Below are 56423 nucleotides of genomic sequence, written 5' to 3' on the forward strand. Positions count from 1 at the left end.
TGACGCCGGTCAGCACGCCCTCGTAGATCATCGGGCCGTTGGCGTAGCCGCCGGTCAGCTTCTCGTCGACCTTGTTCTGGTTGCGGCTGACGCCCACGGCGTAGTCCCAGCCGGCAACGCTGCCTTCCAGCGACAGCACCAGGCGCTGCTGCGTGTTGGTGTTGCTGTCTGTGCGCTGGCCGTTGGGCATGTCGCGCCAGCGGGCGATGACGTAGCCGGGCTGGATGGTCGCGCCGCCGTCGGTCATGGTCTCGCCGACCAGGCCGTCAGAGTGGTCCGCCTTCAGGCCGTTGAAGGCCGGGTCCAGCGCGGCGTTGGTCGGGAAGTAGGGGTTGGGCGTGCCGTCCGGGCGCAGCCGGTTCATCGGCAGATAGCCGAAGGGCACCGGCGCGATGGCCGTCTTCACGTTGCTGCGCGTGATGAAGTATTCGGCGCCCAGCACATGGTCGGCGCCCAGCTTCAGGTCGCCCTTGATCATGCCGGAGACGCGCTCGGTCTTCGGGATGTAGTCCACGAAGTTGGACGTCGTCATGTAGCACGACGTGCCGTCGCCGGCCGGGATGATGAACGTGCCGTTCTTGCAGTCCGGGGCGGCGGGGTTGTACCAGACGTCCGGGTCCTGGTAGTAGTTGCCCGGCGACGGCGAACCGGAGATGCCGCCGTCATAGCGCGTGTTGAACGGGCGCTGGCTGCCGCTGATGCTGCCCTGCTTCTGGAAGTCCACGAAGCCCAGCACGTTGAAGCCCTGGGTCTCCAGGTCGCCGAAGCCGAAGCCCGCGTTGGCGCTCTGCGACTTGCCGCCGGCGTGCTGCGGCACCTCGGCGCCCACGCTGACCGTGCCGCCCTGGTATTCCTTGCGGGTGATGAAGTTGATGACGCCGCCGATGGCGTCGGTGCCGTACAGCGCCGACGCGCCGTCGCGCAGCACCTCGATGCGGTCGATGGCCGCCATCGGGATCATGTTCAGGTCGGGCGCCGAGCCGTCGAACGCGTTGTTGGCGATGCGGCGGCCGTTCAGCAGCACCAGCGTCTTGTTGGCGCCGACGCCGCGCAGATCGGCGAACGAGGCGCCACCGGTGGACGCGCCCACCGCCTGGCTGGTGCCCAGCGAGGCCTGGCTGGCCGTCAGCGTGCCGAGGATCTGCTCGACCGTCGTCAGCCCTTGCTGCTGGATGTCTTTCATGCGGAACACGGTGACCGGCACGGCGGTCTCGGCGTCCAGGCGCTTGATGGCGGAGCCGGTGATCGTCACGCGCTCCATCTGGGTGGTCGGGGCATCCGACGGGGTTTGCGCCCAGGCGCTGAAACCGCCGACGGTCATCAGGACCGCGACGGCAATGCGGGTTTGCTTATGCATTTCTGCTCCAGGAGGGATTGGCAAGCGGGTGGTTCGCCAAAAGGTTCAGCCAAAAGAGCAAGCCCGGTCGGGATGCTGGCTGGCCTCCAAATTCTCCTGGGCAGTAAAAACCCATGGGGACTAGGGAATGTCCCAGGACGGTCGCCATCCGCCCGCAAGCCTCCGGGGAGGCTTGCTAATTCATTGATTCAAAACGATTTTCTGGCAGGCGCTGCGCAATGTTGCGGTGCGGCAGCGATGTGTTTTGCCAACTGGACAAGTATTTTCACATTGCTTCACTGTGCAGCAATGTTTGTAAGAATTTGTCCGCTTATTTATTGTTTTTCGGGTCGGATGTTTGCAATATATGGGCGCTAGCTTGATAAATGGCTCTGGTGCGGTGATGAATTGGCGCGCACCGGCGGCGACAGAATTGCAAAAATAGTTTGCGCGAGATTGCCAAAAGAATCCTGTCGGCGGCCTTGCGGCCCGGGCAGGCCGCCGTCAGTGGCCGAGGCGACGCGACAGCTGGCCGGCCGCGTCGCGCAGTGCCGACGTCAGCGCGCCGTCCGGTGAGGTGTCGAAGCTGGCGCTGGGGCCGATGGCGGTCAGTGCCAGCACCAGCCGGCCGGCGGCGTCGAACACCGGCGCCGCGGCCGCGCTGACGCCGGGCACCACGCCGTCCCGCGACGTGGCCAGGCCCGCCTCGCGCACCGCGGCGGTGGCGGCGTCGTCCGGCAACGGCTCGCCCAGCGTGGCGGCTTCCTTGCGACGCCAGGTCGCGAACAGCCGGCCGGACGCCGTGCCGCTCACGCTCATCACCGTGCCGTGCCGCATGCTGATGTGCACCGGCGTGGGCCCCTCGGCCACGCGCACGATGGTGGGCCCGCGCGTGCCCCACACCGCAATCGCCACCGTGTGGCCCAGCTGCAGCGCCAGTGCCTCGATGACCGGCGTGGCCAGCCGCACGGGGTCGTACTGCTGCAGGCTGATGAGGCCCAGCTGCAGCGCCAGCGGGCCGAGGCCGTACGGGCCGCTGCCGCCGTCCTGCTCCACGAGGCCCAGCTTGATGAAGCTCACCAGGTAGGGGTGGGCCTTCGCGGGCGTCATGCCGGCCTCGCGGGCCAGGTCCTTCAGCGCCATCGGCCGGCCGTGGTGCGCCAGCGCCAGCAGCAGCTGCCCGCCCACTTCGATGCTCTGGATGCCGCGCGGTTCTTTCATGTCAAAAATTCTATATTGCTGAATTAATTTGGAATAGGATAAATTTCAGGCCTGCCAGCCGGAGATGCCATGAGCACGACCAAAGCCTTTGCCTCGCAGGCCGACCTGGAAGAAAAACAGGTCACCTTCGAGCGCCTCTCGGAACACGCCTGGGCCTACACGGCCGAGGGCGACCCCAACACGGGCATCGTCATCGGCCGCGATGCGGCCATGGTCATCGACACCCAGGCCACGCCGGTCATGGCGGCGGACGTGATCCGCCGCATCCGCGAGGTCAGCGCGGTGCCCATCAAGTACGTGCTCCTCAGCCACTACCACGCGGTGCGGGTGCTGGGCGCGTCGGCGTTCAGGGCCGAGGGCCTGGAGCAGGTGATCGCCAGCGACGCGACGCTGGCGCTGATCCAGGAGCGCGGCGAGCAGGACAAGGCCAGCGAGATCGGTCGCTTCCCGCGGCTGTTCCGCAACGTCGAATCGGTGCCGGCGGGGCTGACCTGGCCGACGCTGACGTTCAGCGGCCGGCTGACGCTGGACCTGGGCGGCGTGAAGGTCGAGATGTTCTCCCCGGGGCGCGGCCACACGGCAGGCGACACGGTGGCCTGGCTGCCGGGCGAGCGGGTGCTGTTCAGCGGCGACCTCGTCGAGTTCGACGCCACGCCGTACTGCGGCGACGCCCACTTTGCTGACTGGCCGGCCACGCTGGATGCCATCGCCGCGCTGGATGCCGCCGCGCTGGTGCCTGGCCGCGGCCCGGCGCTGAAGGGCGCGGAGCAGGTGGCCGCCGGGCTGGCCGGCACGCGCGCCTTCGTCAGCGAGTTGTACGCGGCCGTGCAGGCTGGCGTGCAGGCGGGGGAGGAGTTGAAGGCCGTCTACCAGCGCACGATGGCGGCGCTGCGGCCGACCTACGGGCACTGGGTCATCTTCGACCACTGCATGCCGTTCGACGTGACCCGCGCCTATGACGAGGCCGGCGGCACGGCGCACCCGCGCATCTGGACGGCCGAGCGCGATGTGCAGATGTGGAAGGCCCTAGAAGGCGCCTGACCGCGATGGACCTGCCCCGCTACCCATACCACCAGAGCCTGGAGCAGCGCGCCGGCCAGCCGCAGCGCCGGCCGGTCGTCATCGTCGGCGCCGGCCCGGTGGGGCTGACGCTGGCGCTGGACCTGGCCAGGCGCGACGTGCCCGTCGTCGTCATCGACGACAGCGACCACATCGGCAGCGGCTCGCGCGCCGTCTGCTGGGCCAAGAAGACGCTGGAGGTGTTCGACCGCCTCGGCGTGGGCGAGGCCGTGGCGCGCGAGGGCGTGCGCTGGCAGCGCGGCCGCGTGTTCCACGGCGAGCGCGAGGCCTATCACTTCGACCTGTTGCCGGAAGAGGGCCACAAGATGCCTGCGATGGTCAACCTGCAGCAGGACCAGGTCGAGGCCCGCCTCGTGCGCGCCGTGCAGCTGGAGCAGCGCATCGAACTGCGTGGCCGGCACGAGCTGATCGGCCTGGAGCAGGACGAGGACGGCGTGACGCTCACCGTGCGCACGCCCGATGGCCTGTTCGACATGCGCGCCGACTGGGTGGTGGCCTGCGACGGCGCGCGCAGCCCCACGCGCACGCTGCTGGGCCTGGGCTTCACGGGCCAGGTGTTCGAGGACCGCTTCCTGATCGCCGACGTGCGCCTAGCGCCCGGCGCGCGGCCCCGCGGGCTGGACCCGGCCCGGCCCGAGCGCTGGTTCTGGTTCGACCCGCCGTTCCACCCCGGGCAGTCCGTGCTGCTGCATGCGCAGGCAGACGGCCTGTGGCGCATCGACTTCCAGCTGGGCCGCGATGCCGACGTGGAAGCCGAGCGCCAGCCCGAGCGCATCCAGCGCCGCGTCGCCGCCATGCTGGACGGCGCGCCGTTCGAGCTGGCATGGTCGTCCATCTACCAGTTCGCGTGCCGGCGCGCCGAGCGCTTTCGCGTGGGCCGTGTGCTGTTGGCCGGCGACGCGGCGCACCAGGTCTCGCCCTTCGGCGCGCGCGGCGCCAACAGCGGCGTGCAGGACGCCGACAACCTCGGCTGGAAGCTCGCGGCGGTGGTGAAGGGGGAGGGCGGCGAAGGCCTGCTCGACGCCTACGAGTTCGAGCGCATGGAAGCGGCCGACGACAACATCGGGCACTCCACTCGCGCCACCGACTTCATCAGCCCCAAGACCGCGCTGAGCCGCCGTTTGCGCAAGGCCGCGCTGGACCTGGCTGCGCATGCCGACTTCGCCAAGCCGCTCGTCAACAGCGGGCGGCTGTCGCTGCCCACCGAGCACCTGGAATCGCCGCTGGCCACGCTCGACGACGCCCGCTGGGCTGCCGGCCAAGCACCCGGCTGGCCCGCGCCCGATGCGCCGCTGGACGGCGGCGGCTGGCTGCTGGAAACGCTGGCCGGCGGCTTCGCGCTGCTGGCCTTCGGCTGGGCGGTGCAACTGCCCGGGTTGCGCGTCCTCACGCTGCCGGCCGACGGCCTGGCGGCGCGTCGCTACGGCGCGGCGCCGGGCAGCGTCTACCTGGTGCGGCCCGACGCCATCGTCGCCGCGCGCTGGCACCGTTTCGACGCCGCCGCCGTGCAGCAGGCGTTGACCCGCGCCCTCGGGAGGCCCAATGTCTAAATTGACTCTGACCCCAAATTTTTGTGGGGAGGCGGACGCTTTCTACGCCGAGTTCATCGCCGCGCAGGCCGACCTGTCCGATGAAGCCGCGGCCGACTGGCTGGCGCGGCTGACGCTCATCCTGTGCAACCACATCGGCGACCGCGAGGTGCTGCGTCAGGCCCTGGCGCTCGCGCGCGATTCCGATCCCACGTTCCCGCGCTCCCGCGACGGCGTGCCACCGCGCGCTCCCCAGTGACTCGTCGGCCCACGAGGCCTCATCGCACCATGACTGACCTGACCTACCTCGCCGGCTTCGGCAACCAGCACCAGAGCGAGGCCCATCCCGGCGCGCTGCCCGTGGGCCGCAACAGTCCGCAGCGCGTGGCGCACGGCCTGTACGCGGAGCTGCTGTCCGGCAGCGCCTTCACCGCGCCGCGCGCCGAGAACCAGCGCACCTGGCTGTACCGCCGCCAGCCGTCGGTGGTGGTGGGCGGCTACCGGCCGCTGCCGCATGCGACGTGGAAGAGCGGCGCCGCGCAGGGCGAGGCCGCGCCGCCCGACCCGCTGCGCTGGGGTCCCACGCCGCTGGACGTCAGCGACGGCGACTTCATCGACGGCCTGCGCAGCTATGCCGTCAACGGCGAGCCCGGCGTGGGCGGCATGACGGCGCTGGCCTTCGTCGCCACGCGCCCCATGGGCCGCCGCGCGCTGGTCAATGCGGACGGCGAGATGCTCATCGTGCCGCAGCAGGGCCGGCTGCTCATCACCAGCGAGCTGGGCCGCCTGGAGGTGGCACCCGGCTTCATCGCGCTGCTGCCGCGCGGCATGGCGTTCAAGGTGGACCCGCTGGACGTGCCGGCGCGCGGTTACGTCTGCGAGAACCTGGGTGCTGCGTTCCGCCTGCCGGAGCTGGGCCCCATCGGCTCCAACGGCCTGGCCAACGCACGCGATTTCGAGGCGCCCACCGCCTGGCATGAGGACGAGTCCGGCGTCTACGAGATCGTCAAGCGCCACGGCGGCCAGCTGTGGCGAGCCACGCAGCCGCACAGCCCATTCAACGTCGTCGCCTGGCACGGCAACCTAGCGCCGTACCGCTACGACCTGTCGCGCTTCATGACGATCAACACCGTCAGCTTCGACCACCCGGACCCCAGCATCTTCACGGTACTCACCAGCCCTAGCGACACGCCCGGCTGGGCCAACGTCGACTTCGTCATCTTCCCGCCGCGCTGGATGGTGGCCGAGGACACTTTCCGCCCGCCCTGGTACCACCGCAACGTGATGAGCGAGTTCATGGGCCTGGTGCTGGGCCAGTACGACGCCAAGCCCGAAGGCTTCAAGCCCGGCGGCGCCAGCCTGCACAACAGCTACGTGCCGCACGGCCCCGACGCCGAGGCCTTCGACAAGGCCAGCGGCGCCGAGCTCAAGCCCCACAAGCTGGACGCCACGCTGGCCTTCATGTTCGAGACCCGCTGGCCGCTCAAGCCCACGGCCTGGGCGATGAACGACGCGCCGCTCGAGACGACCTACGCCGACTGCTGGCGCGACCTGAAAGACAACTTCCATGCTTGATCCCCAACTCGACCATACGCACGACGCCGCGGCCCTCTCCTGGGTCGCGTCCGCCAACGACCCCGCCACCGACTTCCCGCTGCAGAACCTGCCGTTCTGCTCGTTCCGCCGTGCCGGCACGCTGGAGCCCTTCCGTGTCGGGGTCGGCATCGGTGACCAGATCCTGGACCTGAGCGCCTGGGGCATTGCCGACCTCAATGCCGTGATGGCCCGCTCCAGCGCCGAGCGCCGTGCGCTGCGCCATCGCCTCTTCGACACGCTGAAGGCCGGTGCGCCCGAAGTCGAGCTGCTGCCGCAGGCCCAGGCCGAATTCGCGCTGCCCTGCCGCATCGGCGACTACACCGACTTCTACACCGGCATCCACCACGCCCGCGCCGTCGGCCGCCTGTTCCGCCCGGACAACCCACTGCTGCCTAACTACCAGTGGGTGCCCATCGGCTACCACGGTCGCTCCTCCTCCATCGTCGTCAGCGGCACGCCGCTGCGCCGCCCCAAGGGCCAGGTCAAGCCGCCGGATGCCGACGCGCCCGTGTTCAAGCCCAGCGCCCGCGTGGACTGCGAGCTGGAGCTGGGCCTGTTCGTCGGCCCCGGCAACGCGCTGGGCGAGCCGTTCTCCATCGACGAGGCCGACGAACACGCTTTTGGCCTGACGCTGCTGAACGATTGGTCGGCCCGCGACATCCAGCCCTGGGAGTACCAGCCGCTAGGCCCGTTCCTGGCCAAGAACTTCGGCACGACGATCTCGCCGTGGATCGTCACGATGGAAGCCCTGGCGCCGTTCCGCATCCCGTTCACGCGGCCGGCCGAAGACCCGCAGCCGCTGCCCTACCTCGACTCGCCCGCGCACCGTGCGAGCGCCGCGTTCGACATCGAGATGGAAGTCTGGTTCAAGACGCCGGCGATGGCTGAGCCCACGCGCCTCTCGCGCTCCAACCTGCGCCATGCCTACTGGTCGCTCGCGCAGATGCTGACCCACCACGCCAGCAACGGCTGCAACCTGCAGCCCGGCGACCTGCTGGGCACCGGCACCATCAGCGGCCCCGCACCGGAGGAAGCCGGCTCGCTGCTCGAGCTGACGCTGGGCGGCAAGCAGCCCATCACGCTGCCCAACGGCGAGACGCGCACCTTCGTGCTCGACGGCGACACGCTGGGGCTGCGGGCGTTTGCGCAGAAGCCTGGCTTCCGGCGCATCGGCTTCGGGGCCTGTGACGGCACGGTGATCGGCTGACAGCACCGAAACTCCGTGCTTACCCGTAGGGCGTCCTTGCGCTGGACGCGCCCAACGTAACGTCGACGCAATGAAGTCCATCAAAGCGCAACGCGGCGCGCCGGCCACGGGCGCCGCCGCTAGATTGCCGGCACTGGCCAGGGCCTGACGACCCGAGAGACAACGCAGCCCGGCCAATCCAGAGACGCGCCCAGCCCGATGGCTCCTGCCGACGGGTCAGGCCGCTTGTTGTCCGACAAAAACGTTGCCCAGGAGCACCTACGTGGCCAAGCCTCACTTCAAGCAGAACCTGTTGCCCCAACTCATCGCGCTGTCGCTGGGGGGCATCTCCCTCGGCGCCGCCGCCCAGGAAGCCAACCAGCAGCTCGAGACCGTCGAGATCCGCGGCGTGCGGGCGACGCTGAAGAAGAACCTCGCCGAGAAGCGCGAGGCGGTGGGTGTCGTCGACTCCATCAGCGCCGAGGACGTGGGCAAGTTCCCCGACAAGAACGTGGCCGACTCGCTGCAGCGCGTGCCCGGCATCTCGGTGGACCGCATCTGGGGCGAGGGCAAGGCCATCTTCGTGCGTGGCACGGACAAGAACCTCAACATGACGCAGCTCAACGGCCAGGCCGTGGCGTCGTCCGAGTGGTGGCTGAACGAGCCGCAGACCCGCAGCTTCAACTACGACGTGCTGCCGTCCGAGATCGTCGGCAGCCTGGACGTGTTCAAGAGCCCGTCGGCCGACCTGGATGAAGGCTCCATCGGTGGCCTCGTCATCGTGAAGACCCGCAAGCCGCTGGCCTTCAAGGACCAGCTCACGCTGCAGGCCTCGGCCGAGGCGATGTACAGCAAGCTGCCCGGCAAGACCGACCCGCAGGTCTCGGGTCTGCTGAACTGGAAGAGCGACGACAAGACCTTCGGCGTGCTGCTGGCCGTGAGCAGCCAGAAGCGCCACATGCGCCGCGACGGCCTGGAGCAGTTCTCCGACGGCAAGTACGACATCAAGGACCAGAACGGCGCGGTGACCAACGCCTACGCCTCCTGGGGCGGCGGCTCGGCCATCTTCCGCCAGGAGCGCGAGCGCACCACCACCAACCTGGCGCTGCAGTTCCAGCCCAACGCGGCCACCGACATCGTCCTGAATCTGATGGATTCGGACATGAAGATGAACAACAACAACCAGAACTACCTCTGGCAGGCCGGCGGCCTGGCGGTGGGCGGCGTCATCAGCGTCACCGACCCGAAGTTCATCTCCACCTCCGACGGCAGCAAGGCGCTCGTCGGCGGCACCGTGGGCCCCAAGACCGGTGTCTCCTTCGAGCCCATCTACCGCCAGAGCTACATCAAGAGCCGCGTGGCGGACCTGGATGGCAGCTACCAGGCCGGCAACCTGCGCCTGCACGGCCAGGTGGGCACCACCAACAGCTCGGGCGGCAGCTCTCACGACCGCCACTTCTGGATGGAGGGCGACACGCGCACCACCATCAGCCTGGGCCCGGACAAGTACGGCGTGAAGTACCTGGACATCAGCCCGCTGGACCCCAAGGCGCTGACGCTCAAGGCCGGTGACGACCGCATCCGCCGCATGGAGGCCAAGGAGAACTACGCGCAGGGCGACGTGACCTGGGACATCGACAACAGCCCCATCACCGCCGTGAAGATCGGCCTCAAGCTGCGCGACAACACGCTGCAGAACTTCCGCACCCAGGGCACGGCCGGGCCGACGTCCGCGGGCTGGCAGTCGTTCACGCTGGCCGACCTGTCCACCGGGCCGTCGCCGCGGCTCAGCCAGCAGGCCGCCACGGCCGACGCGCTGACTCAGTACGCGTGGTTTGACGACGGGCTCGTCGCTGCTAAGGCCATCCCGATGTACGACAAGGCCATGACGTACAAGGACGTGCTGAACGAGACCTACAAGATCAAGGAGCGCATCACGGCCGTCTACGCCAAGGCGGACTTCGCGGTTGACAAGTTCCGCGGCGACTTCGGCCTGCGTTTCGTGCGCACGCAGCAGACGTCCGACGGCTACCTCGGCAACGCGAGCGGCGGCTTCTCGCCCACCAGCGTCGGCAACAACTACACCGACGCGCTGCCCAGCCTGAACGTCGCGTACGACCTCAGCAAGCAGGTCATCGTGCGTGGCTCGGTGTCGCGCGCCATGGCCCGCCAGACCTTCGACCTGCTCAGCCCGGGCATGCGCCGCGACGGCACCGTGCTGACCAAGGGCTATGCCGGCAACCCGCTGCTCAAGCCCGTGCACGCCAACCAGGCCGAGATCGGCGCCGAGTGGTACTACGCCGATGCGGCGTTGGTCTCCGGCACCTTCTTCATCAAGAAGCTGGACACGTTCACCTACAAGGCGTCCAAGTCCGAGCAGGTGGGCAACGAGACGCTGACCATCGAGCGGCCTTACAACGCCGACAACGGCGCCGACATCAAGGGCTTCGAGCTGCAGTGGCAGCAGCCCTTCGGCAACACGGGCTTCGGCACCGTCGTGAACTACACCTTCACCGACGCCAAGGCCGGCGCCGTCAGCGGCCAGCCGCGCCTGAAGGTGCTGGGCAACTCGCGTGACCAGTTCAACTTCAGCGGCTACTACGAGCACGGCCCCATCAGCCTGCGCGTCTCGTACAACTACCGCTCCAAGAGCTACGGCAACGTCGAGATGGGCGGCCAGGTCGTCAACGCCGCCTACGGCCAGTGGGACGCCTCGGCCAGCTGGGATGTGACCAAGCAGGTGACGCTCTACGCCAGCGCGGTGAACCTCAACAACGAGGTCATCAAGTCCAACACGGTGGATGGCATCCCCGTGGGGGTGTACGAGAACGGGTCGCGTTACAGCGTGGGCGTGCGCGCGAAGTTTTAAGCCCCTCGCCCGGTTTCGCCGCGCTGAACGCGGGCGATCCCAGTCGGTCCCCCGAGGGGACGGCGATGCTCGCGGCATTGAGCCGCGAGCACATCGCCCCCGCGGGCCGGCTTGGGGCGGCCCGGCGCTCGTCCCGAAATACTTCGTCGCGCCTCGCGGATCGCTGACCTTCATGCAAACCAAAACCCTCACACCCACCGCAGGCCAGGGCGTGCTGCTGCCCATGCTCTTCATCGGGCTGATGTTCTTCATCCTGGGTTTCGCCACCTGGCTGAACGGCTCGCTGATCCCGTTCCTGAAGATCGTCTGCGCGCTCAACAACTTCCAGGCGCTGTGGGTGGCCTTCGCCTTCTACATCGCCTACACGGTCATGGCGCTGCCGTCGGCAGCCATCCTGGCGCGCATCGGCTACAAGAACGGCATGACGGCCGGGCTGGGCGTCATGGCGCTGGGCGCGCTGTGCTTCATCCCGGCCGCCAAGTCGGGCCTGTACCCGGTGTTCCTGCTCGCGCTGTTCACGCTGGCTAGCGGCATGACGCTGATGCAGACGGCCATCAACCCCTACATCGTCTGCATCGGCCCGCGCGAGAGCGCGGCCATGCGCATCTCCATCATGGGGCTGTTCAACAAGGGCGCTGGCATCGTCGTGCCACTGGTGTTCACGGCACTGATGCTGTCGGGCATGGAGCGCTTTTCCGAGCCCGCGATGGCTGCGCTGGACGCAGCCGGCCGCGAGGCCTTGCGCGCCGAGCTGGCGCAGCGACTGGTGTTCCCCTACGCGGCGATGGCCGCCGGCCTGTTGGCCTTCATGGCGCTGATCCACTTCTCGTCGCTGCGTGAGCCCGAGCTGGAGTCGGCCGACGCGTCGGCTTCAGCGTCCGGCGAGGTCACGCGCTGGGGTGTGTTCCGGCATCCGCAGGTCGTGCTGGGCGCGCTGGCGCTGTTCGGCTACGTGGGCGTGGAAGTCATCGCCGGCGACACCATCGCGCTGTACGGCCAGCAACTGGGCGTGGCGCACTACGGCGTGCTGACGTCTTACACCATGGGCTTCATGGTGCTGGGCTACCTGCTGGGCGTGGCGCTGATCCCGCGCTTCATGTCGCAGCGCGCGGCGCTGCTGTTCTCGGCCGTCACCGGCATCGCCTTCGTGCTGGGCATCGCGCTGTCCTCGCCGACGGCCACCGGTCTGTCGCAGACGCTGCTCGGCTGGGCCGGCGTGCCGGCCGTGCCCGACACCGTGTTCTTCCTCGCACTGCTGGGCCTGTCCAACGCGCTGGTCTGGCCGTCCATCTGGCCGCTGGCGCTGGAGGGGCTGGGCAAGTACACGGCCGCGGGCTCCGCGCTGCTCATCATGGGCATCGCGGGCGGCGCGCTGATCCCCATGCTGTACGGGCACTTCGCCGACGCCTGGACGCCGCAGCGCGGCTACTGGGTCATGTTGCCGTGGTACGGGTTGATCCTGTCCTACGCGCTGTTCGGCAGCCGGTTGAGGCGCTGGTAGGTACTTGTTGGCGCCACGCGCGCTGGGCTCGCCGGACGGGCCCCAGCTTTCGCCGCGCGGGGCGCGCCCAGGCATCTGAACCCGTGGCGTAGCCGCCTCACACGCCCGTCAGCTGCCTGAGGTGCGAGCTGAATGCCGTTGCCATCTGCCCCAGCCGCGCCCTGGCCTGAGGCCCCGTCACAGCCTGCGGCGCCGTCCGCAGCCCCACGGGAAACCGACCCATCCCTGCCAACAGCGCGTACCAGGACGGCCGCAGGTACATCAGCCCCGCGCCGTGGCGCTCCAGTTCGGCCTCGAAGTCGCCGCCACCATCCCACACGGCCAGCAGGCTGGCCAGGCGGTCGGAGAGATGGCGGTTCGCGCGGTTGGCGCGCCAGTAGTCGGTGTCGTGCCGCGTGTTGAGCTGGTAGTGCGCCACGACGTAGTCGCGCACGCCCTCGAACATCGCGTTCACGCGCTCGTTGAACGCCGTCTGCCGCGCGCGGCCGAAGCCGTCGTCTTCGAGCGCGGCGATGAACTGCTCCACGCTGAGCTGGATCAGCATCAGCGCCGTGGCCTCCAGCGGCTCGATGAAGCCCTGCGCCAGGCCGATGGCGACGCAGTTCTGGCGCCAGTGCTGTTTCACGCGGCCCACGCGCATGCGCAGGCGGCGCGCGGGCATGCCCTCGGCTGCCGAGCCCAGGTGCTCGCGCAGTTCGCGCTCGGCCTCGTCGTCGCTGACGAAGTCGCTGCTGTAGACGTAGCCGTTGCCGTAGCGCGCGGTCAGCGGGATCTGCCACGCCCAGCCGTGGCGCAGTGCAGTGGAGACGGTCTCGGACGGGATGTCCTCGCCTTCGGCCAGCGCCGTCGGGATGGCGATGGCGCGGTCGTTGAACAGGTTGTCGCGGTAGGGAAGGAACGGCTCGCCGAGCGTCTCGGTGATGAGCAGGCCCTTGAAGCCGCTGCCGTCGACGAACAGGTCGGCCTCGACGCGGGCGCCGCTGGCCAGGTGCACGGCGGCGATGTCGCCGTTGTCGTGCTGCGACACGCGGGCCACGGTGTCGACGACGTGGCGCACGCCCAGGCCCACGGCGTGCGTGCGCAGGAAGGTGCCGAGCTTGCCGGCGTCGAAGTGGTAGGCGTAGTCGGTGCCTGCGCCGGCGTCGGCCTGCGGGATGGGTGCGCGGCGCTGGCGGGCCAGTTCGGCGGCGAGGAAGAAGTCCTGTGGGTTTGCATCCGCCGCGTGGCCGCGCCGGCGCAGGCAGGCGTTCGTGAAGAACAGGTTGCCCAGCTCGCGATCCGCCTCGCCGAAGAACGGGTGCACGTAGCTCTCGTAGCCCGGCACGGTGCTCCAGCCGGGGAAGCGGATGCCGCATTTGTACGTGGCGTCGCAGGCCGGCATCCAGTCGCGCTCGGCGATGCCCAGTGTGCGGAAGAAGTGCCGCAGGAAGGGCGTGGAGCCCTCGCCGACACCGATGGTGCCGATGTCGGCCGACTCGATCAGCGTGACCGCCACGCCGCGCCGGGCCCAGCGGTGGCGCAGCAGGTTGGCCGCCATCCAGCCGGCGGTGCCGCCGCCGACGATGGCGATGTGTTTCGGGGGATTCATCGGTCAGCCGGCAGGCAAGGCCAGGCGCACTTCAAAGCCGCCCTCGGGGTGGTTGCGAAAGCACACCGCGCCGCCGTGGTCGGCAACGATCTCGCGCACGATGGACAGCCCGAGCCCCAGGCCTTCCTTGCGCATCGCAGCGCCGTGGTCCAGCCGCGTGTAGGGCTGGCCCAGCTTGGCCAGCGCGGCGTCGGGCACGCCGGGGCCGTGGTCGCGCACGGTGACGAGCACGGCGCCGTCGTCGTCGCGGCCCATGCTCACTTCCACCGGCTGCTCGCCCTCGCCGTAGAACATGGCGTTGTCCAGCAGATTGCCGATGGCGCGCTTGAGCGCCAGCGGCTTGCCGAACACGGTCAGCGGTTCGCTGTGCAGCGCCACCTGGTGGCCGCCCATGCTGGCGTCGCGCACCATCTTCTGCAGCACGAGGTCCAGGCGCAGCGGCGCGCGGTTCTCGTGGATGTCGGTGTCCTTCACGATCTGCAGCGCGGTCTTCACCATCATGTCCAGCTCATCGAGGTCCTCGTGGAACTCGTCCTGCACGGCGGTGTCGTCCAGCAGTTCGCTGCGCAGCCGCAGCCGCGTGATGGGCGTGCGCAGGTCGTGCGAGATGGACGCGAAGAGGCGCTCGCGGTCGCCGATGTAGCGGCGGATGCGCTCCTGCATGTCGTTGAAGGCCTCGATGGCCTGACGCACCTCCTGCGTGCCGCTCACGCGCAGCGGCTTGGGCGCCACGCGCCGGCCCACGCGCGCGGCCGCCTGGCTCAGGCCCGCCAGCGGCCGCGTGATGGCGCGCACGGCGATCAGCGTCAGGCCCACGGCCAGGCCCAGTGCCAGCAGTTGCGGTGTCAGGCGCTGCCAGGTGAAGAACTCCAGCTGCTCCAGGAAGTAGGGGTCGGGCAGCGTGCTGCTGAGGTACAGCCACTGGCCCGGCTCGGTCTCGGCCTGGATGACGAGGAAGGGCGCGGGCCGCTCGGCGGCAATCAGCGACGGCTCCACCCAGCTCTCCGGCAGGTCGCTGAGCAGCGCGCCGCCGGGCGACACGGCCAGCCCAACGGGCGACGCCAGCACGACGCGCAGTGGTGTTCCCTTGGGCAGCTGCGCGTTCAACTCGTGCGTGACCTGCTGCTCCAGCATGCGCGCCATCGCCTGGTCGGGCAGGGGGGCGACGGCCACCTCGGCGTTGTTGAAGAAGACGAGAAAGCGCGTACCGCCCATGGTGCGCAGCTGCTCGATGAGCAGCGGCCGGTACGCGGCCGGCAGCTCGCGCAGCGCGCGCACCGCGCCCATGGCGCCGCTGGCCACGTGGTGCGCGGCCAGCTCGGTCTGCCGCCGCACGCGCTGCTCGACCTGGCTGTACCAGACCAGGTTGACCGCCAGCTGCACCAGCGCCAGCCCGCCCAGCATCGCCAGCACGAAGCGGCCCTGCAGACTGTCGAACAGGAAGCTGCTGGCGCGGCCCCGCCAGTTGCGGGCGGGCAGGGCCGGTTCGGCCTCAGGGAGCATGCCGCGCGGTCACCGTCGTGGAGAACACATAGCCCGAGCCGCGCACCGTCTTGATCAGCGCTGGCTGCTTGCCGTCGTCGCGCAGCCGCTGGCGCAGCCGGCTGACCTGCACGTCCAGCGACCGGTCCAGCGGCCCCAGGTCGCGCCCGCGCGTCACCTCGGCCAGGCGGCTGCGGTCCAGCACCTCGCCGGGGTGTTCCACCAGCAGCTTCAGCAGCTGGAAGTCCATGCCCGACAGCGCCGTGGCCGCGCCGTCCGGGTCGATGAGGCTGCGCTCCAGCAGGTCCAGCGTGAAGCCGTTGAACGCGTAGTAGCGCGGCTCCCTCGGCTTGTCCTGCCCGGTGCGGCGCGTGATGGCCTTGATGCGCGCCAGCAGCTCGCGCGGGTTGAAGGGCTTGCCGAGATAGTCGTCGGCGCCCAGCTCCAGGCCGACGATGCGGTCGGTTTCGTCGGCGCTGGCGGTCAGCATGATGACGGGCACCTCGGAGCGGCGGCGCACCGACTGGCACAGCGTGAAGCCCTCGGTGTCGGGCAGCATCACGTCCAGGATGCACAGGCTGATCTCGTCGCGGTGGCGCTCGAACTCGGCCATGAAGCTGGCGCCGTCGTGCGCCAGCAGCACCTCGTACTGGTTCTTCTCGAGGTAGGTCTTCAGCAGCGAGCGGATTTTCTGGTCGTCGTCGACGATGAGGATCTTGCGGGGTGTCATGACGAGGTCTTCTTCGGCGCCAGCGCGCGCAGCAGGCCCTGCAGCTTGCGCTGCGCGGCGGCGGGTGTCTGGGTCGGGTCCAGCGCAAAGCGGTGGACGGTTTCGATGATGGCGTTCTTGCCCACCTCGCTGAACGCCATGCGGTGCACGAGGCTGGGCACGCGCGGCGTGGCGGGGTTGGCGAAGAGGTGGAACGACTGCTGCGCGCAGGGGTCCAGCTCGTCCACCGGCACGTCGCGGCGCACGGGGATGGAGCCCTTGATGCGGTTGTAGCCCAGCTGGGTGGTCGCGCTGCCCAGCAGCTCGGCCATCTTTTCCTGGTCGGCTTGGGCTGAGCCGTTGCCGGCCAGCATGGCCAGCGTGTCGATGCTGTACAGGTGCGCCTGGGCGGTGCCGGGCACGGCGCGGCAGCTGAAGTCGCGATCGCCCTCCAGCCCCATCGCGCCCAGCTCGCCGCGGGCCCAGTCGCCCATGATGAGCATGGCGGCGCGCTCGCCGGCGAAGTCGGCAACGACGTCGGTCCAGGGGCGTTCGCCCGGCGGCGCGGTGGCCCCGGCGGGCTGGGCGAGGTTGCGCCAGTTGCGCAGGCGCTGCAGCGCCCGTGCCAGCGCGGGGTCGTCGAAGGCGGCCAGGTCGCGCTGCTCCAGCATGCGGCGGTACAGGGCAGGGCCGGCCTCGCTGAGCAGCATGGCCTCGAAGACGGTGGCCACCTGCCAGGGCTCGTCGCTGAAGGCCACCGGCGTGACGCCTGCGGCGCGCAGCCGGGCCGCGGCGCGCTCCAGGCCGTCCCAGTCGGTGGGCAGTTCGATGCCGTGTTTCTTGAACAGCGCCTTGTTCAGGTAGAGGTTGTTGATGCGCTGGATGCCCAGCGGCGCGGCGACGACGTGGCCGCGCACCGTCACCTGCGCCATCACCTGCGGAAACATCACCTTGGCCCAGTTGCGCCTGGCGGCCACGCCGTCCAGCTCCAGCAGCAGGCCCATGTCGGCCCACTCGTTCATGGACGCGCCGTTGAGCTGCGCCACCTTGGGCGCCATGCGGCGCAGGATGCGCTCGTTCAGCACCTTGATGGCCGGCCCGCCGCCGCCGCCCGCGACGGCGCCGTCCACCCACTTCAGGCCGTTCTCGGCCATGCGCGCGGCCACGTGGTTGGCCGCGGCGCGCTCGCTGGTGGACGTCCACCAGTGCAGCACGTTCAGCTCGCCCGCGCCCTCGGCCGGCGGCTGCGCAGCCGCGAGCGTGCCGGCCGCCATGGCCGCGCATCCCCAGGGCAACACCGCCAACGCCAGCATGCGGCGCATCTTGCGGGCGGCCCGGCACGGCCCGTCTTGCGTTTTGTACGACTTGCGTAAGGTTGTGTGACTCAAGGGGTGCCGCCTACTGCCGGGAGGGGCGCGATTGTCGGGAGGGGGCGGCTGTCTGGCGATTGGGGCTTGTGCGGCCACAAATCGGGGCGCGGCCGGCCCGTTTCCGTGCGGCGAGCGATCCCCGCGGTACGCCGGCGGTGCGGTGCGCACCTTGACAGGGCTGTCATTGCCCGAAAGCGTGCGCCCGGGGTGGTTCTGCTGGGTGTGACGAAGTGCACGGAGCTGGCACGAGGCTTGCGCTCAGTGCTCTTCGGCTACCTCGATCCCTCACACATCCAACTTGGAGGCTTACCCGATGCTTCGCCGTTCCGCACTTGCCCTGGCCGCTGCTGCCAGCCTGTTTGGCACCCATGCCGCCTTTGCCGCCGACACCATCAAGGTGGGCGTGCTTCATTCCCTGTCCGGCACCATGGCCATCTCCGAGACCGTGCTCAAGGACACGGTGCTGATGGCCATCGACGAGATCAACGCCAAGGGCGGCCTGCTCGGCAAGAAGCTGGAGCCGGTCGTCGTCGACCCGGCCTCCAACTGGCCGCTGTTCGCCGAGAAGGCCAAGCAGCTCATCTCGCAGGACAAGGTCGCCGTCGTGTTCGGCTGCTGGACGTCGGTCAGCCGCAAGTCGGTGCTGCCGGTCTTCGAGCAGACCAACTCGCTGCTGTTCTACCCCGTCCAGTACGAGGGTGAAGAACTCAGCAAGAACGTGTTCTACACGGGCGCCGCACCCAACCAGCAGGCCATTCCCGCCGTGGAGTACCTGATGAGCAAGGACGGCGGCGGCGCCAAGCGCTTCGTGCTGCTGGGCACCGACTACGTCTACCCGCGCACGACGAACAAGATCCTGCGCGCGTTCCTGAAGAGCAAGGGCATCCCCGACGCCGACATCATGGAGGACTACACCCCCTTCGGCCACGCGGACTACCAATCCATCATCGCCAAGATCAAGAAGTTCGCCGCCGAAGGCAAGAAGACCGCCGTCGTGTCGACCATCAACGGTGACTCCAACGTGCCCTTCTACAAGGAACTGGGCAACCAGGGCCTGAAGGCGACGGACGTGCCGGTGGTGGCCTTCTCCGTGGGTGAGGAAGAACTGCGCGGCGTGGACACCAAGCCGCTGCAGGGCCACCTGGCCGCGTGGAACTACTTCATGTCCATCAAGGCGCCTGCCAACGATGACTTCATCAAGAAGTGGAGTGCCTACGCCAAGGCCAAGGGCATCGCCGGCCACAAGGACAAGCCGCTGACCAACGACCCGATGGAAGCCACCTACATCGGCATCAACATGTGGGCGCAGGCCGTCAAGAAGGCCGGCAGCACGGACACCGACAAGGTCATCGCCGCCATGGCCGGCCAGACCTACACGGCACCGTCGGGCATCACGTCCAAGATGGACGAGAAGAACCACCACCTGCACAAGTCGGTCTTCATCGGCGAAGTGAAGGCGGACGGCCAGTTCAACGTGGTCTGGAAGACGCCGGGCCCGGTCAAGGCCCAGCCGTGGTCGCCGTACATCCCGGAAAACAAGGGCAAGAAGGACGAGCCCACCAAATAAGGCTCACCCCCTACCGCAGCAAAGCTGCGGCCCCCTTCAAGGGGGCGCCGCTGGTGGACTGGCAAAGCGCTTTGCGCTTCAGTGAAGGCTCATATCGCGTAGCGATGTGATGCTGCAACTAAAGCCAGATCCACGGCGGCCGCTGGAGGAACGCGCGTGCTTCGCACTGCGCTTGTTTGCGTTCGCTTGGATCTTCATGATCAAACGACTTCTTCTTGGATGCCTGCTGGCGTTGAGTGGCTGGTCGGCTTGGGCGCTTTCGCCCGAACTGGCCAACCGCATCGCCGCGGGTGAGAGCGACGACCGCGTGGCGGCGTTGCAGCAGGCGCTGGCCGCGGGTGATGCGTCGCTCGGCCCCTTCCTGCGGGCGTTGCAGGACGGCCGTGTGCGCGTCAAGGCCGGCCAGGCCATCGTCATTGACGCGGGGGCCGCAGCGCCGGCCGATGCCGAAGAGCCCATGCTCAACAACCGCATGCGCCGCGAGATCGACTCCGCGCTCGCGGGGCTGGACCTGCTGTCCGCCGACCGCGACACGCGGGCCAAGGCGCTGGCGACGCTGCGCGAGGATGCCGACGCGTCCAAGCTGCCGTTGCTGGAGAAGGCGTTCGCCGCCGAGACCGACGCCGGGTTGCGCACCCAACTGAATTCACTGGTGGCCGGCGCCAAGCTGTCGTCCACCGACGCGGCTCAGCGCAAGGCCGCGGCGCTCGACCTGGCCGGCAGTGCCGACCCCGCCACGCGGGCACTGCTGCTGGAAAAGCTGGCCGCTGAGAGCGACGCCGGCGCCAAGTCCGCTATGCAGAAGGCCGTGGCCGACATTGGTGACCGCCTCGCCTGGGGCGAGCGCGCGCAGCTGCTGTTCTCCGGCCTGAGCCTTGGCTCGGTGCTCTTGCTTGTCGCGTTAGGTCTGGCCATCACCTACGGCCTGATGGGCGTCATCAACATGGCCCATGGCGAGCTGCTGATGGTGGGTGCCTACGCGACCTACAGCGTGCAGCAGGCCTTCCGTGCCTGGGCGCCCGGTGCCTTCGACTACTACCTGTGGCTGGCGCTGCCGGCCAGCTTCCTGGCCGCCGCGCTGGTGGGCGCCGCGATGGAGCGCACCGTCATCCGCTGGCTGTACGGCCGGCCGCTGGAAACGCTGCTGGCCACCTGGGGCATCTCGCTGGTGCTGATGCAGGCGGTGCGCACGCTGTTCGGCGCGCAGAACGTGGCGGTGGAGAACCCCGCGTGGCTGTCCGGCGGCTGGGCACTGCTGCCCAACCTGACGCTGCCCTACAACCGCCTGGCCATCCTCGCGTTTGCGGCCCTCGTGCTCGTCGGCATGGCGCTGCTGCTGTCCCGCACGCGCTTGGGTCTGATGGTGCGCGGCGTCACGCAGAACCGCCGCATGGCTGCCTGCGTGGGCGTCAACACCGCTCAGGTGGACACCATGGCCTTTGCGCTCGGTTCCGGCATCGCCGGCCTGGCCGGCTGCGCACTGAGCCAGATCGGCAACGTGGGCCCCGACCTGGGCCAGAGCTACATCGTCGACGCCTTCATGGTGGTCGTGCTCGGCGGTGTGGGCCAACTGGCTGGCACTGTCTACGCGGGCCTGGGCCTGGGCGTGCTGTCCAAGCTGCTGGAAGGCTGGCAGGGCGCAGTGCTCGCCAAGATCGCGCTGCTGCTGCTGCTCGTGCTCGTCATCCAGAAAAAGCCGCAAGGCCTGTTCGCACTGAAGGGCAGGTCGGTCGAATGAAGAAGCCTCTCCTCATCGTCGTGGCCGTGCTGGTGCTGCTCGTGCCCTTCCTGCACCTCGCCTTCCCGGCCGGCCACCCGCTGCACCTCAGCGAGTTCTATGTCGGCCTGCTCGGCAAGTTTCTTTGCTTTGCCATTTGTGCCCTGGCCTTGGACCTCATCTGGGGTTTCGGCGGCATCCTGTCGCTGGGCCATGGGCTCTTCTTTGCCCTCGGGGGCTATGGCATGGGCATGTACCTGATGCGCCAGATCGGCCGCGAAGGGCAGTACCAGTCGGACCTGCCGGACTTCATGGTGTTCCTGAACTGGAAGGAGCTGCCCTGGCACTGGGCGCTCAGCGACTCGCTGGTGGGTCAGATCTTCCTGGCGCTCGCGGTGCCCGGTCTGCTGGCTGCAGTATTCGGCTACTTCGCCTTCCGCTCGCGCATCCAGGGCGTGTACTTCTCCATCATCACGCAGGCGCTGACGGTGGCCGCCATGCTGCTGTTCTTCCGCAATGAGACCGGCTTCGGCGGCAACAACGGCTTCACCGACTTCAAGCGCATTGCCGGCCTGCCGCTGAACACGGCGGGCATGAAGGTGGGCCTGTGCGTCGCCAGCGGCGTCGCGCTGATCGCGTGCTACCTGATCGCCCGCGCGCTGACGCAAAGCCGCTGGGGCCGCATCCTGCAGGCCATCCGCGACGCCGAGGGCCGAGTGCGCTTCCTGGGCTACGACCCGGTCGCGTTCAAGCTCAGCGCCTACGTCATCTCCGCCGTCATGTGCGCGCTGGCCGGCGCGCTGTACGTGCCGCAGGTCGGCATCATCAACCCGGGCGAGATGAGCCCGGCGGCCAGCATCGAGATGGCCATCTGGGCGGCGGTCGGCGGCCGCGGCACGCTGATCGGGCCGGTGCTCGGCGCCTTCTTCGTCAACGGCACCAAGTCGGTCTTCACGGCCGTGTGGCCCGAGGGCTGGCTCTACATCCTCGGCGGCCTCTTCATCGCCGTCACGCTGTTCCTGCCGCAAGGCCTGATGGGGCTGGCGAAGAGGTTCAAGAAATGACACCAGAGTTGCTTGAGGCCGGGTCCGAGGCGCGCTCGCGCGCACTGACCCGCATCGCCACGGCCGGCGAACCCATCTTCAACCAGGGTGTGGCCCTCTACGTCGAAGACCTCAAGGTCGCCTTCGACGGCTTCCAGGCGCTGGGCGGCCTGAGCTTCACCATCGGCGTGGGCGAACTGCGCTGCGTCATCGGCCCCAACGGCGCCGGCAAGACGACGACGATGGACTGCATCACCGGCAAGACCAAGCCCGACAGCGGCCGCGTCTACTTCGGCAGCAACCTCGACCTGCGCCAGATGAACGAGCAGCAGATCGCCCGCGCGGGCATCGGCCGCAAGTTCCAGAAGCCGACGGTCTTTGAGGCGCTGACCGTCACCGAGAACCTGGAGCTGGCGCTGGCTGGCGACCGCCGCGCCCGCTTTGCAATGCGCGCCAAGCTCAGCGGCACGCAGCGCGACCGCCTCGGCGAGTTGCTGAAGACGGTTCACCTCGCCGACGAGCAGCACCGCGTCGCCGGTCTGCTGAGTCACGGCCAGAAGCAGTGGCTGGAGATCGGCATGCTGCTGGCGCAGGACCCCAAGCTGCTGCTGCTGGACGAGCCCGTGGCCGGCATGACCGACGAGGAGACCGAGCGCACCGCCGAGCTGTTCCTGAGCCTGGAAGGCAAGCACTCGCTGGTCGTCGTCGAGCACGACATGAGCTTCGTTGCGACGCTGGCCGGCGCGCACCGCACGGTGACGGTGCTGCACGAAGGCAAGACCTTGGCCGAGGGCACGATGGCCACCGTTCAATCGGACGAAAAAGTGATCGAGGTGTACCTTGGCAGATAACGCAGCCCCCACGCATCCTGCGGATGCTGCCCCCCGAGGGGGCGCTCACCCGCCTTGGGGCGGCCCGGCGGCGGGTGACCTCCTCAAGGTCCAGGACCTGCACAAGCACTACGGCGGCTCGCACATCCTGCGCGGCCTGAGCTTCGACCTGAAGCCGGGCGAGATCACTGTCGTGATGGGCCGCAACGGTGTCGGCAAGACGACGCTGCTGAAGAGCCTGATGGGTGTCGTGCCCGTCACGTCCGGGAGCCTCACGCTGGCCGGCGAGAACATCGACAAGCTGAAGACCCACCAGCGCGTGCGCGCCGGCCTCGGCTATGTGCCGCAGGGCCGCGAGATCTTTGGCCGGTTGACCGTTATCGAGAACCTGCAGATGGGCCTGGCCAGCCAGCCCGCCGGCACGCCGTTGCGCGACGAGCTGTTCCAGCTCTTCCCCGTGCTCGCCAAGATGCGCACGCGCCGCGGTGGCGACCTGTCGGGTGGCCAGCAGCAACAGCTGGCGATTGCCCGCGCACTGGCGCCCAACCCCAAGGTGCTGCTGCTGGACGAGCCGACCGAAGGCATTCAGCCCAACGTCATCCAGGACATCGGCCGCGTCATCAAGCACCTGGCCCACGACAAGGGCCTGTGCGTGGTGCTCGTGGAGCAGTACTACGACTTCTGCGAGGAACTGGCCGACCAGTACCTGCTGATGCAGCGCGGCGAGATCGTCATGCGCGGGCGCGGGGCTGACATGAAGGCGGATGGGGTGAGGGAGCGGCTGGCGATCTGATCAGGTCAGTCGGGGCCATGCCCGGCTGTCATCGCCGATCAGATTCCCACGCGCGAGCGCCCGGTGCTTATTCACTTGTGCCCGCGGAACAGGGCGTCAGTACAGTGCTGCCAGTCAACGCCGGTCAGGGAGAAAGAGCGTGGGGCAATTGCTGTTCGTGGGGTTTTTCCTTGTCTTGTTTGTCGTGGCACCGGTCAAGGCGGCGGCCATCTTCGCCGGGGCCTTCTTGCTAGCCGCCTTGGTGGTGCAGGCGACTGCGAGCAGCGTCTCTCGCACAAGCGTGTCGTTGACGGATTCCTTCAAAGCGCTCGTCTACGCGGTCTTCTTCACACTCGTGGGCGTCTTCACCATCTTCAGCTTCATGGTGGGAGCACCCAAGCAGCTGTTCATGAATCCGGCCGCAGTCTCCGCGGTTGCTGGGCCATTGCTTGCTCTGCAATATGGCTCATATGCGTTGGGATTCAAGATCGCGCTTGGGCTGACCTTCATTCAAGCCGCGATCGTGGCCGTGGCGTCAACGGTCATCACGTCTGGCGCCATGTGGTTCATCGTCAAGCTGGCAGGCAACCCGGGCTGACCTGTACATCGGGTTGCACGATGGCTGCGAGGGGGCGACCTTTATGGCGCTCCGGCCTCCAGCCACAACACCGCAAACCACCCGTTCTCATCCGTCCATACCTTGCCCGGCTTGAAGCCGGCGCGCTGCGCCAGGGCCTGGAAGCCGCTGACGGTGTATTTGTGCGAATGCTCCGTGTGCAGCGTCTCGCCTTCGTTGAAGCCGTAGACCTCGCTCCCGAGCTTGAACTCCAGCGGCCGTGTCGCCCGCAGGTGCATCTCGATGCGCTGGTAGGCCGGGTTGTAGAAGGCCAGGTGCTCAAAGGCATCGGCCGGGAACTCGGCGCCCAGCTGGCACTGTGCGCGCCGCAGCACGTTCAGGTTGAACGCTGCCGTCACCCCAGCCGCGTCGTTGTAGGCCGCGTGCAGCACGCCGTGGTCCTTGACGAGGTCGATGCCGATCAGCAGCCCGCCGCCGGCCAGTTCTGCCGCAGCCAGGCGCAGGAAGGCGTCGGCCTCGGCCGGTGTGAAGTTGCCGATGCTGGAGCCGGGAAAGAAGCCCACACGGCGCGTGCCGCCGGGGCAGGGCGGCAGCGTGTGCGGCCGCGTGAAGTCGGCCACCAGCGGCTGGATGGCGAGGCCGGGGTAGTCGCCGGCCAGCCCGTCGCAGGCCGCCAGCAGGTGCGGGCCGGAGATGTCCACCGGCACGAACTGCACCGCGTCGCGCGGCATCACGTCCAGCAGCAGGCGCACCTTGCGCAGTGCGCCGGCGCCGTATTCCACCAGTTGCACCTGCGGGCCGAACTGCGCCGCCATGTCGGCCGCATGGGCCTGCAGCAGCGCGAGCTCGGTGCGGGTGGGGTAGTACTCGGGCAGGTCGCAGATCTGCTCGAACAACCGGGAGCCGGTCTCGTCGTAGAAGTACTTGGGCGAGATGGCCTTGGGCGTGCGGCTCAGCGCCGCATGCAGGTCGGCGGCGAACTGTTCGTTTTCCGCCGAAGCGCGCGGCTGGTGCCAATCGAGTCCGGGTTTCATCGTGCGAGCCTCACTCCACTGAACTGCCAGCGCGCCGCCGGCGGAAAGAAATTGCGGTAGCTGGGCCGTGCGTGGCCTGGCGGTGTGGCCAGGCTGCCACCGCGCAGCACCTGCTGCCCCACCATGAACTTGCCGTTGTATTCGCCCACCGCGCCGGCGGCCGGCTTGAAACCGGGGTAGGGCGCGTAGCTGGAGCGCGTCCATTGCCAGGCGTGGTCCGCGGCCTGTGCGAAGCCTGGCAAGCGGCATGCGGCCTCCCACTCGAACTCGGTGGGCAGCCGCGCGCCGGCCCATTCGGCAAACGCGCAGGCCTCGTAGAAGCTGAGCTGCGACACGGGCGCGCCCGGGTCCAGTGGCTGCACGCCGTGCAGGCCGAACACGCGGCCATCCTCCAGCCAGTAGGCCGGCCGCTGCCAGCCCTGGGCCTGCACGGTGGCCCAGCCGTCGGACAGCCACAGCAGCGGCTCGCGGTAGCCGCCGGCATCGATGAAGTCGGCGTACTCGCCGCAGGTGACGAGGCGGTTGCTGATCTCGAACGGTGTCACCAGCGCGGCATGGCGCGGGCCCTCGTTGTCGAATGCGAAGCCGTCGCCGGCAGGGCCGCCAAAGCCGATCTGGACGATGCCGCCCGGGTGCTGCAGCCAGGCCTGCGGGGGTGGCGCCGCCGGGGCGGGCGGTGCCTCGTCATAGGCGGGCAGCAGCGGGTTGCACGAGAACGCGTGCAGGATGTCGGTCAGCAGCAGCTCCTGGTGCTGCTGTTCGTGGTGGCAGCCCAGCTCGATGAGCGACTGCGCTTGAGGCGACGCGGCGGGCAGCAGGTCGGCCAGCGCGGCGTCCACATGGCGGCGGTAGGCCTTGACCTCGTCCAGCGACGGCCGGCTCAGCAGGCCGCGCTGCGGGCGCGCGTGGCGCGGGCCGAGGCTTTCGTAGTAGCTGTTGAACAGCCGCGGCCACCGCTCGTCGAAGACGCGGTAGCCCCGCAGATGGGGCATCAGCACCAACGTCTCGAAGAACCAGGTGGTGTGCGCCAGATGCCACTTGGCCGGGCTCGCGTCGGGCATGGATTGCAGCTGGGCATCCTCGTCCGAGAGTGGCGCGGCCAGGGCCAGCGAGTGGGCGCGTGTGGTGCGGAGCAACTCCGGCAGCAGGGCGTTCGACATGGGTTGGCACCGTATCGCAATCTGCTGCCAACGGTATGTCAGTGCAGGGGCATTGACTGTAGGAGGGAGCCCCCTAGTCTGTCGGGCTCATCCGGGTGATCGGCCAGGCGGCCAGCAGCCCCAGCGCGATGCCGATACCGTCGGCCACCACGTCGTGCCAGTCGGCCTCGCGCGGCGGCAGGAAGCTCTGCGCGATCTCGATGCCGACGCCGTAGGCCAGCAGCGCCAGCACCGGCCAGGCCCACTGGCGTGGCTGCGGCCACAGCGCCCAGACGGCGCAGAACGCCAGCGCGCCGAACGCCAGCGCGTGGTTGGCCTTGTCCCAGCCGGTGTTCATCGTCTCGGGCGGCGCAGGCGACAGCGCCAGCCAGGTGATGACGGCGAGCAGCAGTGCGAGCAGTGCGCGCCAGATGGCGCGGCAGGCGGGAGCGGTGAACAGGGACAGCAGCGTTTTCATGGCGGGCGGCATTGTGGCCCGCCCGCATGTCAGCGCTGCTGGCTCATTTCATCTGCAGCAGCCAGCCTCTGGCCTGGCGCAGGTGGGCGTTGAGCTGGGCCTGCGCCGGGCCGACGCTGGCGTCCGTTGCCGGCAGCTTCTCCGTCAGCGCAGCGTCCATGAAACCGCGCGAGGCGGCATTCAGCATCCAGTTCATCGACGGCGGGCGCTGGCCCTGCGTGGCCGGCAGGCGCAGCTCGGCCACCTGGCCGCAGCCGCCCACGCGCTTGATGAGCTCCACCGTCGAGTCCTGGCCGCGGGCGCCGTTGCTGTGCAGGATGCCGCGCGGCGGCGCACCCACCTCGTGCAGCGTCACGTCGCGGGCGCGGTAGCGGCGGCCGTCCTGCGGCAGCGCGTCGGCGGCCTGCGGCGCATCGCGGCACAGCCAGTCGTCCACCTCGGACGGGCCGTTGAACAGCAGCAGCAGGCGCAGCCGCGAGCGGTCCAGGATGCCCTGCGCCGCGCAGTCGTCCTCCGGCTTGCAGACCTTGAGCCGGCCGGCCGCCTCCAGGTCGCGCAGCAGGTCGGACAGCATCAGCGTGGCGCTGCTCTCCACGTAGCCGCCATCACCCAGCCGGTCCCACACGCTGCCGACATCGCCGGCCTCATCGTCCCGGTGGGCCTCCTTGAAGAAGACCGCCGCGGCCGGGCTGATGTAGGGAAAGCGGGCGCTGTTGTGCACGGCCTGCGCCAGCGTCAGGCGCTCCACGTCCAGACCCAGCGACGGGTCCAGCAGGTCCAGCCCGTCGGCGCTGGGCAGCAGGAAGTCGGCCTGGTAGACGCGCTGCCCGCGGGCCAGCGCCGCGGTGTTCAGCGCCAGCAGCGGCAGCCACTGCGCGGGCGTGGCGCGGCCATGCAGTGCGGTCAGCGCGTCGCCCCAGGGGTTGGGCGCTGCAGCGGGGCCGGGCGCGCAGTGGCGGGCCAGGCTGCGGGGCCAGTCGCGGGTCCAGACCTGTTCCAGCGTCAGCGAGCGGTCCAGCGCGGTGATGGGCACGGGCAGCAGCCGCTGCAGCAGGTCGCCGTACAGCAGGCCGCCCACGGGCGCGGCGAGGTGGTCCTGGCCCGTGAAGTCGCGCACCAGTTCCCAGGGCGTGCAGGCCGCGGCATCCAGCGCCTGGCGGCGCGCGTCCACGGCGGCGACGAAGCTGGCCGCTCCCAGCGCGCCGCCGGAGGTGCCGCTGATCGCGAACACGGAATCGGTGAAGTTCGCCCCCTCCTGTTCGCCCAGTTCCTGCAGCCGCGCGAGCGCCGCGCTGCTCCAGTACGCGGCCCGCGACGCGCCGCCGGCCGACGCCACCAGCACCAGCGGCCGCTTGCCATCGGCGCCCACGGTGCGCAGCCAGGCCTGCAGCCAGGCATCCGCCGGCTGGCGGTTGGTGATGGCGCGTGGCGCGCTGCGCTCCGGTGGTGCGACGCGATGGTTGTCGTTCAGCGGCGCGAAGCCGACGAACAGCAGCAGCGGCAGCGCCGTCAGCGGCATGCGGATCAGCGCCTTGGGCACGTAGGTCAGCAGGATGCCGCCGAAGACGATCCAGCTGCCCAGTGCCAGCAGCACCAGCGCCGGCGAGCCGATGGCGCGCGCCGTGGCCTCGGGCCAGGCCAGCAGCGCGGCCAGCAGTGCCCATTGCAGCAGCATCACCAGCGCTACCAGCACGCGCGACGGCGTGGGCATGCGGTCTTCGCGCTCCATCGCGGCGATGGCCTCGCGCCGCACGTCAAGCGCCAGCCAGCGGGCCAGCCATGACGTGGCGCCCAGCCTGAGCAGCCAGGCACGGCGCTTGACGACGAAGACGTACAGCGCCGCCGTGACGGCCAGCAGCGCCACGCCGATCAGGCGCTCGCGCGTCTGCAGCAGGAAGAACAGCGCGATGGGCAGGCCACCGCCCAGTACCAGCGCACGCGGCAGCCAGCGCCGCAGGCCTTCGGCAAAGGTCGGGTGAGTGCATTCGCCCAGCGTGTCGGGCTTGAAGCAGCGGTCCAGCAGCAGCCGGCTGGTGTACCAGGCCAGCAGCAGCCACAGCGCGAAGGCCGCCACCAGCACGGCCGTCTGCATGCTGCCGACCTCCAGCGCCAGCAGCGTCTCGCGGGCCTGTTCCAGGCCCAGCAGCGTGGCCACACCCACGCCGACGATGCCCACCGGGAACAGGCACAGCCACAGCACGCGCAGCAGGTACAGCACGCGGGGAACGTCGCCCTCGGGCGGTGGCGCGGGTTGGTCGGGGCGGGGCGGCGGCGGTGGCGGCTCCGACGTGGGCGGGCCCGGGGGCTGGGGCAGCGGCGAGAACGTCGGCGGCGGCGAGTTGTCGGGAGGCGGGTAGACGACCGGGATCAGCATGGGCCGCACTCTAGTCGTGCCCCGCGCCACCTCCAAGGCGGGCCGGCCATCGGCTGTGCTCGTGGGAAACCCTGGCCGCGCGCCCGGGGCGCGGTAGCACCACTACATTTGCTGACATAACCAAGGGAGAGGTTCATGGATCAAGGCCAATGGCTGATGCTGGTGGGTGGCTTCGTGCTGGGTGGCCTGCTGGCGGCGGGCGGCGTGTACGCCTGGCTGTCCGGTCGCGCCAAGCGCGAGACGCAGCGCCGCCTGCAGCTGGAGCAGGCCTACAACCTCGCGGGCCAGCATGTGACGCAGGCGCGCAAGCAGATCGAGCAGCTGCAGCGCGAGAACCACGAGCTGCGGCTGGCCGTGCGCCCGGCGCCGCGGCCGGCGCCACCCGCTGAGCCCCCGGTGGATGCCGCGGAAGCCACCCGCCGCTACGCCGAAGCGAAGATGCAGCCGCCCGCGCCCAAGGAGGTGCCGAAGGCGTTCAAGGACACCGTGGTGCTCAAGCGCGGCGAGTAGCGCGCCCGGCCTTGTCACTGCCGGGACAAGACGGCGCCGAAACCGCTGCCTAGAATCGAACGATCGTTCTATTTCTGGGCCGGCTGCAGGAGACGCGGCTTGCCCGCCAACCCGAGGTCGTGCCCATGACAGCCCATTACGAAGTTCGCGGCAGCGTCGCCGTGATCACGCTCGACAACCCGCCGGTCAACGGACTGGGTTTCGCCACCCGCGCCGCCACGGCCGCCGGTGTGGAACGCGCCGAGGCCGATCCGGCCGTCACGGCCATCGTCATCACCGGCGCCGGCAAGGCGTTCTCGGGCGGTGCCGACATCAAGGAATTCGGCTCGCCCAAGGCGCTGGCCGAACCCAATCTGCTGAGCCTGATCGGCGTCGTCGAGAACAGCAGCAAGCCCATCGTCGCGGCCATCCACAGCGTGTGCATGGGCGGTGGCCTGGAGCTGAGCCTGGGCTGCCACTACCGCGTGGCGCAGACGGGCACCAAGGTCGCCCTGCCCGAAGTGAAGCTGGGCCTGCTGCCGGGTGCCGGTGGCACGCAGCGCCTGCCGCGCGCTTTAGGCGTGGAGCCCGCGCTGAACATGATCGTCAGCGGCGAGCCGGTCGAGGCGCAGATGCTGGCGATGGTCCCGGGCCAGAAGCTGTTCGACAAGATCGTCGATGCGGATGTCGTGGACGCCGCCGTGACCTTCGCCGCCGAGGTGGCCGACAAGCGCCCGCTGCCCAAGGTCCGTGACCTGAAGGCCCGCCACCCTAACGCCGAGGCCTACTTCCAGTTCGCCCGCAACATGGTGGGCGGCATGAGCAAGAACTACCCGGCACCGCTGCAGTGCCTGGAAGCCGTGGCCGGCGCCGTCAAGCTGAAGTTCGACGACGGCATGCGTGCCGAGCGCGAGGGCTTCGCGGCACTGATGCAGACGCCCGAATCCAAGGCGCTGCGCCACCTGTTCTTCGCCGAGCGCGTGGCCAGCAAGATCGCCGACGTGCCCGAGGGCACGCCGCTGCGCACTATCGCCAAGGTGGGCGTCATCGGCGCCGGCACCATGGGAGGCGGCATCTCGATGAACTTCCTGAACGCGGGCATCCCGGTCACCATCCTGGAGACCAAGCAGGAAGCGCTGGACCGCGGCGTCGCGACGATCAAGAAGAACTACGAAGCCCAGGTCAAGAAGGGCAAGCTGAAGGAAGACAAGTACGCGGCCCGCATGGCGCTGCTGTCCACCACGCTGAGCTACGACGATCTGAAGGACTGCGACCTCATCATCGAGGCCGTGTTCGAGGAGATCGGCGTCAAGGAAGCCGTGTTCAAGCAGCTGGACGCGGTCGCCAAGCCCGGCGCCATCCTGGCGTCGAACACCTCCACGCTGGACGTCGACAAGATCGCCTCGTTCACGAAGCGCCCGCAGGACGTCGTGGGCATGCACTTCTTCAGCCCGGCCAACGTGATGAAGCTGCTGGAAGTCGTGCGTGGCAAGGAAACCGCCAAGGACGTGTTGGCCACCGTCATGGCCATTGGCAAGAAGATCAAGAAGACCGCGGTCGTGTCGGGCGTCTGCGATGGCTTCATCGGCAATCGCATGATCGAGCAGTACAGCCGCCAGGCCGGTTTCCTGCTGGATGAAGGCTGCACGCCGCAGCAGGTGGACAAGGCCGTCGAGAAGTTCGGCTTCGCGATGGGCCCGTTCCGCATGGGCGACCTGGCCGGCAACGACATCGGCTGGGCCATCCGCAAGCGCCGCGCCGTGGAGCGCGCCAACATGAAGTACTCGGCCAGCGCCGACCGCCTGTGCGAGCTGGGCCGCTTCGGCCAGAAGACCGGCGCTGGCTGGTACGACTACCTGCCCGGCAAGCGCGACGCGATCCCGTCGCCGGTCGTCGACGAGATGCTGGCCAAGCACCGCGAAGCCATCGGCGCGAAGAAGCGCGACATCAGCGACGAAGAGATCGTGCACCGTCTGGTGTTCTCGCTCGTCAACGAGGCCGCCCACCTGCTGGAAGAGGGCATCGCCCAGCGTGCCTCGGACGTGGACATGGTCTACCTGACTGGCTACGGCTTCCCCATCTTCCGCGGTGGCCCGATGTGCTACGCCGACACGGTGGGCCTGTTCAACGTCGTGCAGGCGATGAACCGATTCGCCAAGAACCCGATGGACGACGGCGCGTTCTGGACGCCGGCGCCGCTGCTGGCCCGGCTGGTCGCTGAAGGCAAGTCCTTCACTTGAACGTCGGCCAATCTGAACGCTTTGCGTGCCAGACCGATCGAGCGAAGCGAGTAGCTCTGGCACCAACTGATTAAGGACAAGACATGAGCAACGCACTGATCGTCTCCACCGCCCGCACGCCGCTCGCCAAGAGCTGGAAGGGCGCGTTCAACATGACCCACGGCGCCACGCTGGGCGGCCATGCCGTCAAGTCGGCCGTCGAGCGCGCCGGCATCGAGGGTGGCGCCATCGAGGACGTGCTGATGGGCTGCGCCACGCCCGAAGGTGCCACCGGCAGCAACATCGCGCGCCAGATCGCGCTGAAGGCCGGCCTGCCCATCACTGTGAGCGGCGTCACCATCAACCGTTTCTGCTCCAGCGGCCTGCAGACCATCGCCATGGCCGCGCAGCGCATCATCGCGGGCGAGGGTGACGTCTACATCGCCGGCGGCGTGGAGAGCATCTCCTGCGTGCAGCAGGAGGCCAACAAGCACATGCTCGTCGACCCGGCGCTGATGAAGCTCAAGCCCGAGATCTACTGGAACATGCTGCAGACCGCCGAGAACGTGGCCAAGCGCTACAACATCTCGCGCGAGCGCATGGACCACTACGGTGCCGGCAGCCAGCAGAAGGCCTGCGCCGCCCAGGCCGCCGGCAAGTTCGCCGACGAGCTGATCTCCGTGACCACGACCATGGGCGTGGCCGACAAGGTCATGGGGCTGATGAGCAAGGAAGTCACCATCAGCGCCGACGAAGGCCTGCGCGAAGGCACGACCTACGAGGGCATCAAGGACCTGCGTTCCGCCGTCCCCGGCGGCCTGATCTCGGCCGGCAACGCCAGCCAGTTCAGCGACGGCGCCGGCGCCTGCGCGCTGGTGTCAGAGCAGTACGCATCCACGCACAACCTCGAGCCGCTGGGCCGCTTCCTCGGCTTCGCCGTGGCCGGTTGCGAACCCGACGAGATGGGCATCGGCCCCGTGTTCGCGGTGCCGAAGGTGCTGAAGAAGCTGGGCCTGACCGTCGCCGACATCGACCTGTGGGAGCTGAACGAAGCCTTCGCCGTGCAGGTGCTGTATTGCGCCGACACGCTGGGCATCCCGATGGACAAGCTCAACGTCAACGGCGGCGCCATCGCCGTGGGCCACCCCTACGGCGTGTCGGGCCAGCGCCTGACGGGCCACGCCCTCATCGAAGGCAAGCGCCGTGGTGCCAAGCGTGTCTGCGTGACGATGTGCATCGGCGGCGGCATGGGCGCTGCCGGCGTGTTCGAAGTCCTCTGACGCCATGAGTGTCTCGCCCGAAGTCTTTCTGGCGATGGGGCGAGACATCCTCGCCCAGCAGTCCTTCAGCCGTCTGCTGGGCACGGAGCTCGCCGCACTGGCGCCGGGTCAGGTCGAACTGCAGCTGCCGCTGCGCGACGACCTGCTGCAACAGAACGGCTTCGCGCATGGCGGCGTCGTCAGCTACCTGGCCGACAACGCGCTGACCTACGCCGGCGGCACCGCGATGCAGGTGCCGGTCGTGACCTCCGAGTTCAAGATCAACTATGTCCGGCCCGCGGTGGGCGAGCGGCTGATCGCCCGCGCCGAGGCCCAGGCCGTGAGCAAGACGCAGGCGGTCTGCCGCTGCGAAGTGTTTGCGGTCAAGGACGGCAGCGAGAAGCTCTGCGCGCTGGCTCAGGGCACCATCGTCCGCCTGGCCCAGGACTGACGGGTACTGCGATGGCCGGGGTCGCGTCATGGGGGTGTGACTCCCGTCCTGGCGCGCGGGATGCTGGCACAGTGCAGCGATCCTCACCCCCCGTTGCACGGAGCCTGCTGATGAAACTGCTTGCCCTTCCCCTGGCCGCCTCGGCGCTGCTGGCCATCTGCGGCTCCGTCGCCGCGCAAACGACGCCGGCTGCCGACACCGCGGCCATCGTGAAGGCGATCGAGGCCAAGGACTGCGCGTCGGCCGCCCGCGCGCTGAACGGCGCACTCGAGAAGCCGTCGCCCGCCGTGCTGGTGCTGGCCGGCTCGATGTTCGAGCAGGGGCTGTGCCTCAAGCCCAGCGCCGAACGCGCCGCGCGCTTCTACCTGCGTGCGCAGGAGCAGCCTGGTGTGCCGGCGCGGCTGGCGGCGCTGTACGCGTCGCCCGCGGCCGGGCCGGACAAGGGCCTGGCGCTGTGGTGGGGCCAGCGGGCCGAACTGCCGCTGCCGCGCGACTGCGAGGTCGCGCCCGAGGCCCGCCAGGACGTCGACCGCTTCAGCGCCGCGCTGGGCGGTTGGAGTGCCGCCAAGTTGGACAGCTGCGTGCACGTCGTCGGCGTGCTGGCCTCGGTGGGCGCCGAGTTCGTCACCGCCCGTACGGGCGAGGGCCTGGCGGCGCTGTTCGTGCCGGCCAGCGGCCAGTTGACGCTGGCGACGGACCAGCTGACGCAGGAGGCCATGGACGCCGGCGTTGGTGCCGGCGCCATCCGCGGCTCGGCACCGGGCTTCCAGCGCGCCGAATCGTGGTCGCAGCCGGACACCAGCAAGGCCCGCGCCCGCGAGGAACTGAAAGCGCTGGCACCGCGCGTCGACCGCCTGGCCGCCGACGCGCTGAAGCGCTACCCGCGCCCCGACGGGCTGGACCCCGCCTGGCGGCTGAACTTCATCATCACATCGCAAAGAAGCTGAGGCATGCGACAGACCCTGGACTTCCTGCTGTTCGACTGGCTCAAGGCTGGTGACCTGACCGCGCGCGAGCGCTTCGCCGAACATTCGTCGGAGACCTTCTCTGCGGTGCTTGACACCTGCGAGAAGATCGCCCGCGAGAAGTTCGCGCCGTTCAACCGGCTGGCCGATACGCAGGAGCCGCATTTCGATGGCGAACGCGTGCACCTGCCACAGGCCACGCACGACGCGACGCGGGCATATGCCGAGTCCGGCATGCTGGCCGCGGCGCAGGACTATGACGTGGGCGGCATGCAGCTGCCCTGCGTCATCGAGATGGCCGGCAACGCCTTCTTCAGCAAGGCCAGCGTGGCGATGGGCGGCTACGCGATGCTGACCTCGGGCAATGCCAGCCTGCTGATGGCGCACGGCACGCCGCTGCAGCGCGAGGTGTTTGCGAAGAACGAGTTCGCCGGCCGCTGGTTCGGCACCATGTGCCTGTCGGAGCCGCAGGCCGGCTCGTCGCTGTCCGACATCGCCACCCGCGCCGAGCTGGAGGATGAGGCCGACGCGCTCGGTCCGCGCTACCGGCTCACGGGCAACAAGATGTGGATCTCCGGCGGCGAGCACGAGATCACCGAGAACATCGTTCACCTGGTGCTGGCCAAGGTGCCGGGTCCGGATGGCAAGCTGATCCCGGGTACCAAGGGCATCTCGCTGTTCATCGTGCCCAAGAAGCTGGTGAACGAGCGGGCCGAGCTGACCGGCGAGCGCAACGACGTGAGCCTGGCCGGCCTCAACCACAAGCTGGGCTACCGCGGCACCACCAACTGCCTGCTGAACTTTGGCGAGGGCCGCTTCACGCCCGGCGGCCGCAAGGGCGCCATCGGCTACCTCGTCGGCAAGCCGGGCGAGGGGCTGCGCGCGATGTTCCACATGATGAACGAGGCCCGCATCGGCGTGGGCCTGGGCGCGGTGATGCTGGGCTATGCCGGCTACGAGGCCAGCCTGGACTACGCCAAGCAGCGCCCGCAGGGCCGGCCCATGACGGCCGCCGGCAAGGACGCCGCCAGCCCGCAGCGGCCCATCATCGAACACGCCGACGTGCGCCGCATGCTGCTTGCACAGAAGAGTTATGTCGAAGGCGGCCTGGCGCTGGAGTTGTACTGTGCGCGCCTCGTGGACGAACTCGCGACGGGCGACGACCGGGCCGGCGCCCAGGCGCTGCTGGACGTGCTGATCCCCATCGCCAAGAGCTGGCCCAGCGAGTGGTGCCTGGAGTCCAACTCACTGGCCATTCAGGTGCTGGGTGGCTACGGCTACACGCGCGACTTCCCGGTCGAGCAGTACTGGCGCGACCAGCGCCTGAACATGATCCACGAGGGCACGCACGGCATCCAGGCGCTGGACCTGCTGGGCCGCAAGGTCGTGCAGCAGGGTGGGGCGTCGCTGGCGGCACTGGCGGCGCGCGTGCAGCAGACGATCGAGCGCGCCATCCAGACCGACTGGGCGCCGCAGGCCAACCAACTCGCCGCGGCGCTCGCGCAGGTCGGCGGCGCCACGAAGAAGGCCTGGAGCACCGGCCAGCCCGAGGATGCGCTGGCCAACGCGGTGCCCTACCTGCAGGCCTTCGGCCACACGGTACTGGCCTGGCTGTGGCTGGACGTGGCGCTGGCCGTGGGCGACAACAGCGACTTCGCCCAGGGCAAGCGCGCCGCAGCCCGCTATTTCTTTGCCTACGAACTGCCCAAGATCGGCGCGTGGCTGGACGTCGTCGCCCGCCGCGAGCCGCTGTGCCGCGACATCCAACCCGAACACTTTTGAGAGACAAGATCATGAGCACCAAAGTCCAAGACCTGTTCGACCTCACCGGCCAGGTGGCCCTCGTCACTGGCGGCTCGCGCGGCCTGGGCCTGCAGATCGCCGAAGCGCTGGGTGAAGCCGGCGCCAAGATCATGCTGACCTCGCGCAAGGCAGCCGACCTGGAAGAAGCCGCCGCCCACCTGCAGGCTCGCGGCATCGATGCCCGCTGGATCGCGGCGGATGCCGCCAAGCCGGAGGACGCGCAGCGCGTCGTGGCCGAGACGATGGAGCGGCTGGGCCAGATCGACATCCTCGTCAACAACGCCGGCGCCAGCTGGGGCGCGCCGGCCGAGGAGCACCCGATCGAGGCCTGGGACAAGGTCATGGACCTGAACATCCGCAGCCTGTTCGTGTTCGCGCAGGCGGTGGCCAAGGCCAGCATGATCCCGCGCAAGTCGGGCCGCATCATCAACGTGGCGTCCATCGCCGGCCTGTCGGGCAACTCGGGCGTCATGAAGACCATTGCCTACAACACCAGCAAGGGCGCGGCCGTGAACTTCACGCGCGCGCTGGCGGGTGAGTGGGGCGCCCACGGCATCACCGTCAACGCGCTGGCGCCGGGCTTCTTCCCGAGCAAGATGACCAAGGGGCTGCTCGCCGCCGTGGGCGAGGACAAGATGGCTGCGCACGCGCCACTGAACCGGATCGGCGACGACGACGACCTCAAGGGCGCCGCGCTGCTGTTCGCGTCCAAGGCCGGCAAGCACATCACCGGCCAGATCCTGGCGGTGGATGGCGGCGTGAGCGCCGTCCACGGCGGCTGACCCGCTGACAATTCGCACATGACGCGCCCCTCGCCCCCGCTCCACTTCCCTGTGCACATTCCCTTCGTGCAGCAGCTCGGCTTCGAGTTGCACAGCCTGGGCCACGGGGAGGCCGAGATCCGGGTGGACCTGCAGGAAGGCCATCTCAACTCCTGGGAGGTGGCGCACGGTGGCGTGCTGATGACGCTGCTGGACGTGGCCATGGCCCACGCCGCGCGCAGCATCCACCGCGACCAGCCCGGCATGGGCCCGGGCGTCGTGACCATCGAGATGAAGACCAGCTTCATGCGCCCCGGCGAGGGCGAGCTGCGCTGCCACGCCAAACTGCTGCACCGCTCCACCACCATGGCCTTCTGCGAGGGCTCGGTGTTTGGCGGTGACGGCAAACTCTGCGCGCACGCCACCGGCACCTTCAAGTACCTGAAGGCGCTGCCCACGCAGGGGCGGCGGCTCAACAAGCTGACGCCGGCGGAGGCCGGCGGCGCGACCGGACCGGGCTGACCCCGCGCCGCCCTCGGGATTGGCCGGTTTTCTGAAACGACGTTCCAATAGCGGGCACAATCGCGGCAGCGTCAGCATCCCGGCCACGGGGTGCGCGGTTGGCCAGGGGCTTGCCGGACCATGCAGTCCGGGCGCCCTGATCGGGAATCCCCTGGCACGACGGCCCGCGTTCACGGCCCCCTGGCCCGAGCCGCACGGCCCCCGCCCTCGTCCAGATTCGCCCAGAAAGCCCCCGCCATGAAGATCGCCCTCATCATCGAGAACAGCCAGGCCGCCAAGTCCGAGATCGTCCACAACGCGCTCAAGACCGTCGCCGAGCCGCTGGGCCACCAAGTCCACCACTACGGCATGTACGCGCCGGAAGACAAGGCCTCGCTGACCTACGTCATGAACGGCCTGCTGGCCGGCATCCTGCTGAACAGCAAGGCCGCCGACTTCGTCATCACCGGCTGCGGCACCGGCATGGGTTCCATGCTGGCCTGCAACAGCATGCCCGGCGTGTTCTGCGGCCTGGTCATCGACCCGACCGACGCCTTCCTGTTCGGCCAGATCAACGACGGCAACGCCATGTCCATGCCCTACGCCAAGGGCTTCGGCTGGGCCGCCGAGCTCAACCTGCAGGACTGCTACCGCAAGCTGCTCGAGAACGAGCGCGGCGCCGGCTACCCCAAGGAACGCGCGGCCATCATGGCCAAGAACCGCGGCATCCTGAAGGACCTGAAGGCCGCCTCCTGCAAGGACATGCTGACGACGCTGAAGGCCGTCGACCAGGACCTGCTGAAGGCCGCCGTGTCGGGCGAGAAGTTCCAGGAACTGTTCTTCACGAACTGCCAGGACGACGCCATCGCCGCTCATATCCAGGGTGTGTTGAAGGGCTGACCTCCACGGCCGGCGAGACGGCGCCAATCACAATGGCGCATGGGAACGAAAACCAGTGCGGCCGGTGTGGCCGCCGTCATCGTCGTGGCCTCGACGGCCTGGGTGCTGAGCTCGGGCGTTGAGCAGCCTGACCAGGGCGCCGCGGACCTGGCTGCTGCAATCCAGCCCGGCCCCTCGGACGGTGCTGCCAGCGCGCCGGCGCGGCCGCCAGCCCATCTGGCGTCCACGTCCATTGGCGCAGGCCCCGACAAGGCTGTCGCCGCCCGCTCCACCACGCCGGCCATCGTCCCGCCTATCGATTGGGCCCGCTATCCCGGCACCCTCCACACCCAGGTGCAGCAGGCGCTGCAGGCACGCGACGGTGTCATGGCCGCCGACCTGGCGCGCAAGCTGAGGGAGTGCGAGGCGATCTCCGGCCAGATGCAGCCGGACATGATTCAGAGGCATTCGGCGGACGGTGTTGGTGCGGCGGTACAGGCGGTCCGCAAAGAGCAGCTGCAGAGCTACCAGCGCGTCCTCGCCAACTGCCAGACGGTGCCGGATTGGCGGCCTGCGCAGGTGGCGCTGCTGGATACGGCCGTGGAACAGCGGGTGATCGGTGCTGCGGTGCAAAGCCTTCATCTTTTTCAGCGCAGCCCCAAGGTTCTGCAAGGCGTGTTGCGCGACGCCATCGCTGGAGACGTGTCGTCGTTGGTGGTGGCGGCGTCCCACCAGGCTTCGACACTCGGCATGTCCAACGACTTGCAGCGCAGCCTGCGCTACGCCCTTGAACTGGCTGCCACAGATCCGGATGTCGGCGCTCTGGTGCGGCGTTTAGTCTCCATCGCCGAATCTGTCGCCATACAGCTGGGGAGCGAGAGGCAACCCCGCTTTAGCCATGATGGCCTGACGGAGGCTCAGCGCGCCCAGGCCCGCGACATCGCACGCCGGTTGGTGCAGCGCGTGAAGGAGCCCAGGGACGACGTGGCCAAGGTCGACTGAGTGGACCGCGCCGCACCTCACCTCACGCTGCGCACGCTGACGCGCGGCGATGGCCTGCTGGGCCTGCGCCCGCGTGGGGCCCTCGGCCCGCGCGGCGAGCAGGTGACGGTGGCGACGCTGGCGCGGCGGGATGCCGACGCCGAGCAAGCGCTTCTCAAGCTGGGCCTCATCGCCCTCGATCCCGCGCTGCTGCAGTGGCGCGGCACGCCGCCGTCGCTGGGCGGCGAATCGCTGTGGACGCTGGTGCAGGAAGAGTTCTTCGGTGACTTCCACGCCGAGGCCGTGCCCGAGCTGCAGGCCCGGGGCTGGCAGGTCACGACCGAGCCCGGCTTCGCCCACCACAGCCAGTTCGTCAGCGGCTGGCAGCTGGGGCTGACGGAAGACACCGAACAAGAGGCGCCGAAGCCCAGCCGCCGCGTCGAAGGCCTGGCGCTGGAGCGCCGCACGGGCGCGTGGCTCGTCAGCCTCGGCATGGAGGTCGACGGCAAGACGTTGGACCTGGCGCCGCTGATCGCCAACCTGCTGCGCCGAGACAAGCGCTGGCTGGACGCCGTGGCCATTGCCGCCATCGAGGACGACGCCATCGTGTCGCTGCGCGCACCGGGCGGGCGGCGCTATCACGCCGTCGCCGCGCCGCTGAAGGCCATGATGCTGGCGCTGCTGGACCTGCTCAAACCCGCCGAGCTGGAGAAGGGCAAGCCGCTCAAGCTGAACGAATGGGACGCGGATCGCCTCCGTGTCATCGAGGACGAATCGCGCGGCCGCTGGCAGATCCACGGCGACGCGGGCCTGAAGGTGCTGGGCCGGCGGCTGCTGGCGGCGGGCGCACCGACTGCCTTTGAACAGCCACCCGGCCTGGGCCTGCAACTGAGGCCTTACCAGCTCCACGGGCTGGCCTGGCTGCAATACCTGCGTGCACAGAACCTCGCCGGCATCCTGGCCGATGACATGGGCCTGGGCAAGACGGCACAGGCGCTGGCCCACGTCTGGGCCGAGAAGCAGGCCGGCCGGCTGGACCGCCCGGCGCTGGTCGTCGTGCCCACGTCGCTGCTATTCAACTGGCAGCAGGAGGCTGCGCGCGTCGCGCCGGGGCTGGGGGTCAAGACCTGGCACGGCGCCGACCGCGCAGCGCTGGACCTCGGCGGTGCCGATGTCGTGCTGACAACCTACAACCTCGTCTGGCGCGACCTGCGCGCGCTGTCGGCCCGGCCCTGGCATTTGCTCATCCTGGACGAAGCCCAGTCGGTGAAGAACGCGCAGGCCCGTGCGGCGCGGGCGCTGCGCCGGCTGGACGCGCGGCACCTGCTGGCGCTGACCGGCACGCCGCTGGAGAACCACCTGGGCGAGCTGTGGTCGCTGTTCGACCTGCTGATGCCCGGCTTCCTGGGCGACTCGCGCACGTTCGCGCGCCACTGGCGCAAGCCCATCGAGGTCAACCGCGACGGCCCGCGCGCGCGGCTGCTGGCGGCGCGCGTGCGGCCCTTCATCCTGCGCCGGCTCAAGACCGAGGTGGCCACCGAGCTGCCGCCGCTGACCGAGCTGGTGAAGCGCGTGCCGCTCGTTGGCCAGCAGAAGCAGCTGTACGAGAGCGTGCGCGTCGCCGCCGACCATATGGTGCGCCGCATCCTGCAGCGCGACGGCTTCACGCCCACCAGCCTCATCAGCGTGCTGGACGCGATGCTGAAGCTGCGCCAGGTGTGCTGCGACCCGCGCCTCGTCAAGGGCGTGGAGATGGCGCCGCACACCGAGCGCGCCAAGCTCGAATGGCTGCGCGAGCACCTGCCCGACCTCGTCGCGCAGGGCCGGCGCGTGCTGGTGTTTTCGCAGTTCACGGAGATGCTGGACCTGATCGCCGCCGAGGTGCCCGTGCCGCACCTGCGGCTGACCGGCGCCACGCCGGCCGCGCAGCGCGGCGACATCGTGCGGCGCTTCCAGGCGCGCGAGGTGCCCATGCTGCTGGCCAGCCTCAAGGCCGGCGGCGTGGGTCTGAACCTGACGGCCGCCGACACCGTCATCCACGTGGACCCTTGGTGGAACCCGGCCGTGCAGGCGCAGGCCAGCGCACGCGCCCACCGCATCGGGCAGGACCAGCCGGTCTTCGCCTACCAGCTGGTGGCCCAGGGCAGCATCGAGGAGCGCATGCTGGAGCTGCAGGCGCGCAAGAAGGCGCTGGCCGACGGCCTGCTGGGCAGCGATGACGGCTCGCTGCTGACCAAGTTCAGCGCGCCCGAGTTGAACCTGCTGCTGGCGCCGCTGGAAGAGGATTGACGGGCGTCAGCCCGCGAGCCCGTCGAACGTCGTGCCGTTCACCCACTCGATGATCTGTGCGTGGGTGTACTGCCCCGAGTCCTTCAGCAGCGCGACGACCGGGTCGCAGGCGCGCGCGAACAGCGTGTAGAGCACCAGCTCCGCCGGCACGTCCGATTTGAGCTGGCCGCCGGTCTGGGCCTCGGCGATCCAGATGCTCAGGCGGTTGCTCAGCGAGATGAGCCGGTCCATGTAGTCGTCGTTGGCCTGCAGCGCCGCGCTGAGGCTGGAGTTCTGCGCCGGCAGCGACGGCATCTCGCCCTCCAGCTGCGTCTGCATGGCCCAGCCGGTCACGGCCTTGAGCTGGTCCAGCGGCGTCAGCGGCTCGGTCTCGGCGCGAGTGCGCAGGTCGTCGACGAAGGCCAGCGCCCGGTCCAGCACGCCCACCATGGCCGCGCCGGCCAGCTCTTCCTTAGACGTGAACAGCTTGTACAGGCTGGCCTTGGCGAGCCCGGCTTCGGCGGCCACCTCGTCCACTGTCATCGCGTCGTAGCCCTTGCGGGCCAGCAGGCGGTTCACGGCGGTGACGATGGCGTCCTCACGCACGCGCTGCATCTGCTCTCGGATCGACGGACGGGCTCCCATGCCGGGATTCTAGGTGGAGTCGGGGTGGGGAAAACTATTTGGTGCAATTTTTGAACTGCTGAGTTATTGTGTGAACTGATGAGTTCAAGTTTTGATCTCGCTAGTTCAAAGGGTAAGCCCATGCAGCGCATCGCCGTCATCGGATCGGGAATCGCCGGACTCGCCGCCGCCTGGCGGCTGACCACGTCGCCCGGCGGGCCGCGCGTCACGCTGTTCGAGGCGGGCAGCCATTTCGGCGGCCATGCGCACACGGTGGACCTGTGCCTGGACGGCGTCAGCCATGGCGTGGACACCGGCTTCCTCGTCTACAACGAGCGCACCTATCCGCTGCTGACCCGGCTGTTCGCCGAGCAGGGCGTGGAGGTGGCCGACTCGGACATGTCGTTCTCCGTGCAGGCGCCGCGTGCCGGTGGCGGCGGGCTGGAGTGGAGCGGCAGCTCGCTGGCCACCGTGTTTGCGCAGAAGCGCAACCTGCTGAACCCGCGCTTCCTGCACATGCTGGCCGAGATCCTGCGATTCAACCGGCTGACCACGGCGCTGGCGACCGGGCAGGGCGGTGCGATGGCGCAGGGCAGCGTGCGCGAATTCCTGGACGGCCACCGCTTCGGCGCGGGCTTTCGCGACGGCTACCTGCTGCCGATGATCGGCTGCATCTGGTCCTGCCCCACGGAGCAGATGCTGGACTTCCCCATCGAGACGCTGATCCGTTTCTGCCACAACCACGGGCTGATCCAGGTCAGCGACCGGCCGCAGTGGCGCACGGTGCGGGGCGGCTCGCGCCAGTACGTGCGCCGGCTGGTGGCGCAGCTGCCCGACGTGCGGCTGGACACGCCGGTGCTGGGCCTGCAGCGCGCCGGCTCGCACGTGCTGCTGCGCACCGCGGCGGGCAGCGAGGCCTTCGACGGCGTCGTGCTGGCCTGCCACAGCGACCAGGCCCTGGCGCTGCTGGGCGACGGCGCCAGCGCCGACGAGCGCGCGGTGCTGGGTGCCATCCGCTACCAGCCCAACGTCGCCGTGCTGCACACCGACACCGGCGTGCTGCCCAAGCGCCAGGCCGCCTGGGCCGCGTGGAACTACGAGCGCGCCACCGATGCCGGCCGCGAGCAGGCGCAGGTCTGCCTGCACTACCTGATCAACCGGCTGCAGCCGCTGCCGTGGCAGCAGCCGGTCATCGTTTCGCTGAACCCGGTGCGCGACATCGACGAGCGCCACGTGCACCGCCGCATCGAGTACGCCCACCCCGTGTTCGACCTGGCCGCGCTGCAGGCCCAGCAGCGCGTGGGCGGGCTGCAGGGGCAGCAGCGCACCTGGTTCTGCGGCGCGTGGTGTGGCTATGGCTTCCACGAGGACGGCCTGCGCGCCGGCTTCGAGGCGGCCGACGGCGTGCTGGCCCGCCTGGCCGCGCGCCCGGCCGCCGAGCGGGGGGCCGCGTGAGCGACGCCGCGCCGCTGATCGGCTTCGGCCCGGTCTGGCACCGGCGGCTGCGGCCCGTGGCGCACGAGTTCCGCTACGGCGGCTGCTTCCTGTTGCTGCCGCTGCGCCGGCTGCGCGGCCAGCCCTGCGCCGCGCTGAAGCGCAACGGCCGCGGCTGGCTGAGTTTTCATGACCGCGACCACGGCGACGGCGGCCCCGACGCGTTGGCCTGGTTCGACGAGCTGCTGGCGCGCGAAGGCATCACCGACGCCGACGGCGAGGTCTGGCTGCACACCTTCCCGCGCATGCTGGGCTATGCGTTCAAGCCGGTGAGCTTCTGGTACGCCCACCGCGCCGACGGCTCGCTGGCTGCGGCGCTGGCCGAGGTCAACAACACCTTCGGCGAGCGGCACGTCTATCTGCTGGCAGGCCCGGACCTGGCCTTCGGCGTCGAGCAGCAGGCGACCAAGGTCTTCCACGTGTCGCCGTTCTGCAGCACGCAGGGCCAGTACCGCTTCCGCTTCGAGCGCACGGCCGAGCGCACGCTGGTGCGCGTGGATCTGCACGACGCGCAGGGCCCGCTGCTGCAGACCAGCGTGGGCGGCGTGCTGCAGCCGCTGACGCCGGCCAGCGCCCGGCTCGCCGTGTGGCGCATGCCCTTCATGACGATGGGCGTCGTCGCCCGCATTCACTGGCAGGCGCTGCGGCTGTGGGCCCGGCGCGTGCCGTTCTTCAGCAAGCCCCAGGCCCCCGATCACCTCGTGAGTCGCTGACATGACCCAAGCCACCACTCTCGCCCGTCCCCAGACCCTGCCCGCCACGGCGCCCGCCGCCGCGCACCGGCTGCTGCGCCTGCTCGAACGCCTGCCGCACGGCCGGCTGGACCTGCAGCTGCCCGACGGCCGCCAGCTCAGCCTCGGTAGCGGCGACGGCGAGCGCGCGGCGCTGAGCGTGCACCGCTGGGCGCTGTTCGAGCGCGTGCTCAAGGCCGGCGACATCGGCCTTGCCGAGAGCTTCATCGACGGCGATTGGGACACGCCCGACCTCGCCGGCCTGCTGCGCCTGTGCCTGGCCAACCGCGAGCACATCGAGGGCCTGATCTACGGCCGCTGGTGGGGGCGCCTCGCCTACCGGCTGCGCCACCTGCTGCGCCGCAACTCGCGCGCCGGCAGCGCCAAGAACATCCATGCCCACTACGACCTGGGCAACGACTTCTACCGCCTGTGGCTGGACCCCGGCATGAGCTACAGCTCGGCCTGGTTCGAGGGCCGCGACCCGCGCGACGTGGGCCTGGTCGAGGCGCAGGATGCCAAGGTACGCCGCGCGCTGCGCGAGGCCGGCGTGAAGCCGGGCGACCGCGTGCTGGAGATCGGCTGCGGCTGGGGGGGGCTGGCCGAGATGGCGGCGCGCGAGTTCGGCGCCCGCGTGACCGGCGTGACGCTGTCCCGCGAGCAGCTGCAGTGGGGCCAGGCGCGCATGCGCAACGCCGGGCTGCAGGAGGCGGTCGAGCTGCGCTACCAGGACTACCGCGACTTGCCGAAGCAGCATGCCGCCGAGCCGTTCGACGCCGTCGTGTCCATCGAGATGTTCGAGGCCGTCGGCCACGAGTACTGGCGCGGCTATTTCGAAACGCTGAACGCCTGCCTCAAGCCCGGTGGCCGTGCCTGCATCCAGAGCATCACCATCCGTGATGACCTGTTCCCGCGCTACCTGCGCTCGACGGACTTCATCCAGCAGTACATCTTCCCCGGCGGCCTGCTGCCCAGCCCCAGCGCGTTCGAGGCCGAGGCGCGCCGCGCCGGCTTCGTCGTGGAACACACCCTGGCCTTCGGGCGCGACTACGCCGAGACGCTGCGCCGCTGGCGTGACGCTTTCCTGAAGGACAGCGAGGCGGTGCTGCGCCAGGGCTTCGATGCGCGCTTCCAGCGCATCTGGACCTTCTACCTGGCCTACTGCGAGGCTGCGTTCGACGCCGGCAGCACCGACGTCATGCAGTTCACGCTGCGCAAGTCGGGCGGTGCCACGCCATGAAGACCACCCGCCGCGCCGCCGTCGTCGCCCTTGCCCTGCCCGCCATGACCGAACTCCTCGCCGACACCGCTCCCCCCGCCGAACTGCAGTCGGCACTGCCGCAGGCTCGCCTGCAGGGCACCGGCGTGCTGCGCTTCTTCGGGCTGCGTGTCTACGAGGCGCGGCTGTGGGTCAAGCCCGGCTTCGTGCCGGACGACTACGCCCGCCAGCCGCTGGGGCTGGAGCTCACCTACGACCGCAAGCTGGAAGGCGCTGCCATCGCCGAGCGCTCGGTGGCGGAGATGCGGCGCGTCGGCAAGTTCGAAGAGGCCCAGGCCAAGCGCTGGCTGGCGCTGATGAAGCAGGCCTTCCCGGACGTGGTGGCCAAGGATCGGCTGCTGGGCCTGCACGACGGCGAGGGCGAGGTGCGCTTCTTCCACAACGGCCGCCAGACCGCCGCGGTGAATGACGCCGAGTACGCGCGCCTGTTCTTCGGCATCTGGCTGGCGCCGCAGACCTCGGCAGCCGCGCTGCGCGAGTCGCTGCTGGGGCTGGCGCGCTGACGAGGCCGGCATGCCGGACACCACTGCCATCAGTCTGCCCTGGCCGCGTGGCCTGGCCTATGCGGGCCTGGCCGTGCCGCTGGCGTTCGTGTCGCTGCCGCTGTACGTGAACCTGCCTTACCACTACGCCACCGCCTTCGGCATGCCGCTGGCGGCGCTGGGCGGCGTGGTGCTGGCGGTGCGGGCGCTGGATGCGGTCATCGACCCCGCGCTGGGCCGGCTGGCTGACAGGCTGTTCGAGCGCGGCCGTGCCTGGTCCGTGGCGGCGCTGGGCGCGCTGGTGATGGCGCTGGCCTTCGCCGCGCTGTGGTGGCCGCCGCAGGGCGGCCCGGCCGCGGTGCTGCCCTGGCTGGCGGTGGCGTTGCTGCTGTGCACGCTGGCCTACAGCGGCGTGGGCATCGTGCACCAGAGCTGGGGCACGCGCTGGGGCGGCGGGCCGGAGCTGCGCGCCCGCGTGGCCGGCTGGCGCGAGGCCGGCACGCTGGCCGGCGTGCTGCTGGCCAGCGCACTGCCGGCACTGGCGGGCTGGGGCGTCACCAGCGCGGTGCTGGCCGGGCTGCTGGCGCTGGGGCTGCTGGGCCTGCGCGGCCTGCCGGCGCCGGCGGTTTCGACCACGGGCGAGGGCGATGACGCACGGCCGTGGCGCCAGCCGGCGTTCCGGCGCCTGGCCGTCGTTTTCATGCTCAACGGCATCGCCACGGCTATCCCGGCCACGCTGCTGCCGTTCTTCATCGCCGACCGACTGCAGGCGCCGGACCTGCAGCCCGTGCTGCTGCTGGCCTATTTCGGCGCCGCCGTGCTGGGCCTGCCGCTGTGGGTGAAGGCCGGCGCGCGCTGGGGCCTGGCGCCGGCCTGGCGCGCGGGCATGGCGGCGGCGGTGGCGGCCTTTGCCGTGACGCCGCTGCTGGGTGCAGGCGACGTCTGGGCCTTTGGCATCGTCTGCGCCGCCAGCGGCCTGATGCTGGGCGCCGACCTGGCGCTGCCCGGCGCGCTGCTGACCGGCGTCATCCAGGCGGCTGGCGACGGCCAGCGCGGCGAGGGTCGCTACCTCGGCTGGTGGGCCTGCATGACCAAGCTCAACCTCGCGCTGGCCGCCGGCCTGGCGCTGCCACTGCTGGCGCTGGCCGGCTACACGCCGGGCCAGCGCGACACCACGGGCCTGCAGGCGCTGACCTGGGCCTACGGCGGTCTGCCCTGCCTGCTCAAGATCGCCGCAGCCGGCTGGCTGTGGCGTGCCGAACGCCGCCACATCGACTGGAAGGAACGCGAATGAAGCGCCGTCAATTCACCCCCACGCTGCTGGCCGCGGGCGCCGCGCTGGCGCTGGCCGGCTGCGCCGGCCCGCAGGTGCAGGACTACGCCCGCGAGACGCCGCCCATCAACCTGCGCGAGTACCTCAGCGGCCCGCTGACGGCGCACGGCATGTTCACCGACCGCTCGGGCCGCGTCGTCAAGCGCTTCACCGTCACGATGACCGGCACCTGGCAGGGCGACAGCGGCACGCTGGACGAGCACTTCACGTACAGCGACGGCAGCAAGCAGCGCCGCGTCTGGCACCTCAAGGACCTGGGCAACGGGCGCTTCAGCGGCCGGGCCGACGATGTCGTCGGCGAGGCGCTGGGCGAGAGCGCGGGCAACGCCTTCCGCTGGACCTACACGCTGGCGCTGCCGGTGGACGGCCGCGTCTGGAACGTCACGATGGACGACTGGATGTACCGCATGGATGCGCGCACGGTGCTCAACCGCACGGCCATGAGCAAGTTCGGCGTCCACCTGGGCGACGTGACGCTGGCCTTCACGAAGGACTGACCGTGTCGCTGAACCCCCCGCTGACCGACTGGCAGGGCCGTTGGGCCTGGATCATCGGCGCCTCCACCGGCATCGGCCGCGCTACGGCGGCCGCACTGCACGCGCGCGGCGCACGCGTCATCGTGTCGGCGCGCGACGCCAACGCGCTGGGCGCCTTCGTCGGCACCCACCCGGGCTGCCACGCGCTGCCGCTGGACGTGACCGACGCCGACGCGATGGCGCAGGCCGTGCAGTCGGTGCACGCGCTGGCGGGCCAGGTGCCGGCGCTGGTGGTGTACTGCGCCGGCCACTACCGGCCCGTTGGCGCCAAGGACTTCGACCTCGCCGAGATGCAGCGCCACCTGGCGGTGAACTACACCGGTGCGCTGTACCTGCTGCAGGGCCTGCTGCCGCGCATGCTGGCGTCGGGGCAGGGCCACCTCAGCCTGGTGGGCAGCGTGGCGGGCTACCGCGGGCTGCCGCTGTCGCTGGCCTACGGGCCCACCAAGGCGGCGCTGAACAACCTGGCCGAGAGCCTGTACCTGGAGCTGCACCCGCGGGGGCTGGGCGTGTCCATCGTGAACCCGGGCTTCGTCGATACGCCGCTGACGGCGCAGAACGGCTTCAAGATGCCGGCGCTCATCACGCCGGACGAGGCGGCGAGCGCGATGCTGGCCGGCTGGGCGCGCGGCCGCTTCGAGATGAATTTCCCGCGGCGTTTCACGGCGTGGATGCGACTGCTGCGCTGCCTGCCCGATGCCTGGTACTTCGCCGCCGTGCGGCACACCACGGGGGCCTGACCGGATGACCCCCGTCACCACCGATCCGCGCGTCGCCGCGCTGGCCGCCGCCTACACGGCGCTGACCCGTGCCAGCCTGCCCGCGCTGCTGGCGCTGTACGCGCCCGCGGCGCGCTTCAAGGACCCGTTCAACGAGGTCGAGGGCCGCGCCGCCATCGAGCGCGTGTTCACGCACATGTTCGACACGCTGCACGAGGCCCGCTTCGTCGTCGCGACGACCGTGTGCCAGGGCCACGACGCATTCCTGACCTGGGAGTTCCACTGCCGCGGCCAGGCGAGCGCACCGGCCATGGTCATCCGCGGCGCCAGCCATCTGGTGTTCGACGAGGCCGGCCTCGTCACGCTGCACCGCGACTACTGGGACGCCGCGGAGGAGCTCTACGCCAAGCTGCCCGTGCTGGGTGCGCTAGCACGCTGGGCGCAGCGGCGGCTGCGCGCGCCACAGCCCTGAGCGCTCAGCGTCGCGGCGCGAGGAAGCCGTTGACGTCCAGCCAGCGCAGGAACACCGGGAACCAGCCGTTGGCCGTCTTGCCAGGGTAGCCCAGGCCGAAGCCGTGGCCGCCGTTCTGGTACAGGTGGAACTCGACCGGCCGGCCGGCGTCGAACCAGGCCTTGACGACGCCGAACTGGCCCTTGAACAGGAAGTCGTCGCTCGCGATGACATTGAACATCGGCGGCGCGTCCTTGGGCACCGTGACCGGGCCCATGCCGCCGTAGATGGGGCCGATGAAGGCCAGCTTCATGGTCTTGGAGTTCAGCGTGGCGTGCATCGTCAGCCCGGCGCCGGCCGAGAAGCCGACCATGCCCAGGCGCTGCGGGTCCACACCCCACTCCTTGGCGCGCGACAGGATGAGCGCATGCGCGGCCTCGGCGTCGGCGAGCTGGTTGGCCAGGTCGGGCAGCAGCGCGCGCGGGTTGGTGTCGCTGCTGCCGGCGGCCGAGAACATGCGGTCCATCGAGTCCTTGAAGCCCGCCACCGACTCGGGCGTGGGTTGCAGCCGGTACTTGAGCACGAAGGCGGCGATGCCCTGGTCGGCCAGCGCCTGGGCGACCTGCCAGCCCTCGTGATTGATCGCCAGCCAGCGGAAGCCCCCGCCCGGCGCCACCAGCACGGCCGCGCCGTTGGCCTTGCCCGGCGCGGGCAGGAAGGGCGTTAGCGTGGCCGCGCTGACGTTGCGCACCATGGGCTGGCCCCACTGGTGGAACCAGCTCTCGGCGGCGGGCTGCTGGTCCACGCCGCCGGTGCCCAGCGGGATGGCGGGCGGCTGCTGCGGTGCGGGGATGGGGCGGATGGTGCCGTCCTGGGCGAAGGCGCCCGTGCAGGCGATGAGCAGGGCGAACAGCGTAGAGCGGAGAGGGCGCATGGGGCAGGGCCTTTCAGAGGTGGGGCCGCGCTCAGCGCGGCAACAGTTGCTGGCGGGGCAGCGTGAACGTGGCGGCCTGGACTGGCGCGCCGGTGTCGGGCTGGCCGCCACCCACGCTGAGGCGGTAGCTGCCGGGCATGACCTGGCGAGCGCCGTCGCGGTCCACGAAGCTGAGGTCGCGTGCCGACAGCCGGTAGCTCAGCTCGCGCCGCTCGCCGGCCTTCAGGTGCAGGCGCTGGAAGCCGCGCAGCGCCAGCCGCGGGCTGCCGTCGAAGGCGGGCGGGGTCAGGTACAGCTGTGCCACCTCGTCGCCGTCGCGGCTGCTGGTGTTGGTGATGGCGGTGTGCACCTGCAGCGCGATGTCCCGGCCGTCGTCGAGCACCTCGACGCGCGCCGGCTCGTAGCGGAAACTCGAGTAGCTCAGGCCGTGGCCGAAGGGGTAGACCACCGGCTTGTCGAAGAAGCGGTAGGTGCGGCCGGCCATGCGGTAGTCGTCGAAGGGCGGCAGGTCGTCCGCGCTGCGGTAGAACGTGACCGGCAGCCGGCCCGCCGGGTTGGCGGCGCCCGACAGCACCTGCGCGATGGCCTGGCCGCCGCCTTCGCCCGGGTACCAGGCCTGCAGCACGGCCGCCGCGTGGGAGTGCGCCCAGGACAGGTCCACCGCGCTGCCGCTGAGGTTCACGATCACCAGCGGCTTGCCCAGCTTCGCGGCCGCCTGCAGGTAGGCGCGCTGGTCAGCCGGCAACTGCAGGTGGGTGCGGTCCCCGCCCGAGAAGCCGTCGATCTTGACGGGCATCTCCTCGCCCTCCAGGTCCGACGTCAGACCCACGGCGGCGACGATGACGTCGGCCTCGCGCGCGGCGGAGGCCAGCTCCGCCAGCGGCTGGCGCGACACGCGCTTCCACACCATGCCGGGCGGCATCGAGACGCCCGACTCGGTCTCGAAGCGCAGCGCGACGCGCTGGCCCTGCTTGAGATCGACCTGGGTCAGGGCGACGGGCTCGGCCCACTGCGTGGGATGGCGTGCCAGCACGACATCGCGCGGGCCGATGCGCAGCTGCCCGCGCATGCCCGCCAGGCCGAGGCGGTAGCTGCCGGTCTCGGGCGCGATGAACTGGCCGGTCCAGACCGTGCGCGTCACGTCGCCGGCCTGCGGAAAGTCGCGCGGGCGCGATTCCAGCGCCGGCACGTCGTGGCTGGCGAAGGGGCGCGCCTCGAAGCGGCGCTGGCCGGGCGCCCGGGGCGAGCCGGCGGCGAGATTGAAGTAGCTGGCGCGCAGGCCCGGCTGGCCATCGGGGCCGATGAAGGCGCTGGCCGGCACGGGGTCGCCGTCGGTGATGGACGGGCTGAAGGGCAGCAGCGCCACCTTCGCGGCCGGGAACTGCTGGCGCAGCGCCTCGTGGACGCTCAGCGTCGGCCCGGTCTGCGCCGACGAGTAGTTGCCCCGCATCACGCGCCGCGCGTCGGCCAGCGGCCCGACGACAGCGATGCGTGTGGCGGCCGGCAACGGCAGCGTGCCGTCGTTCTTCAGCAGCACCAGGCTCTGCACGGCGGCCTTCAGCGCCAGCGCGCGGTGCTCGGCCGCGTTTATGACGCTGGCCGGTGGCGCCTGGCGCTCGGCCAGGCCCGGCAGGTCACCGGTGCGCAGCCGTGCCGAGAACAAGCGCACCAGTGCCTGGTCGATGTCGGCCGCGCGCAGATAGCCGCGCTGCAGCGCCTGCCGGTAGCGTTCGCCCAGGCCTGGCGTGTGCGACAGCGTGGCGCCGTTGCACTCGTTGTCCACGCCGGCCTTCAGCGCGGCGGCGGCGCCGGCCACGGCATCGGGCGCGACCTTGTGGTGGGCGTGGATGTCGACGACGGCGTCGCAGTCCGAGACGACGTAGCCCTTGAACTGCCAATCCTCGCGCAGCGTCTTCACCAGCAGGCTGTGGCTGGCGCAGGCGGGCTCGCCGTTGACGCGGTTGTAGGCGCACATGAGGGAGCCCGCCTGGGCGTCCACCATGGCCGCGCGGAATGCGGGCAGGTAGGTGTCCTCCAGGTCCTGCAGCGACACCCACACGTCCGCCGAATGGCGCGTGGACTCCGGGCCGCTGTGCACGGCGAAATGCTTGGGGCTGGCGATGACGCGCGGCCGACCGGGCTCCGGGCCCTGCATGCCGCGCACGAAGGCCTTGCCCAGCTCGCCGGTCAGGAAGGGGTCTTCGCCATAGGTCTCCTGGCCGCGGCCCCAGCGCGGGTCACGAAAGATGTTGATGTTGGGCGACCAGGTGTTCAGCGCGCCGCCGATGCGGTTTGGGTTGTCCTTGCCACGGCCCAGCGCATGCACGGCCTGCACCTCGGCCGAGATGCCGGCCGCCACGTCCTGCATCAGCGCCGCGTCGAACGTGGCGGCCAGGCCGATGGGCTGCGGGAAATTGGTCGTCGGCCCCGGGCCGAACGCGCCGTGCAGCGACTCCGTCCACCAGTTGTAGGCCGGGATGCCCAGCCGCGGGATGGCCGGCGCACCGTTGAGCAGCTGTTCCACCTTCTCGTCCGGCGTGAGCCGGGCGACGATGTCCCGGGCTTGCGCGTCGGCATCGGCCGCAGGGGCCGCCGCCGCCAGGCCCGCCAGCGCCACACCGCAGGCCAGGTCCATGAGGGCATGCATCTTCAAAGCGCGTCTCCTTGGTTGTGGCGCGCATTGTGTGGTAGCGCAATCAATTTGGGTGGTTGCAATGCTCCCGAGGCGCCCCGTGGCGCAAATTTCATCGATGAGGTGTTGCGGAGGTGGGCGGGCCCAGGGGGGCGCCAGACCCTGCCTAGGGGTGCGACGAGCGCGAGCGCAGTCCCCAGTTCCAGAGCTTCTCGCTGGGCAGCGGCAGCACCATGAACCAGTGCTCCAGCAGTGCCAGGCTCAGCAGCGTGGCGACGAAACTGCAGGCGGTGGCCTGGAAGGCGTCGCTGCCCAGCGTGACGGCGCTGTGCCAGGCGGCGGCCGAAAGGGCCGTCACGAGGATGACGCTGACGGGGAACAGCGCGTTGCTGGCACGCTGGCGGAAGTAGCTGTGCATGTAGCGCAGGTGCTCGGGCAGGAACTGCTCGTTCAGGTTGCGCACGCCCAGGAACACGTTCAGCTTGGCCGACAGCCGCATCAGCCACAGCACGCCGAAGGTCCAGGCGCCGAGCTGGTTGGGCTGCCGCCAGGTCAGCGCCAGGATGGCGCTGCCGAGCACGATCAGCGCCAGCTCGTGATACAGGATGGCCATCACCGCATGCCCTGCACGGCGCCAGCCGCGTGCGTCAGGCGGGCAGGCGCGGCGGCGCGGGCCGGTCACGTAGCCCAGCAGGAAACCCACCTCCTGCCAGGCCCAGACCATCAGCGCCGCGGTGACTCGCGTGTCAGACGCCGACACGGCCACGCCCAGGTCGCGCTGATGGTGCGCCGGCTGGAGCAGCGGCTGGTGGAGGCCACGTGCACCGAGGGCGACTGGCGCTACGCGCTGTTCCGCAACCCGCGCACGCTGCTGCAGCCGCTGGAGGCCACCGGCGCCGCGCTGTTCTGCGAGGGCGAGGTGCTGACCACCGGCGAGGCGCCGACCACGCCCGAGCTGCGCGCGCTGCTGGCCTGGGTGCAACAGCAGCCGCCGCGCGGCGACGAGCCCTTCGCCTGCGCGTCGGTGGGTCAGGCCAACCCGGCGCTGGCCAGCCTCACGCCCATGGCCAGCGGCGTGCTGGCGGTGCGGCTGTCCACCAACAGCCCGGACTGGCTGATCTGGTTCCGCAAGGAGCAGCTGCAAAGCATCACCTGGGCGGGCGACCCGGCCAAGCCCATGGTGGCCAACAACCCGCTGGAGCTGTCGCCGCGGCGCTCGTTCGCGGCGTGGTCGGAGATCGTGCGCGGCACCGCGGTGCCGTGGAGCACCACCGAGGTGGCGCTGGCGCGCGGCATCGGCGTGGCGCTGGTGGACATCATCGTGCAGGTGCAGGCGGTGCGGCTGCTGATCGCCGAGCACCAGTTGGTGCAGATCCGCGGCGCCGTCGCGGGCTCGCGCGAGCCGGTGCTGGTGGCCAACGCGCAGGGCGGGGCGGTGTTCGCCAACGAGGCCTTGCTCGCCCTGCGCGGCGCGCCGGTCGACAAGGGCAGCCCCATCGAGGCCCTGTTCGCCGCCGCCGCGCCCGTGCAGCAGGCGCTGGCGCAGATGCGCGACGCCCGGCACGGCTGGCGGCATGAGCTGGAGCTGCTGACCCAGGACGGTGGCGTGGTGCCGATGGCCGTTCACGCGGAACCGGTGAGCGGGCGCGACGGTGCGCTGCTGGGATTCGTGCTGACGCTGATCGACCTGCGCGAAGCCCGCCGTGCCGACACCGCGCGGCTGAACCTCGAAAGCACGCTGCGCATCGCGGCGCAAGGCGGCTCGGTGGAGGCAGACGAGGTCATCTCGGCCATCCTCACCAACGCCAGCCTGGCTGCGATGGACATTGCCGATGCGCGGGGCGGTCCGCCCGTGGCGCCGCTGCTGCAGGAGCTGGAAACCTCGACCGGCCGCGCCGCGGGGCTGTACGTGCAGATCCGGAGTTTTACGGCTTAGGCCTGCAGTTCATCGAAGAGCTGCTGGTGCCGGCGGAAGGCTTCGCAGGCCTCGGCCACCAGCGCGTCGGCTTGCGGCTCGGTCAGCTGCAGCGCATCCAGCCCGGCGCGGAAATCCTGCCTCAGCGCCTCGACCCGGGCCGGCTCGCCAAACGCATAGAAGGCCGTCGCGTCCACGCCGTCCAGCCAGGCCTGTTGGCGGATCAGGCGGGCGAGCATCTGCCCGCCGTGCAGGTCGCCCAGATAGCGCAGATAGGCGTGGGCCAGCAGCAGCGTGGGCTCGGTCTGCGCCAGTTCGCGCAACCGTGCGGCGTAGGCGGCCGCCGCGGGCGCCAGCGGGGCCTGGTTGCGCCAGGCGCCGGGATGCAGCGCGTCGAGATCCTGTTCAAGCGCCGGCAACCGGCGCAGCTCCGCTCGCCAGAGCCGCCCATCCGGCGGCTGGCTGTCCAACCCCGCTTCCAGCGCCGCATAGATCGCGTGAAGGTTGCGCAGCAGCGCGCAGTAGCCGCCCCTGCCGAGGCGGCCGTGCAGCAGGTCCGCCATGGCGCCGCTGCGCTCAGCCAAAGCGTGAAGCTGCCGTGTCTCCGCCTTCAACCAGGCGGCCAAGCCGTTCTGCGTTGCCGTGTTCATCGGCGCATGATGCAGCAGCCGCCGGGGCGTGAGCCGCAGCGCTCACCTCGACTGCCGCTCGAAGAAGGCCCAGATCAGGGCCGGCCCGTTGGGCTCCATGGGGGAGGGGCCCAGCAGGCGGGGGCGGTGCGCCCAGGGCTGGGGCAGCCCGTGCCCGGCGCCGTGCAGGGTCACCAGCTCGACCTCGGTGCGGCCGTCGGCCGCTTGCCAGCGTGCGTGCTCGACGCGGGGGCTGTGCGCCGTCGGCGTCAGGCTGACCTGAGGCGGGGCGGCGATGGCGTTGCGGTCGGCAAAGTACTGCGCCGACGCCGTGGAGGAGATGACTTGCCCACCCTTGTAGAACAGCCCCAGCAGGTTGATCTCGCCGCCGGCATAGGGCACCAGCGGGTCTGCCGTGCCGTTCAGGATCATGACCGACGGCGTCTGCGTGGCTGGTCGGCACTGGAAGTTCTGCGGCGCCGGCACGTTGGCCGCAGAGGCAGCGACCGCGCGGTAGCGCTTCGGGTGCTCCAGCGCCAGGCGCAGGGCCATCGAGCCGCCGTTGGACACCCCGGCCGCGAACACGCGCTGCGGGTCGACGCCGATCTCGGCGACCAGCTTGTCCACCAGCGCAGCCAGGAAGCCGGCGTCGTCGGCGCGCACGCCGTCGACGGCCGTGTCGCCAATCGAGCTGCAATCGTTCCAGTCGAAACCGAATGACTTCGGGTAGACGACGGCGAAGCCATGCTCGTCGGCCAGGCGCTCGAAGCCGTAGCCGGTGCCCTCGCGAATGGCCTGCGGGCCCTCGCCCGAGCCGTGCATCACCAGCACCAGCGGCGCCCCCTTGGGCAAGCCCCTGGGCACATAGGTCCGATAGCTGCGCTGCAGGCCCGCCACTTCCATGGAGGCCTTGCTGAGCGCGCCGGAGAGCTGCGGCAACTCAGGCTCGGGGGTGTAGAGGAAATAGGCCAGCAGGCCGGCCACCAGCACCACCAGGGCCAGCAGGCTCAACAGGCTGATCAGCAGAAAGCGGCGAATTCTTGTCATGGCGGTGCGGTGAAGGCGGTGAGGGCTGCCACTGTGCCCCGTG

The 56423-nt window shown here is 70.0% G+C and carries 49 protein-coding genes (1 of these 49 running past the window's edge); 33 read left to right on the forward strand and 16 right to left on the reverse strand.

Features of this window, described 5'->3' with window-relative positions:
• Together AC1Q7O_RS19440 and AC1Q7O_RS19445 are read right to left on the reverse strand one after the other, a co-directional pair.
• A protein-coding gene (locus tag AC1Q7O_RS19440) for a TonB-dependent receptor (protein WP_492657446.1) crosses the window boundary here: on the reverse strand, positions 1 to 1357 show its 5' portion. Its footprint begins 1358 nt before the window's first position; the window shows 1357 of its 2715 coding nt (coding positions 1-1357); the start codon lies at positions 1355 to 1357; its stop codon lies off the left edge, out of view.
• Positions 1358 to 1840: 483 nt separating this feature from the next.
• Positions 1841 to 2557, reverse strand: a complete 717-nt coding sequence (locus AC1Q7O_RS19445; RefSeq protein ID WP_492657445.1) for an IclR family transcriptional regulator — start codon at positions 2555 to 2557, stop codon at positions 1841 to 1843.
• A gap of 69 nt (positions 2558 to 2626) precedes the next feature.
• On the opposite strand from AC1Q7O_RS19445, the gene AC1Q7O_RS19450 reads away from it, so the two are divergent.
• From AC1Q7O_RS19450 to AC1Q7O_RS19480, 7 genes are all read left to right on the forward strand, one after another.
• Positions 2627 to 3598 (forward strand): MBL fold metallo-hydrolase, encoded by a 972-nt coding sequence (locus tag AC1Q7O_RS19450; protein ID WP_492657444.1) that lies wholly within the window; start codon positions 2627 to 2629, stop codon positions 3596 to 3598.
• 5 nt (positions 3599 to 3603) lie between these two features.
• A complete protein-coding gene (locus tag AC1Q7O_RS19455) occupies positions 3604 to 5187 on the forward strand; it encodes an FAD-dependent oxidoreductase (protein WP_492657443.1) in 1584 nt (527 codons plus the stop codon).
• A complete protein-coding gene (locus tag AC1Q7O_RS19460; RefSeq protein ID WP_492657442.1) occupies positions 5180 to 5425 on the forward strand; it encodes a DUF2783 domain-containing protein in 246 nt (81 codons plus the stop codon). The genes AC1Q7O_RS19455 and AC1Q7O_RS19460 overlap by 8 nt, the downstream gene beginning before the upstream one ends.
• Positions 5426 to 5454: 29 nt before the next feature.
• The gene (gene hmgA, locus AC1Q7O_RS19465; RefSeq protein WP_492657441.1) at positions 5455 to 6741 is read left to right on the forward strand and encodes a homogentisate 1,2-dioxygenase; all 1287 of its coding nucleotides are present in this window, start codon (positions 5455 to 5457) and stop codon (positions 6739 to 6741) included.
• Positions 6734 to 7969 (forward strand): fumarylacetoacetase, encoded by a 1236-nt coding sequence (fahA, locus tag AC1Q7O_RS19470; RefSeq protein ID WP_492657440.1) that lies wholly within the window; start codon positions 6734 to 6736, stop codon positions 7967 to 7969. The genes hmgA and fahA overlap by 8 nt, the downstream gene beginning before the upstream one ends.
• 262 nt (positions 7970 to 8231) lie before the next feature.
• Entirely contained in the window at positions 8232 to 10817 is a 2586-nt protein-coding gene (locus AC1Q7O_RS19475; RefSeq protein ID WP_492657439.1) for a TonB-dependent receptor, read from the forward strand.
• A 172-nt stretch (positions 10818 to 10989) separates the two neighbouring features.
• A complete protein-coding gene (locus tag AC1Q7O_RS19480; protein WP_492657438.1) occupies positions 10990 to 12318 on the forward strand; it encodes a sugar MFS transporter in 1329 nt (442 codons plus the stop codon).
• A 97-nt stretch (positions 12319 to 12415) separates the two neighbouring features.
• Here the strand turns inward: AC1Q7O_RS19480 and AC1Q7O_RS19485 are convergent, their stop codons facing one another.
• From AC1Q7O_RS19485 to AC1Q7O_RS19500, 4 genes are read right to left on the reverse strand one after another with little or no spacing between them, the layout of a single operon-like run.
• Entirely contained in the window at positions 12416 to 13906 is a 1491-nt protein-coding gene (locus AC1Q7O_RS19485; protein ID WP_492657437.1) for a tryptophan halogenase family protein, read from the reverse strand.
• A 3-nt stretch (positions 13907 to 13909) separates the two neighbouring features.
• The gene (locus AC1Q7O_RS19490; protein ID WP_492657436.1) at positions 13910 to 15409 is read right to left on the reverse strand and encodes an ATP-binding protein; all 1500 of its coding nucleotides are present in this window, start codon (positions 15407 to 15409) and stop codon (positions 13910 to 13912) included.
• A complete protein-coding gene (locus AC1Q7O_RS19495; RefSeq protein WP_492657435.1) occupies positions 15399 to 16118 on the reverse strand; it encodes a response regulator in 720 nt (239 codons plus the stop codon). The genes AC1Q7O_RS19490 and AC1Q7O_RS19495 overlap by 11 nt, the downstream gene beginning before the upstream one ends.
• The gene (locus AC1Q7O_RS19500) at positions 16115 to 17410 is read right to left on the reverse strand and encodes an ABC transporter substrate-binding protein (protein WP_492657434.1); all 1296 of its coding nucleotides are present in this window, start codon (positions 17408 to 17410) and stop codon (positions 16115 to 16117) included. Before AC1Q7O_RS19500 ends, AC1Q7O_RS19495 begins: the two co-directional genes overlap by 4 nt.
• 370 nt (positions 17411 to 17780) lie before the next feature.
• Here AC1Q7O_RS19500 and urtA point away from each other — a divergent pair, with 370 nt between their 5' ends.
• The 6 genes from urtA to AC1Q7O_RS19530 all read left to right on the forward strand — a co-directional run bounded on the left by urtA (position 17781) and on the right by AC1Q7O_RS19530 (position 23994).
• Positions 17781 to 19034, forward strand: coding sequence for an urea ABC transporter substrate-binding protein (urtA, locus tag AC1Q7O_RS19505; protein WP_492657433.1), 1254 nt, complete (start codon positions 17781 to 17783; stop codon positions 19032 to 19034).
• A 196-nt stretch (positions 19035 to 19230) separates the two neighbouring features.
• Positions 19231 to 20772, forward strand: coding sequence for an urea ABC transporter permease subunit UrtB (gene urtB, locus AC1Q7O_RS19510; protein ID WP_492657432.1), 1542 nt, complete (start codon positions 19231 to 19233; stop codon positions 20770 to 20772).
• Entirely contained in the window at positions 20769 to 21815 is a 1047-nt protein-coding gene (gene urtC, locus AC1Q7O_RS19515; protein WP_492657431.1) for an urea ABC transporter permease subunit UrtC, read from the forward strand. Before urtB ends, urtC begins: the two co-directional genes overlap by 4 nt.
• Positions 21812 to 22645, forward strand: a complete 834-nt coding sequence (gene urtD / locus AC1Q7O_RS19520) for an urea ABC transporter ATP-binding protein UrtD (protein ID WP_492657430.1) — start codon at positions 21812 to 21814, stop codon at positions 22643 to 22645. Before urtC ends, urtD begins: the two co-directional genes overlap by 4 nt.
• Entirely contained in the window at positions 22635 to 23417 is a 783-nt protein-coding gene (gene urtE, locus AC1Q7O_RS19525) for an urea ABC transporter ATP-binding subunit UrtE (protein WP_394510973.1), read from the forward strand. The genes urtD and urtE overlap by 11 nt, the downstream gene beginning before the upstream one ends.
• A gap of 139 nt (positions 23418 to 23556) precedes the next feature.
• Positions 23557 to 23994, forward strand: coding sequence for a hypothetical protein (locus tag AC1Q7O_RS19530; protein WP_492657429.1), 438 nt, complete (start codon positions 23557 to 23559; stop codon positions 23992 to 23994).
• A gap of 41 nt (positions 23995 to 24035) precedes the next feature.
• Here AC1Q7O_RS19530 and egtD read toward each other — a convergent pair whose 3' ends face one another.
• The 4 genes from egtD to AC1Q7O_RS19550 form a co-directional block, all read right to left on the reverse strand.
• Positions 24036 to 25007: an L-histidine N(alpha)-methyltransferase gene (gene egtD / locus AC1Q7O_RS19535; protein WP_492657428.1), complete on the reverse strand. Its 972-nt coding sequence runs from the start codon at positions 25005 to 25007 to the stop codon at positions 24036 to 24038.
• Entirely contained in the window at positions 25004 to 26167 is a 1164-nt protein-coding gene (gene egtB / locus AC1Q7O_RS19540; RefSeq protein ID WP_492657427.1) for an ergothioneine biosynthesis protein EgtB, read from the reverse strand. The genes egtD and egtB overlap by 4 nt, the downstream gene beginning before the upstream one ends.
• A 73-nt stretch (positions 26168 to 26240) precedes the next feature.
• The gene (locus tag AC1Q7O_RS19545; protein ID WP_492657426.1) at positions 26241 to 26624 is read right to left on the reverse strand and encodes a VanZ family protein; all 384 of its coding nucleotides are present in this window, start codon (positions 26622 to 26624) and stop codon (positions 26241 to 26243) included.
• A 43-nt stretch (positions 26625 to 26667) separates the two neighbouring features.
• Positions 26668 to 28998: a hypothetical protein gene (locus tag AC1Q7O_RS19550; protein WP_492657425.1), complete on the reverse strand. Its 2331-nt coding sequence runs from the start codon at positions 28996 to 28998 to the stop codon at positions 26668 to 26670.
• A gap of 135 nt (positions 28999 to 29133) precedes the next feature.
• On the opposite strand from AC1Q7O_RS19550, the gene AC1Q7O_RS19555 reads away from it, so the two are divergent.
• The 11 genes from AC1Q7O_RS19555 to AC1Q7O_RS19605 all read left to right on the forward strand — a co-directional run bounded on the left by AC1Q7O_RS19555 (position 29134) and on the right by AC1Q7O_RS19605 (position 41595).
• A complete protein-coding gene (locus AC1Q7O_RS19555) occupies positions 29134 to 29508 on the forward strand; it encodes a hypothetical protein (protein ID WP_492657424.1) in 375 nt (124 codons plus the stop codon).
• A gap of 125 nt (positions 29509 to 29633) precedes the next feature.
• Entirely contained in the window at positions 29634 to 31727 is a 2094-nt protein-coding gene (locus tag AC1Q7O_RS19560) for a 3-hydroxyacyl-CoA dehydrogenase NAD-binding domain-containing protein (RefSeq protein ID WP_492657423.1), read from the forward strand.
• A gap of 83 nt (positions 31728 to 31810) precedes the next feature.
• Entirely contained in the window at positions 31811 to 32986 is a 1176-nt protein-coding gene (locus tag AC1Q7O_RS19565; protein WP_492657422.1) for an acetyl-CoA C-acyltransferase, read from the forward strand.
• A 4-nt stretch (positions 32987 to 32990) separates the two neighbouring features.
• On the forward strand, positions 32991 to 33416 hold the full coding sequence (locus AC1Q7O_RS19570) for a PaaI family thioesterase (protein ID WP_492657421.1): 426 nt from the start codon (positions 32991 to 32993) through the stop codon (positions 33414 to 33416).
• Positions 33417 to 33526: 110 nt separating this feature from the next.
• The gene (locus AC1Q7O_RS19575) at positions 33527 to 34363 is read left to right on the forward strand and encodes a hypothetical protein (protein ID WP_492657420.1); all 837 of its coding nucleotides are present in this window, start codon (positions 33527 to 33529) and stop codon (positions 34361 to 34363) included.
• Between the two features lie 3 nt (positions 34364 to 34366).
• Positions 34367 to 36163 (forward strand): acyl-CoA dehydrogenase, encoded by a 1797-nt coding sequence (locus AC1Q7O_RS19580; RefSeq protein ID WP_492657419.1) that lies wholly within the window; start codon positions 34367 to 34369, stop codon positions 36161 to 36163.
• Between the two features lie 11 nt (positions 36164 to 36174).
• The gene (locus AC1Q7O_RS19585; RefSeq protein WP_492657418.1) at positions 36175 to 36966 is read left to right on the forward strand and encodes an SDR family oxidoreductase; all 792 of its coding nucleotides are present in this window, start codon (positions 36175 to 36177) and stop codon (positions 36964 to 36966) included.
• A gap of 18 nt (positions 36967 to 36984) precedes the next feature.
• Entirely contained in the window at positions 36985 to 37467 is a 483-nt protein-coding gene (locus AC1Q7O_RS19590; protein ID WP_492657417.1) for a PaaI family thioesterase, read from the forward strand.
• Between the two features lie 237 nt (positions 37468 to 37704).
• Positions 37705 to 38346 carry an RpiB/LacA/LacB family sugar-phosphate isomerase gene (locus AC1Q7O_RS19595; protein WP_492657416.1) on the forward strand — a complete coding sequence of 214 codons (642 nt, stop codon included), beginning with the start codon at positions 37705 to 37707 and terminating at the stop codon, positions 38344 to 38346.
• Between the two features lie 39 nt (positions 38347 to 38385).
• Complete coding sequence (locus AC1Q7O_RS19600; protein WP_492657415.1) at positions 38386 to 39327, forward strand: hypothetical protein; 942 nt, start codon at positions 38386 to 38388, stop codon at positions 39325 to 39327.
• Positions 39328 to 41595, forward strand: coding sequence for a DEAD/DEAH box helicase (locus AC1Q7O_RS19605; protein ID WP_492657414.1), 2268 nt, complete (start codon positions 39328 to 39330; stop codon positions 41593 to 41595).
• Between the two features lie 6 nt (positions 41596 to 41601).
• On the opposite strand, the gene AC1Q7O_RS19610 is transcribed toward AC1Q7O_RS19605, so the two are convergent.
• Positions 41602 to 42219 (reverse strand): TetR/AcrR family transcriptional regulator, encoded by a 618-nt coding sequence (locus tag AC1Q7O_RS19610; RefSeq protein ID WP_492657413.1) that lies wholly within the window; start codon positions 42217 to 42219, stop codon positions 41602 to 41604.
• A gap of 120 nt (positions 42220 to 42339) precedes the next feature.
• Between AC1Q7O_RS19610 and AC1Q7O_RS19615 the strand changes: the two genes are divergently transcribed.
• From AC1Q7O_RS19615 to AC1Q7O_RS19650, 8 genes are read left to right on the forward strand one after another with little or no spacing between them, the layout of a single operon-like run.
• Complete coding sequence (locus AC1Q7O_RS19615; RefSeq protein WP_492657412.1) at positions 42340 to 43653, forward strand: NAD(P)/FAD-dependent oxidoreductase; 1314 nt, start codon at positions 42340 to 42342, stop codon at positions 43651 to 43653.
• Positions 43650 to 44405: a DUF1365 domain-containing protein gene (locus AC1Q7O_RS19620; RefSeq protein ID WP_492657411.1), complete on the forward strand. Its 756-nt coding sequence runs from the start codon at positions 43650 to 43652 to the stop codon at positions 44403 to 44405. Before AC1Q7O_RS19615 ends, AC1Q7O_RS19620 begins: the two co-directional genes overlap by 4 nt.
• A gap of 1 nt (position 44406) precedes the next feature.
• Positions 44407 to 45663, forward strand: coding sequence for a class I SAM-dependent methyltransferase (locus tag AC1Q7O_RS19625; protein WP_492657410.1), 1257 nt, complete (start codon positions 44407 to 44409; stop codon positions 45661 to 45663).
• Positions 45660 to 46205, forward strand: coding sequence for a chalcone isomerase family protein (locus tag AC1Q7O_RS19630; RefSeq protein WP_492657409.1), 546 nt, complete (start codon positions 45660 to 45662; stop codon positions 46203 to 46205). Before AC1Q7O_RS19625 ends, AC1Q7O_RS19630 begins: the two co-directional genes overlap by 4 nt.
• Positions 46206 to 46215: 10 nt before the next feature.
• Positions 46216 to 47478, forward strand: coding sequence for an MFS transporter (locus tag AC1Q7O_RS19635; RefSeq protein WP_492657408.1), 1263 nt, complete (start codon positions 46216 to 46218; stop codon positions 47476 to 47478).
• Complete coding sequence (locus AC1Q7O_RS19640) at positions 47475 to 48014, forward strand: DUF3833 domain-containing protein (RefSeq protein ID WP_492657407.1); 540 nt, start codon at positions 47475 to 47477, stop codon at positions 48012 to 48014. Before AC1Q7O_RS19635 ends, AC1Q7O_RS19640 begins: the two co-directional genes overlap by 4 nt.
• A 2-nt stretch (positions 48015 to 48016) precedes the next feature.
• A complete protein-coding gene (locus tag AC1Q7O_RS19645) occupies positions 48017 to 48793 on the forward strand; it encodes an SDR family NAD(P)-dependent oxidoreductase (protein WP_492657406.1) in 777 nt (258 codons plus the stop codon).
• A 4-nt stretch (positions 48794 to 48797) separates the two neighbouring features.
• The gene (locus AC1Q7O_RS19650; protein ID WP_492657405.1) at positions 48798 to 49244 is read left to right on the forward strand and encodes a nuclear transport factor 2 family protein; all 447 of its coding nucleotides are present in this window, start codon (positions 48798 to 48800) and stop codon (positions 49242 to 49244) included.
• Between the two features lie 4 nt (positions 49245 to 49248).
• Here the strand turns inward: AC1Q7O_RS19650 and AC1Q7O_RS19655 are convergent, their stop codons facing one another.
• The 3 genes from AC1Q7O_RS19655 to puhE all read right to left on the reverse strand — a co-directional run bounded on the left by AC1Q7O_RS19655 (position 49249) and on the right by puhE (position 53549).
• Positions 49249 to 50157 carry an alpha/beta hydrolase gene (locus AC1Q7O_RS19655; RefSeq protein ID WP_492657404.1) on the reverse strand — a complete coding sequence of 303 codons (909 nt, stop codon included), beginning with the start codon at positions 50155 to 50157 and terminating at the stop codon, positions 49249 to 49251.
• Between the two features lie 31 nt (positions 50158 to 50188).
• A complete protein-coding gene (locus AC1Q7O_RS19660) occupies positions 50189 to 52804 on the reverse strand; it encodes a glycoside hydrolase family 3 C-terminal domain-containing protein (protein ID WP_492657774.1) in 2616 nt (871 codons plus the stop codon).
• A gap of 151 nt (positions 52805 to 52955) precedes the next feature.
• Positions 52956 to 53549, reverse strand: a complete 594-nt coding sequence (puhE, locus tag AC1Q7O_RS19665) for a putative photosynthetic complex assembly protein PuhE (protein ID WP_492657403.1) — start codon at positions 53547 to 53549, stop codon at positions 52956 to 52958.
• Between the two features lie 21 nt (positions 53550 to 53570).
• Here puhE and AC1Q7O_RS19670 point away from each other — a divergent pair, with 21 nt between their 5' ends.
• Complete coding sequence (locus tag AC1Q7O_RS19670) at positions 53571 to 54725, forward strand: PAS domain-containing protein (RefSeq protein ID WP_492657402.1); 1155 nt, start codon at positions 53571 to 53573, stop codon at positions 54723 to 54725.
• Here the strand turns inward: AC1Q7O_RS19670 and AC1Q7O_RS19675 are convergent.
• Positions 54722 to 55354 carry a biliverdin-producing heme oxygenase gene (locus AC1Q7O_RS19675; protein ID WP_492657401.1) on the reverse strand — a complete coding sequence of 211 codons (633 nt, stop codon included), beginning with the start codon at positions 55352 to 55354 and terminating at the stop codon, positions 54722 to 54724. The genes AC1Q7O_RS19670 and AC1Q7O_RS19675 overlap by 4 nt on opposite strands.
• A 42-nt stretch (positions 55355 to 55396) precedes the next feature.
• Complete coding sequence (locus AC1Q7O_RS19680) at positions 55397 to 56380, reverse strand: extracellular catalytic domain type 1 short-chain-length polyhydroxyalkanoate depolymerase (protein WP_492657400.1); 984 nt, start codon at positions 56378 to 56380, stop codon at positions 55397 to 55399.
• Between the last annotated feature and the right edge of the window lie 43 nt (positions 56381 to 56423).

It is taken from the genome of Roseateles sp. GW823-FHT07B05 (assembly GCF_058794515.1).

Coding starts and splice junctions, on each gene's coding strand:
- AC1Q7O_RS19445 (WP_492657445.1), bottom strand. CDS start 2,557: ATGAAAGAACCGCGCGGCATCCAGAGCATCGAAGTGGGCGGGCAGCTG.
- AC1Q7O_RS19450 (WP_492657444.1), top strand. CDS start 2,627: ATGAGCACGACCAAAGCCTTTGCCTCGCAGGCCGACCTGGAAGAAAAA.
- AC1Q7O_RS19455 (WP_492657443.1), top strand. CDS start 3,604: ATGGACCTGCCCCGCTACCCATACCACCAGAGCCTGGAGCAGCGCGCC.
- AC1Q7O_RS19460 (WP_492657442.1), top strand. CDS start 5,180: ATGTCTAAATTGACTCTGACCCCAAATTTTTGTGGGGAGGCGGACGCT.
- hmgA (WP_492657441.1), top strand. CDS start 5,455: ATGACTGACCTGACCTACCTCGCCGGCTTCGGCAACCAGCACCAGAGC.
- fahA (WP_492657440.1), top strand. CDS start 6,734: ATGCTTGATCCCCAACTCGACCATACGCACGACGCCGCGGCCCTCTCC.
- AC1Q7O_RS19480 (WP_492657438.1), top strand. CDS start 10,990: ATGCAAACCAAAACCCTCACACCCACCGCAGGCCAGGGCGTGCTGCTG.
- AC1Q7O_RS19485 (WP_492657437.1), bottom strand. CDS start 13,906: ATGAATCCCCCGAAACACATCGCCATCGTCGGCGGCGGCACCGCCGGC.
- AC1Q7O_RS19490 (WP_492657436.1), bottom strand. CDS start 15,409: ATGCTCCCTGAGGCCGAACCGGCCCTGCCCGCCCGCAACTGGCGGGGC.
- AC1Q7O_RS19495 (WP_492657435.1), bottom strand. CDS start 16,118: ATGACACCCCGCAAGATCCTCATCGTCGACGACGACCAGAAAATCCGC.
- AC1Q7O_RS19500 (WP_492657434.1), bottom strand. CDS start 17,410: ATGCTGGCGTTGGCGGTGTTGCCCTGGGGATGCGCGGCCATGGCGGCC.
- urtA (WP_492657433.1), top strand. CDS start 17,781: ATGCTTCGCCGTTCCGCACTTGCCCTGGCCGCTGCTGCCAGCCTGTTT.
- urtB (WP_492657432.1), top strand. CDS start 19,231: ATGATCAAACGACTTCTTCTTGGATGCCTGCTGGCGTTGAGTGGCTGG.
- urtC (WP_492657431.1), top strand. CDS start 20,769: ATGAAGAAGCCTCTCCTCATCGTCGTGGCCGTGCTGGTGCTGCTCGTG.
- urtD (WP_492657430.1), top strand. CDS start 21,812: ATGACACCAGAGTTGCTTGAGGCCGGGTCCGAGGCGCGCTCGCGCGCA.
- egtD (WP_492657428.1), bottom strand. CDS start 25,007: ATGAAACCCGGACTCGATTGGCACCAGCCGCGCGCTTCGGCGGAAAAC.
- egtB (WP_492657427.1), bottom strand. CDS start 26,167: ATGTCGAACGCCCTGCTGCCGGAGTTGCTCCGCACCACACGCGCCCAC.
- AC1Q7O_RS19545 (WP_492657426.1), bottom strand. CDS start 26,624: ATGAAAACGCTGCTGTCCCTGTTCACCGCTCCCGCCTGCCGCGCCATC.
- AC1Q7O_RS19550 (WP_492657425.1), bottom strand. CDS start 28,998: ATGCTGATCCCGGTCGTCTACCCGCCTCCCGACAACTCGCCGCCGCCG.
- AC1Q7O_RS19555 (WP_492657424.1), top strand. CDS start 29,134: ATGGATCAAGGCCAATGGCTGATGCTGGTGGGTGGCTTCGTGCTGGGT.
- AC1Q7O_RS19560 (WP_492657423.1), top strand. CDS start 29,634: ATGACAGCCCATTACGAAGTTCGCGGCAGCGTCGCCGTGATCACGCTC.
- AC1Q7O_RS19565 (WP_492657422.1), top strand. CDS start 31,811: ATGAGCAACGCACTGATCGTCTCCACCGCCCGCACGCCGCTCGCCAAG.
- AC1Q7O_RS19570 (WP_492657421.1), top strand. CDS start 32,991: ATGAGTGTCTCGCCCGAAGTCTTTCTGGCGATGGGGCGAGACATCCTC.
- AC1Q7O_RS19575 (WP_492657420.1), top strand. CDS start 33,527: ATGAAACTGCTTGCCCTTCCCCTGGCCGCCTCGGCGCTGCTGGCCATC.
- AC1Q7O_RS19580 (WP_492657419.1), top strand. CDS start 34,367: ATGCGACAGACCCTGGACTTCCTGCTGTTCGACTGGCTCAAGGCTGGT.
- AC1Q7O_RS19585 (WP_492657418.1), top strand. CDS start 36,175: ATGAGCACCAAAGTCCAAGACCTGTTCGACCTCACCGGCCAGGTGGCC.
- AC1Q7O_RS19590 (WP_492657417.1), top strand. CDS start 36,985: ATGACGCGCCCCTCGCCCCCGCTCCACTTCCCTGTGCACATTCCCTTC.
- AC1Q7O_RS19595 (WP_492657416.1), top strand. CDS start 37,705: ATGAAGATCGCCCTCATCATCGAGAACAGCCAGGCCGCCAAGTCCGAG.
- AC1Q7O_RS19600 (WP_492657415.1), top strand. CDS start 38,386: ATGGGAACGAAAACCAGTGCGGCCGGTGTGGCCGCCGTCATCGTCGTG.
- AC1Q7O_RS19610 (WP_492657413.1), bottom strand. CDS start 42,219: ATGGGAGCCCGTCCGTCGATCCGAGAGCAGATGCAGCGCGTGCGTGAG.
- AC1Q7O_RS19615 (WP_492657412.1), top strand. CDS start 42,340: ATGCAGCGCATCGCCGTCATCGGATCGGGAATCGCCGGACTCGCCGCC.
- AC1Q7O_RS19625 (WP_492657410.1), top strand. CDS start 44,407: ATGACCCAAGCCACCACTCTCGCCCGTCCCCAGACCCTGCCCGCCACG.
- AC1Q7O_RS19630 (WP_492657409.1), top strand. CDS start 45,660: ATGAAGACCACCCGCCGCGCCGCCGTCGTCGCCCTTGCCCTGCCCGCC.
- AC1Q7O_RS19635 (WP_492657408.1), top strand. CDS start 46,216: ATGCCGGACACCACTGCCATCAGTCTGCCCTGGCCGCGTGGCCTGGCC.
- AC1Q7O_RS19640 (WP_492657407.1), top strand. CDS start 47,475: ATGAAGCGCCGTCAATTCACCCCCACGCTGCTGGCCGCGGGCGCCGCG.
- AC1Q7O_RS19650 (WP_492657405.1), top strand. CDS start 48,798: ATGACCCCCGTCACCACCGATCCGCGCGTCGCCGCGCTGGCCGCCGCC.
- AC1Q7O_RS19655 (WP_492657404.1), bottom strand. CDS start 50,157: ATGCGCCCTCTCCGCTCTACGCTGTTCGCCCTGCTCATCGCCTGCACG.
- AC1Q7O_RS19660 (WP_492657774.1), bottom strand. CDS start 52,804: ATGCATGCCCTCATGGACCTGGCCTGCGGTGTGGCGCTGGCGGGCCTG.
- AC1Q7O_RS19670 (WP_492657402.1), top strand. CDS start 53,571: ATGGTGCGCCGGCTGGAGCAGCGGCTGGTGGAGGCCACGTGCACCGAG.
- AC1Q7O_RS19675 (WP_492657401.1), bottom strand. CDS start 55,354: ATGAACACGGCAACGCAGAACGGCTTGGCCGCCTGGTTGAAGGCGGAG.
- AC1Q7O_RS19680 (WP_492657400.1), bottom strand. CDS start 56,380: ATGACAAGAATTCGCCGCTTTCTGCTGATCAGCCTGTTGAGCCTGCTG.